34 protein-coding genes, 1 tRNA gene and 1 riboswitch (1 of these 36 running past the window's edge) are annotated in these 42,186 nt (G+C 45.1%); of the genes, 22 read left to right on the forward strand and 13 right to left on the reverse strand.

Features of this window, described 5'->3' with window-relative positions; translation table 11 throughout:
• Together IEY13_RS28590 and rlmD are read right to left on the reverse strand one after the other, a co-directional pair.
• On the reverse strand, positions 1 to 678 hold the 5' portion of the coding sequence (locus IEY13_RS28590) for a rhomboid family intramembrane serine protease (RefSeq protein WP_188959016.1). The gene continues 9 nt to the left of window position 1, outside the view; only the first 678 of its 687 coding nucleotides appear in the window; the start codon lies at positions 676 to 678; its stop codon lies beyond the left edge, outside the window.
• A 25-nt stretch (positions 679 to 703) separates the two neighbouring features.
• On the reverse strand, positions 704 to 2,146 hold the full coding sequence (gene rlmD, locus IEY13_RS28595; RefSeq protein ID WP_188959018.1) for a 23S rRNA (uracil(1939)-C(5))-methyltransferase RlmD: 1,443 nt from the start codon (positions 2,144 to 2,146) through the stop codon (positions 704 to 706).
• A 66-nt stretch (positions 2,147 to 2,212) separates the two neighbouring features.
• Here rlmD and IEY13_RS28600 point away from each other — a divergent pair, with 66 nt between their 5' ends.
• Complete coding sequence (locus IEY13_RS28600; protein WP_188959020.1) at positions 2,213 to 3,694, forward strand: TlpA family protein disulfide reductase; 1,482 nt, start codon at positions 2,213 to 2,215, stop codon at positions 3,692 to 3,694.
• Between the two features lie 70 nt (positions 3,695 to 3,764).
• On the opposite strand, the gene metF is transcribed toward IEY13_RS28600, so the two are convergent.
• A complete protein-coding gene (metF, locus tag IEY13_RS28605) occupies positions 3,765 to 4,718 on the reverse strand; it encodes a methylenetetrahydrofolate reductase [NAD(P)H] (protein ID WP_188959022.1) in 954 nt (317 codons plus the stop codon).
• Between the two features lie 59 nt (positions 4,719 to 4,777).
• Here metF and lptB point away from each other — a divergent pair, with 59 nt between their 5' ends.
• The 6 genes from lptB (at position 4,778) to IEY13_RS28635 (ending at position 10,798) form a co-directional block, all read left to right on the forward strand.
• Entirely contained in the window at positions 4,778 to 5,563 is a 786-nt protein-coding gene (gene lptB / locus IEY13_RS28610; protein WP_188959024.1) for an LPS export ABC transporter ATP-binding protein, read from the forward strand.
• A gap of 48 nt (positions 5,564 to 5,611) precedes the next feature.
• Positions 5,612 to 7,129 carry a GH3 auxin-responsive promoter family protein gene (locus IEY13_RS28615; RefSeq protein WP_188959026.1) on the forward strand — a complete coding sequence of 506 codons (1,518 nt, stop codon included), beginning with the start codon at positions 5,612 to 5,614 and terminating at the stop codon, positions 7,127 to 7,129.
• A gap of 73 nt (positions 7,130 to 7,202) precedes the next feature.
• Positions 7,203 to 7,952 (forward strand): 3-oxoacyl-[acyl-carrier-protein] reductase, encoded by a 750-nt coding sequence (gene fabG, locus IEY13_RS28620; protein ID WP_188959027.1) that lies wholly within the window; start codon positions 7,203 to 7,205, stop codon positions 7,950 to 7,952.
• 150 nt (positions 7,953 to 8,102) lie between these two features.
• Positions 8,103 to 8,405 carry a hypothetical protein gene (locus IEY13_RS28625; protein ID WP_188959029.1) on the forward strand — a complete coding sequence of 101 codons (303 nt, stop codon included), beginning with the start codon at positions 8,103 to 8,105 and terminating at the stop codon, positions 8,403 to 8,405.
• 168 nt (positions 8,406 to 8,573) lie between these two features.
• Entirely contained in the window at positions 8,574 to 10,142 is a 1,569-nt protein-coding gene (locus IEY13_RS28630) for a SulP family inorganic anion transporter (protein ID WP_188959031.1), read from the forward strand.
• A gap of 23 nt (positions 10,143 to 10,165) precedes the next feature.
• Positions 10,166 to 10,798: a carbonic anhydrase gene (locus tag IEY13_RS28635; protein ID WP_146829004.1), complete on the forward strand. Its 633-nt coding sequence runs from the start codon at positions 10,166 to 10,168 to the stop codon at positions 10,796 to 10,798.
• A 124-nt stretch (positions 10,799 to 10,922) separates the two neighbouring features.
• On the opposite strand, the gene IEY13_RS28640 is transcribed toward IEY13_RS28635, so the two are convergent.
• The 4 genes from IEY13_RS28640 to IEY13_RS28655 all read right to left on the reverse strand — a co-directional run bounded on the left by IEY13_RS28640 (position 10,923) and on the right by IEY13_RS28655 (position 15,004).
• Positions 10,923 to 11,333, reverse strand: coding sequence for a hypothetical protein (locus IEY13_RS28640; protein WP_188959033.1), 411 nt, complete (start codon positions 11,331 to 11,333; stop codon positions 10,923 to 10,925).
• A gap of 34 nt (positions 11,334 to 11,367) precedes the next feature.
• Positions 11,368 to 12,168, reverse strand: a complete 801-nt coding sequence (locus IEY13_RS28645; RefSeq protein WP_188959035.1) for an enoyl-CoA hydratase/isomerase family protein — start codon at positions 12,166 to 12,168, stop codon at positions 11,368 to 11,370.
• Between the two features lie 27 nt (positions 12,169 to 12,195).
• On the reverse strand, positions 12,196 to 14,253 hold the full coding sequence (gene paaZ, locus IEY13_RS28650; protein WP_188959037.1) for a phenylacetic acid degradation bifunctional protein PaaZ: 2,058 nt from the start codon (positions 14,251 to 14,253) through the stop codon (positions 12,196 to 12,198).
• A gap of 175 nt (positions 14,254 to 14,428) precedes the next feature.
• Positions 14,429 to 15,004, reverse strand: coding sequence for an adenylate kinase (locus IEY13_RS28655; protein WP_188959039.1), 576 nt, complete (start codon positions 15,002 to 15,004; stop codon positions 14,429 to 14,431).
• Between the two features lie 123 nt (positions 15,005 to 15,127).
• Between IEY13_RS28655 and msrB the strand changes: the two genes are divergently transcribed.
• The 5 genes from msrB (at position 15,128) to IEY13_RS28680 (ending at position 19,441) form a co-directional block, all read left to right on the forward strand.
• Entirely contained in the window at positions 15,128 to 15,688 is a 561-nt protein-coding gene (gene msrB / locus IEY13_RS28660) for a peptide-methionine (R)-S-oxide reductase MsrB (protein ID WP_188959041.1), read from the forward strand.
• A gap of 415 nt (positions 15,689 to 16,103) precedes the next feature.
• Positions 16,104 to 16,574: a hypothetical protein gene (locus IEY13_RS28665; RefSeq protein ID WP_188959043.1), complete on the forward strand. Its 471-nt coding sequence runs from the start codon at positions 16,104 to 16,106 to the stop codon at positions 16,572 to 16,574.
• A 261-nt stretch (positions 16,575 to 16,835) separates the two neighbouring features.
• On the forward strand, positions 16,836 to 17,201 hold the full coding sequence (locus tag IEY13_RS28670) for a hypothetical protein (protein ID WP_188959046.1): 366 nt from the start codon (positions 16,836 to 16,838) through the stop codon (positions 17,199 to 17,201).
• A gap of 315 nt (positions 17,202 to 17,516) precedes the next feature.
• Positions 17,517 to 19,052: a sensor histidine kinase gene (locus tag IEY13_RS28675; RefSeq protein WP_188959048.1), complete on the forward strand. Its 1,536-nt coding sequence runs from the start codon at positions 17,517 to 17,519 to the stop codon at positions 19,050 to 19,052.
• Positions 19,049 to 19,441 (forward strand): response regulator, encoded by a 393-nt coding sequence (locus IEY13_RS28680; RefSeq protein ID WP_188959050.1) that lies wholly within the window; start codon positions 19,049 to 19,051, stop codon positions 19,439 to 19,441. The genes IEY13_RS28675 and IEY13_RS28680 overlap by 4 nt, the downstream gene beginning before the upstream one ends.
• 7 nt (positions 19,442 to 19,448) lie before the next feature.
• On the opposite strand, the gene IEY13_RS28685 is transcribed toward IEY13_RS28680, so the two are convergent.
• Complete coding sequence (locus tag IEY13_RS28685; RefSeq protein WP_188959052.1) at positions 19,449 to 20,189, reverse strand: tetratricopeptide repeat protein; 741 nt, start codon at positions 20,187 to 20,189, stop codon at positions 19,449 to 19,451.
• The gene (locus IEY13_RS28690; RefSeq protein WP_188959054.1) at positions 20,186 to 20,704 is read right to left on the reverse strand and encodes an RNA polymerase sigma factor; all 519 of its coding nucleotides are present in this window, start codon (positions 20,702 to 20,704) and stop codon (positions 20,186 to 20,188) included. The genes IEY13_RS28685 and IEY13_RS28690 overlap by 4 nt, the downstream gene beginning before the upstream one ends.
• Before the next feature lie 219 nt (positions 20,705 to 20,923).
• Between IEY13_RS28690 and IEY13_RS28695 the strand changes: the two genes are divergently transcribed.
• From IEY13_RS28695 to IEY13_RS28705, 3 genes are all read left to right on the forward strand, one after another.
• Positions 20,924 to 21,907, forward strand: a complete 984-nt coding sequence (locus tag IEY13_RS28695; RefSeq protein ID WP_188959056.1) for a hypothetical protein — start codon at positions 20,924 to 20,926, stop codon at positions 21,905 to 21,907.
• A 103-nt stretch (positions 21,908 to 22,010) separates the two neighbouring features.
• Positions 22,011 to 23,996, forward strand: coding sequence for a PKD domain-containing protein (locus IEY13_RS28700; protein WP_188959058.1), 1,986 nt, complete (start codon positions 22,011 to 22,013; stop codon positions 23,994 to 23,996).
• A 22-nt stretch (positions 23,997 to 24,018) separates the two neighbouring features.
• The gene (locus IEY13_RS28705) at positions 24,019 to 26,715 is read left to right on the forward strand and encodes a CHAT domain-containing protein (protein ID WP_188959059.1); all 2,697 of its coding nucleotides are present in this window, start codon (positions 24,019 to 24,021) and stop codon (positions 26,713 to 26,715) included.
• Here IEY13_RS28705 and pnuC read toward each other — a convergent pair.
• Positions 26,690 to 27,340: a nicotinamide riboside transporter PnuC gene (gene pnuC, locus IEY13_RS28710; RefSeq protein WP_188959061.1), complete on the reverse strand. Its 651-nt coding sequence runs from the start codon at positions 27,338 to 27,340 to the stop codon at positions 26,690 to 26,692. The two genes, IEY13_RS28705 and pnuC, sit on opposite strands and share 26 nt — an antisense overlap.
• Positions 27,328 to 27,430: riboswitch (TPP riboswitch) on the reverse strand. (Overlaps the previous gene by 13 nt.)
• Positions 27,431 to 27,511: 81 nt before the next feature.
• Here pnuC and IEY13_RS28715 point away from each other — a divergent pair.
• From IEY13_RS28715 to IEY13_RS28725, 3 genes are all read left to right on the forward strand, one after another.
• Positions 27,512 to 27,880 (forward strand): YccF domain-containing protein, encoded by a 369-nt coding sequence (locus tag IEY13_RS28715; protein WP_188959063.1) that lies wholly within the window; start codon positions 27,512 to 27,514, stop codon positions 27,878 to 27,880.
• Between the two features lie 54 nt (positions 27,881 to 27,934).
• Positions 27,935 to 30,841 (forward strand): DEAD/DEAH box helicase, encoded by a 2,907-nt coding sequence (locus tag IEY13_RS28720; protein WP_188959065.1) that lies wholly within the window; start codon positions 27,935 to 27,937, stop codon positions 30,839 to 30,841.
• Between the two features lie 124 nt (positions 30,842 to 30,965).
• Positions 30,966 to 32,495, forward strand: a complete 1,530-nt coding sequence (locus tag IEY13_RS28725) for a TROVE domain-containing protein (RefSeq protein ID WP_188959067.1) — start codon at positions 30,966 to 30,968, stop codon at positions 32,493 to 32,495.
• 287 nt (positions 32,496 to 32,782) lie between these two features.
• Here the strand turns inward: IEY13_RS28725 and uxuA are convergent, their stop codons facing one another.
• From uxuA to IEY13_RS28740, 3 genes are all read right to left on the reverse strand, one after another.
• Positions 32,783 to 33,955: a mannonate dehydratase gene (uxuA, locus tag IEY13_RS28730; RefSeq protein ID WP_308421198.1), complete on the reverse strand. Its 1,173-nt coding sequence runs from the start codon at positions 33,953 to 33,955 to the stop codon at positions 32,783 to 32,785.
• A 131-nt stretch (positions 33,956 to 34,086) separates the two neighbouring features.
• Positions 34,087 to 34,839 (reverse strand): SDR family NAD(P)-dependent oxidoreductase, encoded by a 753-nt coding sequence (locus IEY13_RS28735; RefSeq protein WP_188959069.1) that lies wholly within the window; start codon positions 34,837 to 34,839, stop codon positions 34,087 to 34,089.
• Positions 34,840 to 34,857: 18 nt separating this feature from the next.
• Positions 34,858 to 35,886, reverse strand: coding sequence for a LacI family DNA-binding transcriptional regulator (locus IEY13_RS28740; RefSeq protein WP_188959071.1), 1,029 nt, complete (start codon positions 35,884 to 35,886; stop codon positions 34,858 to 34,860).
• A 369-nt stretch (positions 35,887 to 36,255) separates the two neighbouring features.
• Between IEY13_RS28740 and IEY13_RS28745 the strand changes: the two genes are divergently transcribed.
• The 4 genes from IEY13_RS28745 to IEY13_RS28760 all read left to right on the forward strand — a co-directional run bounded on the left by IEY13_RS28745 (position 36,256) and on the right by IEY13_RS28760 (position 41,083).
• The gene (locus tag IEY13_RS28745; RefSeq protein ID WP_229688060.1) at positions 36,256 to 37,743 is read left to right on the forward strand and encodes a xylulokinase; all 1,488 of its coding nucleotides are present in this window, start codon (positions 36,256 to 36,258) and stop codon (positions 37,741 to 37,743) included.
• A 20-nt stretch (positions 37,744 to 37,763) separates the two neighbouring features.
• Complete coding sequence (xylA, locus tag IEY13_RS28750) at positions 37,764 to 39,092, forward strand: xylose isomerase (protein WP_188959073.1); 1,329 nt, start codon at positions 37,764 to 37,766, stop codon at positions 39,090 to 39,092.
• 33 nt (positions 39,093 to 39,125) lie between these two features.
• Positions 39,126 to 40,817 (forward strand): sodium/sugar symporter, encoded by a 1,692-nt coding sequence (locus tag IEY13_RS28755; RefSeq protein WP_188959075.1) that lies wholly within the window; start codon positions 39,126 to 39,128, stop codon positions 40,815 to 40,817.
• A 189-nt stretch (positions 40,818 to 41,006) separates the two neighbouring features.
• Positions 41,007 to 41,083: transfer RNA gene (locus tag IEY13_RS28760), tRNA-Asn, on the forward strand.
• Positions 41,084 to 42,186 lie beyond the last annotated feature (1,103 nt).

Consider the following 42,186-nt stretch of genomic DNA (forward strand, 5'->3'; position numbering starts at 1 on the left):
CCTGTTCCTGTTAGTCTTATTCCAAAAGTATACCAGTAAAAAGCCAACCAATGCGCCTCCCAGGTGGGCAATATGAGCAATATCGTCGCCCGGATTGCTTTGTATGGAAGAGTAGATTTCCAGTCCTATGTATCCGATAACAAACCATTTAACCTTAACAGGAAATGGTATGGGGAAGATGTATACAAAGCTGTTGGGAAACAGGTAGCCAAAAGCTACAAGACAACCGTACACAGCGCCGGATGCACCTACTGTGGGTGTGTTTAAGCGGCCATAGTATTCGTACGGACTCAGCTGACCATCCATAAACAACTGACCCAGGCTCTGGTTTTCGGTAAAAAGCACAATCATATGGCATAAGGCTGCACCTAAACCACAGGCTATAAAAAAAGTAATGAATCGTTTGGGGCCCCATATGTTTTCCAGCGTTGAGCCAAACATCCACAGCGCAAACATGTTAAAAAACAGGTGCGTAAAAGACCCGTGCATAAACATGTAGGTAACAAACTGCCACGGCTTAAAAAACACACTTTGCCAGGTATGCAATGCAAAAAGGGGTTCCAGGGGAATTTTACTGCCCACTGTTACCTGTGCAATAAATACCAGTGTATTAATAATAATGAGGTTCTTAACTATGGTTGGCAGTACTTCAAATCTGCCGGGTCTGAATTCAGTCATACTTGCGCTGTTAATTATTGTTCGTCTATCCTTTCAGTTTCAGTTGTACTACATTTTCTATGTGCAGCGTATGCGGAAACATGTCAACAGGCTGAATTTTCTCTACGGAATACTTTTCCGATAGCAAATTCAGGTCGCGGGCCTGGGTGGCCGGGTTACAACTAACATATACAATTACGGGGGCGGCAATATCCAGTAATTTGGAAACCAGTTTTTCGTGCATACCTGCACGCGGCGGATCGGTAATAATTACATCCGGGCGTCCATGGGCAGCAAAAAAAGCATCGTCGCAAATGTCTATCACATCACCAGCGTAAAAGGAAGCGTGTTGCAAACCATTGAGCGCCGCATTTTCCTTTGCATCTTCAATAGCTTCAGCTATTACCTCCACACCAATTATCTGCTTTGCTAATTTACTTACAAAAATGCCAATGCTGCCTGTTCCGCAATATAAATCGTAGACGGTTTGTGTACCATCCAAACCGGCAAAATCGCGTGTTATGCGGTAAAGCTGCTCTGCCTGGCGGCTATTGGTCTGAAAAAAAGATTTGGGGCTTATTTTAAACTGAAATTCTTCCAGTTTTTCAATTATGTGTCCTTTTCCGTGATAAACCTGCGGCGATAGATCGAATAAACTATCGTTTTTCTTGGTATTGATGGTATACAGGAGGGTGGTTATCTGCGGAAACTGCTGCAACAGATAATCCAGCAACTCAGTCCGTTGCTTTTTTTCTTCGTAGCCAAAAACGATATTCACCATCAGTTCTCCGGTGGTTGCCAGGCGTACCTGCATGGTACGTAGCCAGCCTTCGTGCATACGGATATCGTAAAATGACCATTTTTTTTGCCGGGCATAAGCGGCAATGGCGTTACGGATATCGTTGGTGGGTTCGTGCTGCAGGTGGCAGGTGTTGATTTCTACCAGCTTATCAAACATGCCTTTGGCATGAAATCCGGCCACACCTGCTTTTTCTGTATGCTCAAACCGCTCTCCGCTTTCTTCCTGAATGCGGCGGAGTTCCTGAAATTCGTGTTGCGGAATAAATCTTTTGGTAGAGAAGGTGTATTCCAGCTTGTTGCGGTAATAACGGGTTTCTTCACATCCGGCAATAGGCAGTATTTCAGGCAGGGGTACCTTGCCAATGCGCTGCAGGTTATCGGTCACCTGCTTTTGTTTATACTGTAACTGTTTGGTATAGGGTAACATTTGCCACTGGCAACCGCCGCAAATGCCAAAATGTTCACAAAACGGATCTACCCGGTCAGCCGAAGGTTGTTTAATACGAATGGCGCGGCCTTCAGCCCAATCTTTTTTGTTTTTAGACAGCTGAATATCAACTACATCGCCGGGCACGGCGCTTTCTATAAAAACCACTTTACCATCTACCCGGGCCAGTGACCTGCCTTCTGCTGCGTAATCTTCTACCAGAACGTCCGGCAGCACTATTGATTTCTTTTTATTTCTCACTGTGCAAAGGTATCAACTTCAACCTATTACCTTTTCCAATAAATTTACGCTTCAATTCATGCGATCATGCGAGGATTTTTGATTATTACGGCTTTGTGTGCAGCTTCGTTGACGGTGAGCGCACAACCCAAACCTAAAAAAGCAGCCCCGGCCGCTACCAGCGCCTCAGATGGGGGCTATCACATTCCGGTAACTATTACCCCACTGAAAAACTGCTGGGTGTATATCGGGTGTTATTACGGCAAATTCCGTAACCTGTCCGATTCGGCCTGGCTGGATGAAAACAGCAAGACAGTTTTTGAAGGAAAGACCAAATTACCGGGTGGCGTTTACTTTCTTGTCAATTCTCAACATGTAATTCTGCAGGAGTCTGACTTTTTGATGGATGACAAGCAGCAGTTTTCTGTTTCTGCAGACACATTGAAATCGGGTGTGACCATTACCGGTTCGGAAGAAAATGACATTTACCAGCAGTACACCAATTTTCTGGCAGAAAAAACGCCGGTATTAACAGGTTTACAGGCTGAACTGAAGCAGGCAAAAAGCAAGGCTGATTCAACCCGTATTCAGGAGCAATTGGTTGCCAACAATAAGGAGTTGAACGATTTCAGAGAATCGCTGATTACCAGATACCCGAAAAGCATGCTGGCGCTTTTTTTAAATGCGATAAAAACGCCGGAGCCGCCACCAGCTCCCAAACTGGCCAATGGAAGAACGGATTCTTTATTTCCGGCGTATTATATTAAGAACCATTACTGGGATAATGTTCCGTTGCATGACGATCGTTTGTTACGCACTCCGTTTTTTGATGGCCTTAAGCTGGAGCCTTATCTGAAATATTATGTAAGACCTGAGGCTGACAGTGTAATTGAAGATGTGAATTATATCCTGCTTTTATCCCGTGGCGGAAAAGACATGTTTAAATACCTGCTGGGCCGTTTTACAGATAAGTATATTAACCCGGAGATTATGGGGCAGGATAAGGTGTTTATTTTCCTGTTCAATAATTATTATAGTAAGGGTGATACTTCCTGGCTGAGCGCTAAACAGAAGGAATTCATCTTTAACCGTGCCTACAGCCTGATGGCTAATCAGATAGGAGAGCAGGCAGCTGCGCTTGATCTGGTAGATACAAGCGGTAAAGCCATGCCGATGTATGCGTTGAAGGCGCCGTTTACCTTTTTAATTTTCTGGGACCCCAACTGCGGACACTGTAAAGAAACCGTGCCCCGTATAGATTCTATTTACCGGGCCAAATGGAAGGCCAAAGGGGTTAAGATTTACGCAGTAAATATTGATGAAAAGGCGAATGATGCCTGGAAAAAATATGTAAAAGACAACCATTTGAATGGCTGGTACCATACCTATCAAACCAAAGCACAACGGGACGCGGATGTTGCTGCGGGAAGAGCCAACTACCGGCAGTTATACGATGTGTTTCAAACCCCTACCATGTATCTGTTAGATGATCAGAAGCGTATTATAGGGAAGAAGCTGACTATTGAGCAGTTTGATGAAGTAATGTCGGCAAAGAAAAAACAGCCTTAGTGCTGTATGGAATAAAAAAGCTCCATGGTCATGCTGGTCATGGAGCTTTTTTATTATGCTGTTTTAGCTATTAAATTACTTTTTGTACCACCTGGTGAATAATGCTCGGCTTGCCAAGCGTATAATAATGGAGAACCGGAACGCCAAACTGCTTCAGTTCTTTGCTTTGCTGAACCAGCCATTCTGCACCTACCTGCTCGCATTCCGCATCCGTTTTGCATTTCATGATTTCGTTGGACAGCTCGGTGGGTATGTCCACATGAAAAATGCGGGGTAACACAGATAACTGCTTTTTGCTGGTGAGGGGTTTCAGGCCCGGGATAATAGGAGCGGTAATGCCGGCTGCACGGCAGGCTTCCACAAACGCAAAGAACTTCTGGTTATCGAAAAACATTTGTGTCATTATATAATGGGCACCGGCGTCCACTTTCTCTTTCAGATAGCGCAGATCAATTTCAGGATTGGGCGCTTCAAAATGTTTTTCGGGATAACCGGCAACGCCTATACAAAAATCAGTTTTGCCTCCATTCTGAATATCCTCATCTAGGTAAATACCGTTATTAAGATTGGTAACCTGTTTTAACAAATCAATAGCATAGTTATTACCACCGGGTTCGGGGCTGAAAGATGCTTCGTTTTTAGGGGCATCACCACGAAGTGCCAGTACGTTATCAATGCCCAGGAAGTTAAGATCAATGAGGGCGTCTTCTGTTTCGCGCATGTTAAACCCGCCACAGATAATGTGTGGTACGGCATCTACCTGGTAGTGGTTCATAATAGCGGCGCAAATACCTACGGTTCCCGGGCGCTTACGTACTTCCACCTTTTCAAACGTGCCGTCTGTTTTCTTTTTAAACATGCTTTCGCTACGGTGGTAGGTAACGTTGATCCAGGAGGGCTTAAACTCCATCAGCGGATCCAGGTGTTCGTATATAGAATTGATGCTTTTGCCCTTGAGAGGAGGCAAAACTTCAAAGGAAATAAGGGTGTCTTTTGCCTGCGCAATATGCTCCGTAATCTTCATCGCTTTTAAAAAATTGGTGCAATATACACTTTACCTATTTTTGCTCAAATGGTATTATTGTGAGCTTAACCATCCAAACCAACAATCTGGTTAAAACCTATCGCAGCAGAACGGTAGTAGATCATGTTTCAATTAATGTGAAGCAGGGCGAAATTGTGGGGCTGCTGGGGCCGAACGGTGCCGGTAAAACCACTACTTTCTATATGGTGGTAGGGCTTATTAAGCCAGATGAGGGCTCTGTTTTTGTCAACGATACGGATATTACCCGGCAGGCCATGTACAAACGTGCCCAGATGGGGTTGGGCTATCTGCCTCAGGAAGCTTCCGTTTTCAGAAAACTCAGCGTGGAAGACAATGTGATGGCGGTGCTGGAGATGACCAAACTGACCAAAAAGGAGCGGGTGATGAAGCTGGAATCGTTGCTGGACGAATTTAACCTGCATCACGTTCGTAAAAACAACGGGGATAGCCTGAGCGGTGGCGAGCGCCGCCGTACAGAAATAGCCCGGGCACTGGCGGTGGATCCTAAATTTATTCTGCTGGATGAGCCTTTTGCAGGGGTTGACCCTATTGCCGTGGAAGATATTCAAACAGTGGTAGCCCGGCTGAAATACAAAAACATAGGTATTCTGATTACCGATCATAACGTAAACGAAACCCTTTCTATCTGTGACAGAGCTTATCTGCTGATTGACGGTAAGATATTCAAGCACGGAACAGCCACCGAACTGGCTGACGATGAACAGGTGCGTAGTTTATATCTGGGAACTAATTTCGAATTAAGACGGAAAGACTGGATTATTGAAATGGAAAGAGAAAATGCTATGCGGGAAAGGGAACTATAGTTCAATTTTCTTGTTTAACTATTGAAAAACGGATGGTTCTTACCAAAAATGAAATTACTAAGTCCAGCTATATCCCGGCTTGCCCGGCTGCGCTACTGGCGCATTGAACAGTGGATGCAAAATCCCGTGGAGGTACAAAGGGAAGTACTTCAGGACCTGATTACCCATGGCCAGTATACAGAATTTGGCCGTCAGTACGGGTTTGAAGACATCTTTAATGTTAGAACGTTTAAGCAAACCGTACCTATACACGAGTACGATGATCTGAAGCCATATATTGAGCGGATCATGAACGGCGAGCAGAACGTATTATGGAATACTCCTGTAACCTGGTTTGCCAAAAGCAGCGGTACCACCAGCGATAAAAGCAAATTCATACCCATCACTGAGGAAAGCCTGGAAGACGGGCATTACCAAAGTGCGCGGGATGTGCTTACCCTGTATTATAATGGCAGCCCTGAAAGCGACCTGCTTACCGGCAAAGGGCTGGTAATTGGTGGCAGTCACCAGATAAGCAAGGTAAACGATGATGCCCATTATGGCGATTTAAGTGCTGTATTATTACAGAATGCCCCTATTTACGCCCAGTGGGTTAAAACGCCCGAGTTGTCCATTGCCCTTATGGATGAATGGGAGAATAAAATTGAAAAGCTGGCAGAAAGCACCATCCATGAAAATGTAACTTCTATTTCAGGAGTGCCTACCTGGACGCTGGTTTTAATAAAGCGGATACTGGAGGTGACAGGAAAGCGCACGCTTAAAGAGGTGTGGCCTAACCTGGAACTGTATATACACGGCGGTGTTTCCTTTACCCCTTATCGCTGTCAGTTTGAAAAGCTGATTGGAGAGGGTGTGAATTACCTGGAAATGTATAACGCCAGTGAGGGCTTTTTTGCCGCGCAGGACGATGCTGCTTCCAACGGTATGCTACTGTTTCTGCAACATGGCATTTTTTATGAATTTATGCCTGTGGAAGAGTATGGTAAGCCCGAACCCCGTACCATTGGTTTAGATAAGGTAGAGGTGGGTAAAAATTATGCGCTTGTAATTTCCACTAATGGAGGTTTATGGCGTTACCTGCTGGGCGATACTATTCAGTTTACTACTGTATATCCGTTCCGTATTAAGGTAAGCGGCCGGTTAAAACATTATATCAATGCTTTTGGAGAGGAGGTAATGGTAGATAATGCTGATAAAGCTATTGCCGCTGCCTGTGCCGCAACCGGCGCCGTGGTGAACGACTATACTGCTGCCCCTATTTATTTCAGTGAAAATGGTAATGGAGCGCACGAATGGCTGATTGAGTTTGAAAAAGAACCGCAAAGCCTGGAAAACTTTACCCACGAGCTGGATAATGCGCTGATGCAGATTAACAGCGATTATGAGGCCAAGCGCCATAAAAGCATTGCCTTACGTCTACCTGTTATTCATGCGCTGAAAAAAGGTGTTTTTGGGGAGTGGTTAAAGAATAAGGGAAAACTGGGTGGGCAGCACAAGGTGCCGCGGCTTTGCAATGAGCGAACTTTTCTGGAAGAAATACTGGCTGTGCGGCTTGCTGTGAATTAATTACCTTCGGCCCCGGATTAACCAATTACATTCAACTTTAATTTCTGAAAATCAGGAAAAACCAAGGTTTATCATGTTAAAAGACAAAGTAGCCATTGTAACCGGCGCTGCACGGGGCATTGGAGAAGCTATTGCCGTTAAACTGGCTGAGAATGGGGCTAATATCGCCTTTACATACGTAAGTGACAGCAGCGCTGAGAAAGCCGCTGCATTGGAGCAGAAATTAATTGCTTTAGGCGTTAAAGCCAAAGCTTATCAGAGCAATGCCGGCGATTTTGCAGCCTGCGAAACGTTTGTAAACGATGTAATGAAAGAGTTTGGCGCTGTAGATATTTGTGTAAACAACGCAGGTATCAGCAAAGACAATCTGTTACTGCGCATGTCGCCCGAGCAGTGGGATGATGTAATGGACATTAACCTGAAAAGCGTGTTTAACATGACCAAGCAGGTTATTAAGCCAATGATGAAAGCACGCAAAGGCAGTATTATTAATATGAGTTCCATTATTGGTATACGCGGTAATGCCGGCCAGAGCAGTTATGCTGCTTCTAAAGCAGGTATTATTGGCTTTACCAAATCGGTAGCACTGGAACTGGGCAGCCGCAATATCCGTTGCAATGCTATTGCACCTGGTTTTGTAGAAACTGATATGACCCATTATTTACAGGAAGGCAGCGGTGCTGACGAGTTTCTGAAGAAGATACCTTTAGGCAGGTTTGGAAAGGCAGAAGAAATTGCTGATACCACACTCTTCCTGGCTTCTGATATGAGTTCTTATATTACCGGCCAGGTGATCAGCGCCTGTGGCGGATTAAATATATAACAGAAGCGGTAACAGCTTACTTAAAGAGCCCGCAACACAAAAGGTTGATTTCCTTTTTGTTACGGGCTTTTGCCGTTTAGGGATATTATTAAACTTTCCGTATTCCGATAGGTGGTGTTACTACGCATTGGTATATTTGTTATATTCAACATGATGCGTAGGAAGTTCATAACATTGTTTTGCCTGCTGGTTTTATCAGTGCAGATGCTGCCCGTACGGCAGATGGGTGCCCTGTTATCCAGCAACCAGCTAACAGAAGAACTGCCTCATGCTGATAGCGGTAAATCGTCTGTACTTAAATATGAGCCTACCATGCACGATCCTATGGATGGTGCAGGTTTATTACAGACACATTTACTGGCTACTATTGCTTTTCGCTTCAGCCATTTTGCCTCTGTGCTTCCTGCCATTCATGTAGGAGATATACATACTCCGCCTCCCAACGCTGTGTAACTTTTCCATCTACTATTATTTCAGACATTTTCTAATCAGGTTGTATTTAAACACTACTAACTGATCTTATCAGGTATGTAGCATTGTGCCGCAGTATATTACCCCTTGCTGCTATTGCGCGCGTGTTACGTGCTGTACTATAGTAACATTCAAAACCAAGGATTTAAAATGAAAAAGGTATTTCAGTATGCAGGCGCAGATGCGTCTTCATCGCTCGTTGTATTTCTGGTAGCCCTTCCTTTATGTTTAGGTATTGCTTTAGGCTCTAACGCGCCACTTTTTTCCGGAATTATTGCAGGTATTATTGGTGGTATTGTAATTGGCTTATTAAGTGGCTCTCATTTAAGCGTAAGTGGGCCGGCGGCGGGTCTTACCGCTATTGTGGCTGCGGGTATTGGTAAAATGCCTGTTTTTGAAGCCTTTCTTTTATCTGTAGTAATTGCGGGTGTTTTTCAGTTATTACTGGGTTTTTTAAAGGCTGGTGTATTGGGTGATTATGTGCCTACCAGTGTTATTAAAGGAATGCTGGCTGCCATAGGCGTTATATTAATATTGAAACAGGTGCCACACCTGATAGGGTACGACGCCGATTATGAAGGTGATGAGACTTTTAAACAGGCAGATCAACACAATACATTTTCCGGATTAACCAGCGCTTTAGAACGTATTACACCGCTTGCCGTGTTTATAGGTGCTGTGGCTATACTGGTTCAGATAGTATGGGATAAGGTATTGGTGAAAAAGGGCAGGATATTTCAGTTGATTCCCGCTCCGCTGGTAGCTGTTGTTTTGGGAGTAATTTTATCTAAACTGGGGCCATTGGCAGGAAGCGGCTTTTTTTTGAAGCCAACACAGCTTGTTTCGCTGCCCGAGGCTGGTAATGCCAGCCAGTTTTTTTCTTTTTTTACTTTTCCTGACATGAAATATCTGGGTTTACCAGCGGTGTGGACCACGGGCATTACCATAGCTATTGTGGCCAGCCTGGAAACTTTACTGTGTATAGAAGCGGCGGACAAACTGGATCCCTTTCATCGTGTTACGCCAGCCAACCGTGAGTTGAAGGCGCAGGGGGTGGGTAATCTGGTATCCGGCCTGTTAGGCGGGCTGCCGGTTACTTCTGTTATTGTACGTACTTCGGTGAATATTAATGCGGGTGCCAGAAGCAAAATGTCGGCCGTGTATCATGGTTTGTTATTATTATCGTGTGTGGCATTTATTCCCGGAATACTAAAAATGATCCCTTTGTCTGCACTGGCAGGAGTATTGATATATACCGGTTACAAACTGGCTAAACCTGCTTTGTTTAAAGATCTTTACATTAAGGGCATGGATCAGTTTGTTCCTTTTGTGATAACAATAATTGCCATTATTTTTACTGACCTGTTAATTGGAATTGTTATAGGCATAGTAACCGGTTTGTTCTTTGTAATGCGTAGTAATTTTAAGACTGCCGTTTTTGTTGTTAATGACGGTGATAAATATCTGTTCAGGCTAAGGAAAGATATTTCGTTTTTGAACAAGGCTTATTTACGTGAAAAGCTGGAAACAGTACCAACAAATGCGGAGGTATTGATTGATATAGCCAATGCCGATTTTATTGATAAGGATGTTATTGAGGTTATAAATGATTTTCTGCTGCATGCCCATTTAAAAAACATAAAGGTGGATGTGCGCAGAAATGCAAATCAGGTAAACCATAAGCTGATAAACAGTCAGCCACTGGGTATTAACGTATAATTATAATAATAAATTAAACGATTATGACACCGTACGAAAGATTGTTACTGGAAAACAAAGCGTGGGCTTCGGAAAAGGTACATATTGATGAGAACTATTTTAAAAGATTAGCAAACCTTCAAACCCCTGAGTTTTTATGGATTGGCTGTAGTGATAGCCGCGTTCCTGCCAATGAAATTACCAACACGCAACCCGGTGAAATATTTGTACACCGCAACATTGCCAACCTGGTAATACATACCGATGTAAACCTTTTAAGTGTACTGGAATATGCAGTAGTACACCTGAAGGTGAAACATATCATTGTATGTGGACACTACGGTTGTGGCGGTGTTAAGGCTGCTATGAGTAATGATGATTACAAGCAGGTACTGAATATGTGGTTACGTAATATTAAAGACGTTTACCGCATTCATCGTGATGAACTGGAAGTAATTGGCGACGAAGAAAAGCGTTTTGACCGCCTGGTAGAATTGAATGTGATGGAGCAGGTAATTCACCTGGCCAAAACTTCTATTATTCAGCGTGCATGGAAATCAGAACAGCGCCCTCAACTGCATGGATGGGTATACGGTTTAAAAGATGGCATTATCAAGCCTGTATTTGATATGGACCATACCAGTCCGTTAGACAGGTTGTATGAATACGATTTCTAAATAGAAATAAAAAATTAGCGGCTACAAGAGCGGTCATGGTCGGAAGAAATAATCTTCCGACTTTTTGTTTTATAACAGTATTCTTTAGAAAAGAAAGCTACAACTGGCGGAACATTCCGGCGAGTTAACCCACCGCGCTGGCCAACTCTGCAAAATAAAGCCTGAACGCTAACAACACTCCCGGCAGCCCTTCGTTCCTTCGCGTGAGCAAGGGCATCTTTCGCACCATTTTTTCTGAGCCTTTAGCAAACTTGTTTACCAAATACACGCACCCGGCAATTTGCCGGGCAAGCTCACCGGGCATTCCGGCCAGCCCTCCGGACGTTCCGGCGAGCCCGCCGGAATGATGAGACAGCCCTGCCAACAAACCGGAGAGCTGGCGGAGCAAATGGCAGAGCTGGTCAATCGAACGGGCGAGCCCGCCGGAATGATCAGACAACTCTGCGAACAGCCAGGCGGGCTGGCGGAACAGATGGCAGAGCTGGCGGATTAAATGGGAGAGCCCGCCGGAATGATCCGCCAGCTCTGCGAACAACCGGTAGAGCTGGCGGATGAATCGGGAGGGCTCGCTAAACTGCCTTAGCTTTAGCCCTGGCGTCTAATATTTTTTTCAGTGCATGTTTGCTTTGTTCTGATACCACCAGTTTGCCGCTGATGGCTGCGCGTTCTGTTAACAGCTGGTCCCAATGTTCTGTGCCTTTCCAGAACACTTTTTTCAGTTCAACAATAGCTTCCACGCTGCTATGTGCCAGTGTATTGCTCAGGCGCTCAATTGACTCTTCCATGCTTTCCAGCGTAGGATGTAATTCTGCAAACAACCCTTTGCGCCTTGCCCAATCGCCATTGCGCCAATGCGTGGCATCAATTGACAACTGACTAAAAGCAGACAGGCCTATTTTTCTTTCTACGGCAGGGCCTACCACAAACGGGCCTATGCCTACAGATAATTCACTCAGTTTTACTTCGGCGCCTTCCACCGCTATAGCATAGTCAGCAGCTGCTGCCAGGCCAACGCCGCCGCCTACACACTTGCCGTGTATACGGGCTATAATCAGTTTGGGGCATTTGCGCATGGCATTAATTACGTTGGCAAAGCCGCTGAAAAACTGCTTTCCCTGTGCTTCTGTTGTAATGGCAGCCAGTTCGTCAAAGCTGGCTCCCCCACAGAATGCGCCAGTTCCGGCAGAACGAAGTATGATAACATTTACGGTTTTGTCATTGCCTGCGTACACAATTTCATGCGCCAGATCTGCCAGCATTTTTCCTGGAAGGGAATTTCCCTGGGGATGAAAAAATTCAATGGTAGTTACATGGTTGTGTTTCTCGCTTTTAACATAGCCTTCTTGTACGTCTTTTACTTCTATTATCATAACCTTGTTTTTAATAAAGTTCGGGTATTATTGCTCACTGAGTTTCTTAACCATTGTTAAAATGGTAGCTACAGCAACGGTTTCATCCAATTGGTCGTAGATTTCTACATACCACTTAACAATCCCTTTGGCAATATCACCAGGAACCTTTGTTTCCTGAGAAATTTTTTCTTTTACGGTTAATCTTACACCTATAGTAGTTCCCGCATATACGGGCTTCACAAAGCGCAGTTCATCTATTCCATAGTTCAGCAGTACGGGGCCTTTTTTGCCATCTACGAACAATCCGGCTGCTGCACTCAGGATAAAATAACCGTGTGCTACCGGACGATCAAACAAGGTGCCATTCAATGAGGTATGGTCGGTATGTGCATAAAAGTGATCCCAGCTTAAGTTAGCGAAATTTGAGATATCCGCCTCAGTAATGGTTCTTTTTCCTGTGAATAAAGTTTCGCCAATTGCCAGTTCTTCAAAATGTTTCTGAAATGGATGTACAGGTGTTTCTGTTTGCTGTGCTTTTGGTTGGTATACCTGGCCTATGGCAGTAAGCATAGAAGGGGAGCCCTGAACGGCTATGCGTTGCATGTAATGCTTTACCCCTCTTACGCCTCCCATTTCCTCTCCTCCGCCTGCCCTGCCGGGCCCTCCGTGTACTAATAAAGGCAGCGGGGAGCCATGACCAGTGCTTTCCTTAGCACATTCTCTGTTTAGCACCAGTATGCGGCCGTGATATGCTCCTGCGCCCAGTATATAGTCTGTGGCAATACGGGTGCTGGCTGTAACAATGCTGCTGACCAGCGATCCTTTGCCCATGCGTGACAGTGCAATAGCTTCTTCTGTTTTGTTATAGGGCATTAGTGTTGCCACCGGGCCGAAGGCTTCTATTTCGTGCGAAGCTGTGCGGGAGTGCGGAGCTGAATTCAATAATAACAACGGGCTGATAAATGCACCCAGATGGGCCTGTGCATCAATTACCTCTACGCTATCCAGACTACCATAGATTATCTGGGAAGAAGCCAGCAGTTTCTGTACCTGGCTTTTTACTTCTTCCAGCTGTGCTTTACCGGCCAGCGGCCCCATTCTTACCTGTTCGTGTTGAGGGTTGCCGATGGTGGTTTGGGCAAGTGCTGCAGAAAGCTGTTGTTGTACCGCTTCTATCCGGTTTTCGGGAACAAAAATGCGCCTGATAGCGGTGCATTTCTGACCAGCTTTCACCGTCATTTCTTTTCTGATCTCTTTAATAAACAGATCCCATTCCGGCATTCCGGGCATTACATCGTCACCCAGCACAATACAGTTGAGCGAATCTGCTTCCATGGTGAAGGGTACATTATTGGCGAGTATTTGTGGATTGCTGCGTAGCAAAAGACCTGTGGTGGCGCTGCCCGTAAAGGTGATAACGTCCTGTGCGTCTACATGATTTAACAGGTCACCGGCGCTTCCGCAAATTAGTTGCAGCGCGCCCGCTGGTAGAATATTGCTGTTTACAATTTCGCGAACCACTGCCTCGGTAAGAAAGGAGGTGATAGTGGCAGGTTTTACCACTGCTGGTACGCCGGCCAGTAAATTCACCGCAATTTTTTCGAGCATGCCCCATACAGGAAAGTTGAAGGCGTTAATATGTATGGCCACCCCCTCTTTAGGTATCAGCAGATGCTGGCCTGTAAACTGCCCCTCTTTGCCCAGTACATGTGCCTCACCATCCAGGCAAAAAGGCTGATCAGGAAATTTGCGCCGGAGAGAGGCATAGGAAAACAGGTTGCCAATGCCTCCTTCAATATCAATCCAGCTGTCTGTTTTTGTTGCGCCCGTTAAATAGCTGATCTGGTAAAAATTGTCAAGATGGTTACGTAAATGTAAAGCCAGGGCGCGAAGCATGAGGCCCCGTTCGTGAAAGGTCATTTTTCTCAGTGCGGGCGCGCCGGTTTCCCGTGCATATTTCAGAATTGCTGAAAAATCGAGCCCCCGGGTAGAAGCGTAAGCAACAGTTTCACCGTTCACTGCATTATGCAGTGGACTGCCTTCCCCGTCGCCCCGTACCCAATTGCCGGTAATGTAGTTTTCCAGGTATCTATGTGTATTCATATAAAAGCTATCGTTTGTTAGCGAATTTATGGAAACCCAGGTAATCTGAAATATGCTGTAAGGCAGAATGTGATGAAAGTGGCTGTCAGGTTGGCGGTAAATAGAAAACCCGCTCACAGGAGCGGGTTTTCACAGTTGGTTTTGGTTGTTAAAAGGGTATAAAAGAGGTTCAGATTTATAATCTGGTGTCAATTTCTTTGCAAAGGGCATCGAAGATTTCGTCTACGGAACCCTCACCTTTCACTTCTGCTGCTTTATTAAACTGTTTGTAATAGTTGGCTACAACAGCAGTTTTGTTATGATATTCAGTAATACGGTTGCGTACTACACTTTCTTCAGAATCATCGCTTCTGCCGCTGGTAAGTCCGCGTTTCAGTACACGTTTAACCAGTTCTTCTTCACCTACCTGTAAAGCAAGTAATACGTTGATGGTGGCATTATGCTGTTCCAGCAATTTGTCCAGCGCTGCTGCCTGTGCTTCTGTACGTGGAAAACCATCGAATAAAAAGCCTTTGGCTTCGGGGTTGGCTGCCAGCGCGGCGCTGATCATACCAATTACCACTTCATCGGGTACCAGTTGTCCCTTGTCCATGAGGGTTTTGGCTTCCAGGCCTAACTGTGTTTGACGGGCAATCTCACTTCTCAATATATCTCCTGTACTTAAATGCTTAAGACCGTATTTCGCAATTAGTTTTTCGCTTTGAGTACCTTTACCACTTCCCGGAGGCCCGAACAAAATAAGATTAAACATGTTCTCCTTATGCTTGTGTGAATCACAAATATAAGGGGTATCATTTAAAAATCATTTAACGTAGGTTCCCACCCGTTGAAAAATCCTGAATAAAACGGGCTACGTACCTTTAGAAATAATAATATGCAAAAGCTAATATTTGTAAGTATCTGGGCCGTAATTGTTGCCCAGGGATGCTTTTCGCAAACCAACCATTCTAATAAAACAGCTATGGATAGTACAGATAAAAACAAGCATGCTGCTTACAGCAGAACAGATACTGGTAAGGTGGTGATGAATGATGATGAGTGGCGTAAAATATTACCGGCTGATGTATACCATATTGCCCGGGAAAAAGGAACGGAGCGGCCTTACAGCAGTAAGTATGAAGCTTTTAAGGAAGCGGGTACTTATTATTGTGCGGCATGTGGTAATGCCCTGTTTAAAAGCGATACCAAATTTGAAAGCGGATGCGGGTGGCCCAGCTTTTATGAGCCGGTTACAAAAGGCTCTATTATCTATGCCCCTGACCATTCACATGGCATGGACCGTACCGAGGTAATGTGCGGACGCTGCAAGGCCCACCTGGGACATGTTTTTAATGATGGTCCTCCACCCACAGGGCTGCGTTATTGTATCAATGGAGTGGTACTTGATTTTACCCGGGCACAGGAGGCAGAAAAGAAATACAAAGACAGTCTATAAAAAACAGGCCTCTATTCCTGAAAAGGATGAGGCCGGTTTAACCTATGAAAAACACCAAGTCTGGTTTGCAATAATGTTTGAGTTACTGTTTTGTTGGCTGCTTTTGCAAGCGTAACGGTAACAGTCTATTATAATTACGCATTTACCGGCAAAAGGTTGTATCAATTCCTGCACTTAAGCGAATCTTAACACGCTGTATCCCTTTTTTGCCTGCAAGCAGGCTGTTTTTTATTGTAAATTCAGTGAAAATGCCTTAAATTAGGGGTGTGATAAGGGCGTTTCCGGCATTGTTTGTTATGTTTTTGTCCTCAACCGATCATTGATTTGAAGTTGTTGAGTAATCTGTTAGGGGGTGGAAATGCCGGGTTGGTTGAATTCCAATGGGTATTTTATTATCTCTATATAAACGATTACTATGTCTACCATTTTGCCTAATGAAGAAAAGCTGCTTGCCTACAATGGCACTGATCTTATCCTTACCAATCAGCGTGTTAGTATTGAAGATAGAAGACTGGGAGATGTAAACTTCTTCCTGGAACATATTGCTGCCATTACTACCGCACAGAAAGGGTATAAAGTATTGCTGGTACCGGGATGTTTGTCTGTATTAACAGGGCTGGTACTGCTGACGGCTGGAGTTAGTAACCAGTTTCAGATATTTCTGATAGCGGGTATTATTATGCTTCTGTTCTGGTGGGCTACCAAAAAAAGTGTACTGAGTATTGTATCTGACAAGGGAGTTGTTTCCAATGTAGATGTTGATATTATGACGAAAGATGAAATTCAGTCTATGATTGATGATATTGAGGAGGCAAGACAAAGCCGTATTAAAGATCTTACCCGCGAAAGAACCGTACTGGTAAAGCGTCAACCTCAGGAAGCGTAAACAGCAACTGCTATAGTATCCATTACAGGTATGCATAAAAAAGCCCTGGTAGACACCTGGGCTAGTTTTTTCAACCCTAAACCTTTAAAAAACAGGTTAAGGTTGGCAAAATGTGTACCAGTAACAGCATGATTGGATTAAAATATATATTCTATTGGTAAACAGTAGTGGTTAGGTGTTCATCCGTCTTTTTTCTCCACTGGTATTTTACATCTGACAGCGACTGTTGAAGCAGCGTATCTTTAGTGGATAATAGACAATATGAAACATTTATCAGCGATTGTTATTCTGACAGTACTGACTTTACAGGCCTACCCGCAGACCAAAGTGCCGGCATCGGAAGCGGGCAGGCATATAGGAGAGAAGGTTGTTGTGTGTGGTAAGGTATATGGTGTAAAGTTTTTGGATAAGGCCAAAGGTGAGCCTACCTTTTTAAATGTGGGAGCTGCTTATCCCAACAGTCCTTTTACGGTAGTGATTTTTGGAGAAACGCGTAAGCTGTTGACAGATGCGCCTGAGAAACTATATAATGGCAGGAATGTTTGTGTAACGGGTATAGTGAAAGAGTATAAGGGGAAGGCGGAAATTGTGGTGTCTAAGCCGGAGGAGATATCAATAGATCAGTAAATGTTTTACATATAGCACCTTATAAAAAAAGAGAAGCCCTGGTAGACACCGGGGCTAATTTTTTCAACCCTAAACCCTTAAAAAACATTTTAATGTTTGCAAAAGCCGTACCAAAATTACTTGCTGCCAAATTCTGTTTACCTCTTTTGTATAGCATGTGGTGTAAGGCCGGTGAAGCCCGCCATTGAAAGTTTAAGGCAAAATGCCGTATGGTTTTAATGTTCTATTAATAACCGCTTAGTTTTTAATAGCTTTATAAGCGCATAAGTTCCATGGTGTTATGATCTTTGGGGTGTACTATATAACTCCTGTCGCATGGAAGGCGATAAAGCACAAACATTACATCCATACAATACGTCACGTGAGTACCAGATACTGGATGAACTCACTATTAGTGAAGAACGATTCAGAGGCGCTTTCGATTACTCGGGTATAGGAATGGCTATTGTGGCTCCCGACGGCAAGTGGCTGAAGGTGAACAAAAGGCTTTGTGATTTAACCGGGTATAGTCAGGAAGAGTTGCTACGGCTCTCTTTTCAGGACCTTACACATCCCGATGATCTGGAAGCAGATATGCGCCAGTTACAGCTGCTGGTAGCGGGCAAGATAGAATATTACCAGATAGAGAAAAGGTATTTTCACCGGGATGGAAGTGTTATCTGGGGCCTGTTGAATGTGTCATTGGTGCGGGATAAGTTTAACCGCCCGCTGCATTTGGTTTCTCAGATTGAAGACATTACCGATCGTAAACTGGTAGAAGCTGCCTACAAGGAAAGTGAGGAGCGCTGGCAGTTTGCATTGGAAGGTTCCGGAGATGGGATATGGGATTGGAACGTGCAAACGGGAGAGGTGTTCTACTCTAATCAGTGTAAGGCTATGCTGGGGTTAGCTCCCGGTGAAATGGGTAACTCCTGTGTGGAATGGGACCGTAAGGTACATCCGGATGATAAGGACAAATATTTCTCTGATATGCACGAGCATTTTATGGGAAGAACCTCTGTATACATTAATGAACACCGCGTATTGTGTAAGGATGGTACTTATAAATGGGTGTTGGATCGTGGAAAGGTTATTTCCTGGACGCCCGATCACAAGCCACTGCGGGTTTTAGGTACACATACCGATATTTCAGAAGCCAAGGAGAAAGAACTGCAACTACAGCATACGTTGGATATTGTGAGTGAGCAAAACAAGCGCCTCACCAATTTTGCCCATATTGTTTCTCACAATCTGCGTACTCATACCGGCAACCTTGAAATGCTGCTGTACATTATTGAGCAGACTAGTGCTGAGGCAGAGAAGGCAGAATTGATGCAGCATCTTAAAAAAGTGGCCAGTCAGTTAAGCGAAACCATGCTGCATCTGAATGATGTTATTTCTATACAGGCAAATATCCGCCAGCAGCGAACCGGCATTAACCTGCGGGAGTATGTACACAGGACAACAGAGGCTATGGCGGGTGAAATTAGTATGCACCGTGCTATTATTATTAATAACATTCCGGTAGGGCTGGAGATTGATTACAACCCTGCTTACATGGAGAGTATTTTGTTGAACTGTATGTCTAACGCCATTAAGTACCGGCATCCTGACCGGTCGCCGGTGGTGGAGATAAGTTATTATGAAACTGCAGGCCGCAAGGTGCTGGAGATTACCGATAATGGAATAGGCATTAATCTGGAACGTTATGGTAAAAAACTGTTTGGAATGTATAATACCTTCCATGGTAATGCTGATGCCAAAGGCGTGGGGTTATTCATTACCAAAAATCAGGTAGAAGCAATGGGTGGAAAAATTGAGGTGATTAGCAATGTAGGCCAGGGAGCTACTTTTAAAATATTTCTTACATGAGCAAAAAACAGGTAGCATGCATTATAGATGATGATCAGGTGTATGTGTATGGCGTAAAGAAGATGATTATGTTTTATGATTTTTGTAAAGACGTGCTCACCTTTAAAAACGGAGAAGAGGCTCTGGGATATCTGCAGCCGAGGGTAATGGATGATGCACCTTTGCCAGAGGTAATTATGGTGGATATTAATATGCCTGTGATGGATGGCTGGGAGTTTCTGGATGCCTTTACCCGTATTAAGCCCAAAGATGGAAGAAAGGTTACCATTTATGTAATCAGTTCCTCTATTAAGCAGGATGATATTGATAAGGCCAGGAACTATACTGAAGTAACGGATTATATAGTGAAGCCGGTAAGATTTGAAAGTCTTAAACAGATTTTAGGATAGCTGTTTATTACAGCTCCTTTAGTAAGGCTTGTGCTTTGGCATAAATGGTTGCCTCCGGGGGGATTTTCCCCAGCCATGTTTTTGCCTCGGTATTATTTTTTTCGCTTACATACGTCAGTGCCATATGGAATGCCGCATCATATTTAAATATGGATGTGCCATTGTATAAACGTAACAACACAGGTCTTGCCAGAGGCTGTTGATTTGTTTGTGTGAGTGAGAGGGCATAGTAGAATTGTGCAAAGCTGTTACCGGGTATTGAATCGGTAATTGTTTTCAATAGCCGGGCTGCGTTAGAATAGTCTTTGTTGTTGAAGTAGGTGGTGGCTTCTGTTAGTAACGAATCTGTAGTGTTACCCCGCTCTATATTGGCAATCATTTCAACAGAGGCGTAACGCGTATATAAATCGCCACCCTGCCATGGGCGCCATATGAGTAATGCTACTACTGCTGCTGCGGCTGTAGTTATTGCAGCCAGCCGGATACGTTTTACGGGGGCAGGTGATGTTGCCGGCCGGGCCTGTGCAAAATATTCACCGTTCAGTTGCCGCAAGGTTTGTTGAAATGCCTGTAATTTTTCGTTTGGTGCAAAACGCAGTTGTAGTGTGCTGTGTACTTCCTGGTGCAACGCCAGCTTCTTCTGCAAATCTTCATCAGTTGCCAATGCGGCTTCAAAAGCAGCAAGCTCGTCGGAGTCCATATCTCCGGATGCATAACGGGCAATATCTTCAAATGTAAAACGGCTCATATTTTATTCCTTCCGGACTGTTGTGCGTAAATCATTTTTGTTAGCCCTGCCATGCATTCACTCTTCTTTTTGCGGAGATAGCCATAGCTTACATTCAGCTGGGTGGCTATCACCTCCTGTGCTTCTCCATTCATGTAACACCTGAGAATTTCTTTGCAGGCATCTCCCATTTTTTCAAAGCATTCCAGAAACAGCTGCATTCTGTTTTGTTGCTGCTGCAGCATTTCGGCCTGGGCAAAAACATCCTCACCTATATATACATCATCCGCATCTTTTGTTACCGGCTGCCGCCCTCTTTTTTTTAGTTCATTTAACCACTTCCGTTTGCATAGCAATAATAAAAAGGGCTCAAACGGGCAGGTCAGCTCCAGCTGCTTTTGCGTTGCCTGCAGGTATATGTCTGTCAGCACTTCCTGAAAAATGTCTGCAGCATCGTCCTCTGTACCGCTGTTGGCTATAATATAATGTTTAATGCGGGGTGCGTAAAGCCGGTAAATTTCTGACACTACCAACATGTTGTTGGAGGCAAGGCCTAGTATAAACCGCTGATCGGTATGTTGGGTAGTATTGATAAGTAATAGTTTATAAGCGAAAACAGTGCTAAATAAAAATAATGGAAAAAAAGTGAAAAAGAGGGGGTAACAAAAAAAGCAGGCTGTTGATATACTTATGAAACGAGCAAGCGCGGACGCCGAAAAGCGATAAAAGAGTAGGCATAAAGAAAAATAACTGGTATGAAACAGCTTATTACTACAACTGAAAAGAGCGGCACTGTTAAATCAATATTTATAATGGCCGCATTAGCACATGTTATGATGTTTGCAGCCTGCAAAAAAAACAATACAGCTCCGGAAAACGACACGCCATTGCGGGCAGATGATTTTCTGGCAAACTATACAGTGCCCACACAAAGCTTTACCGGTAATGCTACTACAGGCTTTACCATTACAGGGGCAAAAGGAACGGTAATTAAATTTAAGCCCGGCGCTTTTGTAGATGGCAGCGGCAATGCGGTTACCGGAAACGTTACTATTAGTCTGAAGGAGGTATTGAGTAAGAGAGATGTATTACTGTCGGGTGTTATGACAGAATCGAACGGACAGTTACTGGAGTCTGGCGGAGAATTGCTGGTAGAAGCAAAGCAGGGCGATAAAGCGTTGAATATTAACAGGCAGCAGGATAGCGCTGTTCGTGTGGATGTGCCTAAGGTGATGAATGACAAGGATATGGGACTTTTTGTTCAGGGCAAACGCGAGAACGGGGCCGGGCAACAGCAACAGAATCCGTTAACATGGGTAGCGGCACCTTATTATCCCTTTGGTAACGGGCCTAACAGTTACTCTTTCCCGCTGCCTGGTTTTACCTGGGTAAACTGCGATCGTTTTTACAGTGATCCTAATCCTAAAACCACTATCACAGCTGTGCCTGCGTTTCAGGATAACAACGCAGTAACAGATTTACAGGTGATGCTGGTATTTAAGAACATTGCCACTGTAATTACGTTGCCTTACAACTATGGTCTGCAAAAATTCGAATCTTATCATAATTCCCTGCCGGTAGGCTTACAGGCAGATCTGGTAATACTGGGTAAAGACAGCGATGGATATATTCAGTTCGGAACACAATCGATTACGATTACTGCTAATATGGATATTCAGGCGGCCGTGCATAAAGCAACACAGGCGGAAGTGGATTCCTTTTTAAACAGTATTCAATAATAGTCCCGTGGGGGGATTGTTGCTGACTTACTATGAAGTTCACTGTCAACCGGCCTTGCGGCCGGTTTTGGCATTTGTCTTATATTTATCTAATAGTAACCATATGCCTGCTTATCTACGATTATTGCTGCCATTGCTGTTTGTAGTTGGTACACAAGCTGCCACTGCACAAACTGCAGATACCGCCGAAGCGGTAATTCAGGAACAAGCTGCCGGTAACAAAATAAAGCTGAATGCCCTGCTTCGGCCGTTAAGGCAGGTGGCAGGGGCACCCGAAGCGTATTATAGCTACTGCTGGGAGCTGGGAGATGGCAGTTATAGTTTTGCCCGGGAGCCTGAGCATATATACAAAGATACCGGCACGTATCAGGTTCGCTTATTTGCTACCAATAACTATGATGATGGTAAAAAGCCACGCAGCCGTCCCAGGCCGGTTAAAGTAAAAACCAGAACACTGCTGGCTGCCAATAACCCTTCTAATTTTTTTTCCGGCAAAGGCGTGCTGGAAATGAAAACGAATTGCATGCCCCTGCCGGGGGAAGATATGTTGCTGATGCTGGGGTACCGTAACCTGCAGGTACAGGCAGGCGTAAGCGGATCTATCATGCTTTTATATAATGAAAAGCAATTCCGGCAGAGCAGCTTTGAAGTGGCAGAGGCGCGTGTTTACCATAAGGAGCGGGGAATAGGCATGGATTCGCTACTGGCGTTTACCCATGATAATGTTTGGGACAACGAGCTGGAGGCGCATGGCGGAGGTTTGTTTACGGCTTCGGTTACAGCGGGTGGCACTTCACAATCCCGCATGCAGCTGTTACAGGTGTTGAAGCAGGAGATGAGTGGCTATCAGGCTCACCGTATTTTCAGAATAGAAGATTTGCAACAGCAGGAAGAAAGGCTGATATTTTTACAGATAAACACGCTGCCCGAAATGATAAAGGATACGAATGCCGTAGTTACCATTGGTGCTTTGTTTATACCGGATGATCCGGCTATGGAAATGGAGCGCTTTAATCTGGAGTTACAGATTGTTGCTTCTCATGACCCTAACCGGATGATGTTGCGCAACAGACGTATGAATTACCGGTTTACCGGAAAGAATAAAAACCTGGATTATAAGGTGCGTTTTCAGAATACAGGCAAAGGGCCGGCAAAGAAGGTAGTAGTAACGGTGGCTATACCAGGCATGGTTAACAGCAGCACTGTTGAACTGTTGCAGAGCAAGCCGGAGTGTGGCTGGTGTAAACAGGTTTATTCCGGAGGGAGTTGTATTGATACGGTTTTGTATAAAGACAGTATTCAGTTTGTGTTTAATAACATATACCTGCCAGGCACGCAACAGGACGGGATTGCTGATCCGGATTCTACTATGGGGTTTGTTAAGTACCGGCTGCATTTTGCAAAAGGACTTGTTAAAAATTCATTCAGAAGTAGTGCTGCTATTGTGTTTGATAAAAATGAACCCATATACACCAATAAGTCTGTAGGCGGCTTTAAAAAAGGCTGGTCGCCAGGCATACTGGCAGGCTATGGCTTTTTACCGGGTAGCAAGCCTGATATAGGAAAACATAATTGGGTGGTAGGGGCTACCCTGAGTGAGTATGCGCCGTATAAGCGATACTGGCAGTGGGAGTTGTATGTACAACGCTACAGCAGCTACGAGCAGTTGATAGGCAGAAGAGATGGTGGCGATACGTTGATTAATGGGCGGGACTATAAGCTGGCCTACCGGGAACGGTATAATAAGGTGAATGTGTTAACGGTTGAGCTGGTTCCTTTTTCTATACGCCAGAATTTTAACAGCTGGATTGCTGCGGGTGCTGGTGTGCTTGTGTCTGCTGAATTAAACAGAACCACAGCGCGTATGTACCGGGCAGTAGTTGCAGAAAGTACCACACAACTGCCATTTGTGGTTCCTGATAAGGAAGAAGAGCGTGTTGCTTCCTCTTTTGGTTCCTGGCGGGGAGCATTGTTTGCAGATGTGCAGCTGGGCAGGGTAAGGGTTGGGCCGGTGGCCGGACTGCGCTTTTTGCAGTATACCAATCCGGGTTATAGTCAGCTGTTGTTATATGCCGGTTGGAAATTTTAGGTATTTTAGTTAAAAGGCTAACATGCTTCACCGGTGGCGTATAATAAGGCTGGCGATATTGCTGGTATTGATAACGTGTTTTTCTGCATTGCGGGCAGCAGATAGTCTGCAGTTGTCGCCTGCCATACAGCAACAGTTGCTGCGTTTACAGCAGGAGAACAAGCTGGGCGATTGGCTGAATGCGTATCTCGATTATATTGAAGAAGCCCCTTTACAACGCATAGATATACTTATGCAACTGCCGCAACTTGCCTGGCGAAGTTATCAGACCTATCCGGAGCGTTTGATATGGTTTGATATGCTGGCACTTCAGGGGTATTACCAGCTACAGACAGGCAACATTCTCACTTCTATTACTGCCTACGAAAAAGCACTTGCATTTTACGAAGCTTATCCACTACCGGATGCCCAGATAATTGAATATGTATTAAAGCCATTAGGTAATAACTATACGCGACTGGCAGATTATGGAATGGCATTGTACATACACCGGAAAACCCTGGCGCTGGCTGTTAAAGCTAATGACCGCAATATGGTGGCCTCGGTGCTGGGTAATATGGCTGTGAGTGCGAGGTGGCAGGGAGATTTTGAAGCTGCTACATTGTACTGCCGGCAGGCAATGAAACAGGTGGGAAGAAATACTGCTTTACAAGGGCTGTTGTATAATACTTATGCGGATGTGCTTGCACAGCAGTTGCGTTATGATAGTGCGCAATGGTACTGTGGGCGGGCGTTACAACAGCTTGCCATGCGTAAAGATGATGCACGGGTTTTATACTGGTATGGAGGAGCTTTGCAACAGATGGCCGGCCTTTTAATGTATCTGCAAAAGCCGGAAAAGGCAATGGCATATATACAACAGGCAGCGGAGCTATACAGGCAGCATTACCCTGCCAGCCGGCAAAGGGAGAAGGCGAAACTATATGTACTATATGGTAATGCACATCTGCAAATGAACAAAGGCGCTGCAGCAGCCCAATGTTTTATTCATGCGCTACAGCTGTTGCTGCCCCGCTGGCAACCCAATAAAGGGCTTCCGCCGTCCGAGACGCTTTTGTATGGGGAAAATACCTTGGGTGATGCGCTGGAGGGCGTGGCAAAAAGCTGGAAAGTACAGGGTAACAAAGAGTATGCTTTTTTGTGGTTTGTTTGCGCGCTTCAGGCACAGGCGCCTTTACGGCAGGCATTTTTTTATACGGCATCTAAACTCAGAGAAATAGAAGTTACCCGCAACCGTGCCGATGCTGCTATGGAGCTGGGGTATGCATTGTGGAAAAGCACCGCAAAGCCGGAGTATGCCCGGTTGCTATTACAGGTGGCAGAGTTGTCTAAAGCGCAGGTGCTTTGGGAGGAACAACAAAGAAGTGCAGGTAGCGGACGTGCAGGAACTGGTGATGACAGTATTTTCAAAAGCAGAGAGCGGTTACAGCAGGCGGTTATTTATTATAAGCATGAACTGCTGGAACGCTCCGATTCTGGTATCAGCAACCTGCTTCAGCAAGCAGAATACAAGCTGGCCCTTTTACAAAGGCAGGAGCGCGAAAGCCGGCAACAGGCAGGGGAGGTGCAGCCGGATATTGAGAAGTTAATGGCCAGCCTGCCTGATAATGTAATTGTGTTAGAGTTTTTTGAAGGGGCATCAGGGTGTTTTCTTCTTTCGTTTGACAATAAAGAGGTAAAGGCTGTTACACGATTGTCTGCCGGCACATGGTTGCAGGATAGTATTCAGTTGTTTCTGCAAAACTGGTTTATGAATGGCCCGGCAGCAATGATGAATGCACCGCAGGATTTTTATATAAACAGTTACCTGCTATACAAAAAGCTTTTTCCTGACATTCAATGGCTGCAAGGCAAACGCTATCTTGTTATTCCCGATGGCGTGGTTAGTTTGCTTCCTTTCGATGCTTTTATTACCAAAGAAGGTGCAGCGGGGCAATATGCTGCCTGGCCTTTTTTGTTTAAAGAAGCATTGTTGTCCAGAGCTTACTCGTTACAGTCATGGGTTCAGCAGCAGCAACCCGACTACAAAGGTGCAGGCGTTTCCGGTTTTTTTGTGTCTGCCCGCCGGGCAGGCAATCATGCCTTATTAACAACCGGCAAAGAATATACTACACTGGCCCAACGTGTGAAAGGAACCTATTATTTCGATTCTCTGGCAACGCTTGGACGGTTTAAAGCGGCGCTGCCTGCCACCCAGGTACTTCAGGTAAGTATGCATGCTGCTTTACAGCCAGAGCCGCTACTGTACTTTTATGACAGCGCATTTTATTTATCCGATTTGCAGTTTAGTGCGTTTCACCCTTCGCTGGTAGTGTTGGGCGCCTGCCGTACTGCCGATGGTGGCATGCTGAAGGGGGAAGGTGTTAACAGCCTGCAACGTGGTTTTGTGGCTGCGGGTGCAGGAGGTGTGCTGGGCAGTTTGTGGAACGTAAACGATGCTACTGCTGTGGAGTTGCTACAGCTTTTTTACCAGTATTTATCTGCTTCTTCCGATGCGGGTGTTGCGCTGCACCGTGCAAAAACAGAATGGCTGGAAAGGCATAGGACGGATGCTGTACTACAGCTGCCTTATTACTGGGCTGCTTTTGAATATACAGGGCACTTAAAACCAGTACCTCTAACCAGTGCAGCCCCTGGCTACCGGTGGATAGCTGGGGCTGCTGTGCTTTTATCGGGAATAGTGCTATGGGGCATCAGGCAGAAGCGGGCTCGCCGCTGAAACTGCCGGAAGAGGGCAGATTATTGCGAACCACCATTTTTTTCCAGTCAAAAAATCCCGCTATTGCTACTATAAACAGAAAAATGGTAAGGCAGGCCATTAATGGCAGCTCTTTGTGAAACAGCAGTGGTACTGCAAACAGATTGGATATATTCAACAGCACCCAGTTTTCTACTTTCCGTTTTGCCAGCAGCCACATACCTGCCCAGGCGGTGCAGCTAACCCATGAATCCCAAACCGGTGTGGTAGAAGGGGTAAAATGTTTCAGCGCCAGGTAAAGGGTTAGCCAGCCGCCTGCAACAATGGCTATAACAATATTCCATTCTTTTCTGGTAGTATAAGAAACGGGTACCGGCGGTTCGTGCTTCTTTTTTACCCAGTGCATCCACCCATAAATGCTCATGACCAGATAATACAGGTTGAGTAGCGATTCTGCATATAACAGCACGCTGAACATGAGATACGAGGTAATAAGTGTGCTGATGATACCTGCGGGATACAGGAGAATTTTGTTTTTACGGGCCAGCAGTACTTCCGTTACGGCAAATGCTACTGCTATCCACTCGGCAATGCTGGTTTGCCTTACCTGCTCTGTAAAGAGCGATATCCAATGTTGTAAGTTCATATACTTCCTCCGCAGGCATTACCCTGTTCAGGTTCTACGGGTTTATCTCAGCCGCAGCCTTTTGTGGCGGCAGCACCCCGGTTAATTAAATAACGGTTCCGGCGGCGAAATTAAGCAATTACCCCAGGCAATTGTTGTAACTTTTGTATCCAAATAAAAAACACCTTACGTATGAACCTGTTGGGCAATCTGATATGGCTGATTTTTGGTGGTTTAGCCGCCGCTATTGGCTATGTGGCTGGTGGAATGGTGTTGTGTGTAACCATTGTAGGCATACCCTTTGGCATTCAGTGTTTTAAGTTGGCTATACTGGTGCTATGGCCTTTTGGCAGGCAGGTAGAAAGTTCTTCGGCTTCGGGCGGCTGCCTTAGTGCGGTTTGTAATATTATCTGGATAATATGCGGCGGTTGGTACACCGCTCTGATGCATCTTTTTTTTGGATTACTGCTTTTTGTCACGGTCATAGGTATCCCCTTTGCACGCCAGCACTTTAAACTCCTGGAAATATCTATGATGCCCTTTGGAAAGAGAATAGTGTAGTTTTTCTAACTTGCGCCGGAAGGAAATGATTGTGTATTTTTTACTGGTGCAAGCATGAATAAACCGCTTATTGATCGTTCATCTCTGGCTGCTATTGAAAATGAGAGCTTTGAAATAGGTTTTCTGTTTAATATGACCACGCCTAAACATATTGGCTTTCAGTTTGAGCCGGTGGTGATAAAACAGCAGAAAGGCCGTAAAAGCTTTAGCAGGCTGCTGATGGATAACGATGAGCATTGGGCTTACCTGAACGGACTACCTGATGAGCTGTTTTACCTGTTATTTCATTTTTCTGATGGCCGCTTGTTTGAGTTTATGGTTAACAGCGGCAGCACTTACCTTAAAAATCATGCACAGCCCTGGCTGATGCTGAATGATAAAGACATTCTCCGTTTACGTAATCATTATGTTGACCTGCTGCACAAGGTTTGGCCTTATATTCTTAACCACGGCAATTTATATGTGCTTAAGGAAGGGAATTTCAGCGATGTAAATATTAAGCCGCTGCAGGTGAGCGAGCATCCGGTAGAAGTGCATTTTTCTGCATCGAAAGACAGCAGTTCTATCATTATACAAATGAATGTGCAAACGGTGCGCGATAAAGCGCCGGGGCGTGTGTTTCTTTTTAAATCGCTGTTCTTTTTAATTGATGATATTCTGCATCTGCCTGCCAGCCCTGGTGATGTAAACGTGCTGGATATGTTTAAAAAGGGGGAGCTAAAGTTTCCTCTGCGTGACAGACAGGAAGTAACTAATTCCTTTTTTATTCCGCTGCAACAGCAGTATCCGCTGGAATGCAAGGAAGGGCTTCAGTTTGAAGTAGTGCACACCGAGCCGCAAACGCGTATTGCTTTAAGCGAGTTTAATGGGCAATACCTGATGCTGCAGCCGCAGTTTTTATACGATGATGTGCTGATTGATTATGATGAAGAGCTGGATTACTTTCATGAAAAGCAGGAAGTGCTTTATGTGATCAGGCGTAATAAGACGTTGGAAAAGGATACCTACGAGCATTTACGCAATCTGCACCCGAAATTTAAAAACCAGCGCAATAACCGGTATTACTACGTGCCTTTTGATGAAGTAATGAAAGGCAACTGGTTTATTAAAATGAACCAGCAGCTACAGGATTCGGGTTATATGGTGCATGGTATGAAAGATTTAAAGCGCTTTAAATACAATACTAACCCACCGCGCTTTGAAATAGTTGCCAAGAGTTCTATCGATTGGTTTGATCTGAAGATTAAAGCTTACTGGGGAGACCAGGAAGTGGGCATGAAAGAACTGCGGAAAGCTATCTTAAACAAACAGGATACTATTTTACTGAAAGATGGAACCCTGGGAGTTATCCCGCATGAGTGGTTTGACCAGTACGGCATGTTGTTTAAAGTGGGTAACGAGGCGGATGGAAAACTTCAACTGAATAAACTGCATTATTCTGTGCTGGACGAGCTTCAGGAGCAACTGAATGATAAGAAGCTGCTGAAGGAGATTGAAGAGAAGAAGAAGCGATTGTTTCAATACAACGAATTATCTACACAGGCACCTTCGGCGGTGTTGCAGGCGACGTTGCGGCCTTACCAGCTGGCGGGCTTTCAATGGATGCAGAGCCTGGATCAGTTGGGGTGGGGGGGGTGCCTGGCGGATGATATGGGTTTGGGTAAAACGCTTCAAACCATCACTTTTATTCAATACCTGAAAGAAAAGTATCCGGGTAGCACTCAATTGGTGGTTTGTCCTACTTCTCTGATTTTTAACTGGGAGGCAGAGATGCAAAAGTTTTGCCCCAGCATGACCTATCTGATGCATTACGGACAGCAGCGTAATGCAACGGAAGAACAGTTTGCAGCTGTGGATGTGGTGCTAACCAGTTATGGGGTGGTACGTAACGATCTGGAGCATTTGCAGGCGTTTAAATGGAATTATATTATTCTGGACGAAAGCCAGACCATTAAAAATGCGGATGCGCAGGTGAGTAAAGCTGTGTATCAGCTGCAATCTTCCAACAAGCTTATATTGAGCGGCACCCCTGTTCAAAACAATACATTTGATCTTTACTCGCAGTTTCATTTTGTAAACCCCGGCTTGCTGGGCGGCAAGGAGTTCTTCAGACGAGAGTTTGCACAACCGATAGACAAAGGGGGTGACCAGGAAAAGGCTACGCGTTTGCGCCAGCTGATTTATCCTTTTATTCTCAGGCGTACCAAGGAGCAGGTAGCTACCGACTTGCCCGATAAAACAGAAATGGTGCTGTGGTGTACCATGAACAGCGAACAGAGGGCTTTATATGATGAGTATAAAGATTACTACCGTGACGCTTTGCTGAAGCGGATTGATGAAGAGGGCATGGGCAAAGCCGGTATTTATGTAATGGAAGGTCTGCTAAAGCTAAGGCAGATTTGTGATCACCCGCAGCTGGTAAAAGAGCATAAACATGAATCGCATGCCTCAGTAAAAGCCGATGAACTGCTTCGTGAGATAGAAGAGAATACCGGCTCACATAAATTACTGGTGTTTTCGCAGTTTACCGAAATGCTGCAGCTGATTAAGGGCGAGTTGGAAAAGGCGGGTATTTCGTACTGTTATCTGGATGGAAGCACCTCACTGGATAAACGTAAGCAGGAAGTAGAGCGCTTTCAGCAGGCAGGTAGTACGGTAAAAGTATTTTTGATTTCACTGAAGGCAGGTGGTGTGGGGTTAAACCTTACCGCAGCAGATTATGTATATCTGGTAGATCCGTGGTGGAACCCGGCGGCTGAACAACAGGCTATTGACCGGGCGCACCGTATTGGACAGACGCAGAAGATATTCGCCTATAAAATGATTTGTAAGGATACGGTGGAAGAAAAAATTCTGCTGCTGCAGCAGAAAAAGCAGGCACTCGCAGATGAACTGGTGGGCGAGGAGTCTGGATTTGTGAAAAAGCTTTCGCGGGATGATATTGCTTTCTTATTCAGTTAGTATATAAAGAGGCCACTCCGGCCTCTTTTCTTTTTTCAAACTTTTTTGCGGGATTTTTTTGCTGCGCAGTTGTGTTGCGTAGTGTCGTGTGCATTTTTGTTTTGTCAACAACAAAAAGCAGAGTATGAAATTCAATATCAACAAAAAAGCCGCTACTGCTACAGTAAACCATGAAGGTGCTATTGCGTACAGCCTTTCGCCTGAAATGGAGCTATACACTGCCGTTGCCACCACTTTATTAAGTGATGTTACCTATGAAAAGGCAGATGCCAGAATGCAACGTATTATAGAGTTGTTACCGCAGGTAGCACCTGAATTTATTGCACAACTGGCTGTATATGCCCGTAAAGAAATGAATTTACGTACAGCGCCACTCGTGTTGGCAACAGCTTTGGCTAATGTACACCGTGGTGATAGCCTGGTAAGTAAGGCTGTGGCAGGTGTGGTACAACGTCCGGACGAAATTATGGAAATGCTGGCCTGCTATCAGGTACTGAATAAAAGAGAAGGGATAAAAAAACTGAACCGTTTATCAAAACAGATGCAAAAGGGGTTAGCTACTGCTTTTAACCGCTTTGATGAATATCAGTTTGCCAAGTATAACAGAAACACCGAAGTAAAGCTGAAAGATGCTTTGTTTCTGGTGCATCCCAAAGCGAAGGATGAGGCGCAGCAGGTATTGTTTAATAAAATAGTATCAGACGAAATGGCTACGCCTTATACCTGGGAAACTGAATTGTCGGCTCTTGGGCAAAAGGTTTTTGTGAATGCAGCGGAAAAGCAGGCGGCTGTGAAAGCAACATGGGAAGAACTGATTGATAGCAGAAAGTTGGGGTATATGGCGGTGTTGCGTAACCTGCGAAACATATTGCAGGCTGGTGTAAGTGCAGTGCATGTGGAGAGGGTAGGTGAATATTTAGCTAATGAAAATGCGGTGCTGAATGCAAAACAATTGCCCTTCCGTTTTTTGAGCGCTTATAGGGAATTGATGAATGTTGAATCTGGCTATAACGCTTACCTGCTGGATGCATTGGAAAGTGCTATCGCCAGCAGTGTACAGAATATGCCGGGCTTTAACAGGAATACCCGTGTAGTGGTGGCCTGTGATGTATCAGGATCTATGTATAAGCCGGTTTCTAAAAACAGCGCTGTGCAGTTATATGATATTGGGCTGCTGCTAGGGATGTTGCTGCAGTCTAAATGTAAGCATGTGCAAACGGGAATTTTTGGTGATACCTGGAAGCGAATATCGCTACCTGCCAGAAATGTGTTGAGCAATGTAGATGTTCTGCGTAAAAGAGAGGGGGAGGTTGGATATGCTACAAACGGCTATCTGGTACTGAAAGATTTGGTAGATAGAAAGTATGTGGCAGATAAGGTTATGTTATTTACCGATATGCAGATGTGGGATAGCAATACAAATAATGTCAGTAATGTTAACACACTTGAGTACCAGTGGAGGCAATATAAAGCCATTGCGCCGGATGCTAAACTGTATGTATTTGATCTGGCGGGTTACGGACATTCACCTATTAAGCAACAAGGAAGAGACGTGTTTTTAATAGCAGGCTGGTCGGATAAAATATTTGCAGTGCTGGAAGCTATAGAGCATGGAGAAGATACATTGAGCGCAGTGCGGGAGGTTGCGCTTTAGCATATTTCTTAAACGGGTTCCGTAGGGTATAGTTACTTCGTTCAGTTCGCGGCGATGCGGGTAAAATCCTGCCCGGCGAAAGCCGGTGGTGTAATTAACACTCTGAAACTTTGTCCGCTTGTTGTCCCGTTTGGGTAAATGAGTGCCGTAGGAAAGGATTACTTCGTTGCCAATCTTAGAGCCTTTTCAATTCATTGCCTCATCTTACTTGTTTTTAAAATAAAAGAGTCATTAAGTGCTGTTTTTCCAGCTTCCTTAATGACTCTTTTTATTAGTTAAACCTCTTGTTATGCTTCGGGAAGAGAGCGGTGAATGCCCAGCTCCAGACCACGAATTTCTGCCAGGCCTCTTAAGCGGCCGATAGCGGAGTAGCCAGGGTAGGTTTTCTTTTTCAGGTCGTCCAGCATCTGGTGGCCATGGTCAGGACGCATGGGTATAGATACTTTTCTTCTGCGCATGGTTAATACCAGTTCGCGTACCACCGCATACATATCCACATCACCAGTCAGGTGATCAGCTTCGTAGAAGTTGCCTTCTGCATCGCGCAGGGTGCTGCGCAGGTGCAGGAAGTGAATATGATCGCCCAGGCGTTGTACCATACCTGCCAGGTCGTTGTCTTCTCTTACGCCGTACGAACCGGTGCAGAAACACAGACCGTTGGCGGGAGATGGAGCAGCGGCCAGTAGTTCCACTGCATCCTGCTCGGTACTTACAATACGGGGTAAGCCCAGGATAGGGTATGGAGGATCATCCGGGTGGATGGCCATTTTCAATCCGGCTTCTTCCGCTACAGGAACTACCTGTTGCAGGAAGAAGAAAAGGTGCTGCTTCAATTTGGCGGCGTCGATACCGGAATAGGTATTCAGTGCAGCCAGTATCTGCTCTACCGTAAAGCGCTCTTCGCTACCTGGAAGGCCTAGCAGGGCATTGTTAAACAATACCTGCTTTTCTTCTTCCGTCATAGTTTCCAAACGGGCTTTAGCTTTGGCTATTTCTTCTGCGTTGTAGTCGTTTTCAGCTCCGGGGCGCTTTAATAAAAACAGATCAAACGCTATAAAAGCATGCTTTTCGAACAGCAGCGCCTTGCTGCCATCGGGTAGCGTATAGTGAATATCTGTACGCATCCAGTCCAGAATAGGCATGAAGTTGTAGGTTACTACTTTCAGGCCGCACCTGGCTACATTACGCAGGCTCACTTTGTAATTCTCAATATATTGCAGGTAATCGCCGGTTTGCTTTTTAATGTCTTCGTGTACAGGCAGGCTTTCGATTACAGTCCAGGTAAGCCCGGCGGCTTCCACTTCCTGTTTTCTTTTGTTAATCTCTTCCACGGGCCATACCTGGCCGGGTGCAATATGGTGCAATGCCGTTACTACGCCGGTGCAGCCTGACTGTCTGATATCCCAGAGGCTTACGGGATCGTTAGGCCCGTACCAGCGCATTGTTTGTTCCATTAACATAATCGTAATGTTTGTATTTAGTTTAAGGGGTCACAAATTAGGTATTAAAGTAGTTCCCCGGTCAACGCCGCCGTAACATTCGGCAAGCAACCGATTGCTCCGGATAGCAGTATTCCGGATGGGGTTATCCGCTAAAAGCCTATGGAGTTACCTCCGTCTACGGCAATTGAAACGCCGGTAATATAAGCAGCTTCTTCACCCGCCAGAAAAAGTGCAGTATTGCCAATATCAGCAGGGGTACCCAGCTTGCCCATAGGGGTGCGCGACATTACTTTCTGTTTTCTTTCCGGATCGGTATTCAGTGCTTTGGCAGACATATCGGTAGCAATAAAGCCTGGAGCAATACAGTTTACGCGGATGCCTTTGGGTGACAGTTCTACGGCCATGGCTTTGGTCATGCCTTCAATGGCGGATTTAGAGGCGGTGTAAGCGATTACCTTGGGTATGCCGTATTTGGCGGCCATGCTGCTGATATTGATGATGCTGCCGGCTTCGCGGGGCGTCATTACTTTTACTACTTCGCGTGAAATGGAAAATACAGACTGCAGGTTGGTCAGCAGCACCTTTTCAAAATCTTCGTCTGTTACATCGGCAAACTCTTTTTTCATGTTAATGCCGGCGTTGTTTACCAGTATGTTAATGGGGCCGTATTGCGTTTCAATGTCGGTAATAAGGGCAGGTATAGCAGCCAGTTGGGTAAGGTCTGCGCTGATGGTTACGCAGTTGCTGCCCAGCAGTTCAGCGGCGTGCTGTAGCTTTTCTTTATCGCGGCCTATTACAACCGTAAAAATATCTGCCTGCACAAAACGTTGGGCAATGGCCAGGCCTATTCCTGAAGCACCGCCGGTTACAATGGCCAGTTGCTGGTTGTTCTTTCTTTCCATGTTAGTATGTATGGTTTGCTATTTCTTTCTGAGAGAGGAGTCGCGGATAATCAGCTCGGATTTAATGATAACCGTACTGGTTTGCATGATATTGCTTTCGCCGTTGAGATGACTCATCAGGTGTGATGCTGCAATTTCTCCCATTTGAATACCGGGATAATTAACGGTAGTGAGTTTGGGTATGGATAAGCGGGCAATGGTATCATTGTTAAACCCTGCAAAAGCTATGTCTTGCGGCACACGTATGCCCTGTTCGGTCAGTGCCTGCATAATTACCACGGCAGCAAAATCATTACAGGCAAACACCGCATCGGGGCGGGGTTTCATCTGCAGAATTTTTTTTGCCGCTTCCACACAGGCCACTTCGCTCAGGTCATTTTCAATAACCATGCTTTCATCAAAAGCAAGCTTGTTTTTTTCCAGCGCCTTCCGGTAGCCTTTTAAGCGATCGGCGTATACATTACGTTTCAGGCTGCCGGCAATATGTACAATGCGCTTGCAGCCCTGTTGTATCAGGTGGCTGGTTACATCATAACCGGCTTTCATGTTGTCAATTACCACTTTGGCGCCGGGGTATTGCGGTTCTACACGGTCAAAGAAAATCAATGGAATCCCTTTCTGAATAAAGGGCTCAAAATGATCCAGATTTTCCGTGTTGTAGGCGAGGGAAGTGATAAGCCCGTCTACTCTTTTATGAAAGAGGTTAGAGGCGTTGGCCACTTCTTTTTTATAATCTTCCGAAGAGTGTGCAATGATGATGTCGTAATCAGCAGCGGTAGTTACTTTTTCTATACCAGACAATACGGAGGTGATAAAGGAGCTGTTAAGCTCGTGTACCATTACACCTATGGTATTGGTTTTTTGCCTGCGCAGGTTACTGGCGAAATTGTTAGAGCGGTATCCCATTTCGCGGGCCATGTCCTGAATACGCTTTTTGGTGGCGTGGCTAATGGCCGGATGGTCCTTCAACCCCCTGCTCACAGTTGCCGGCGATATATTAAGGGCTTTGGCAAGATCGTAAATCGTGATTTCTTTAGTCTGCTGCATATTTGGCTTCTGCTTTCACAATCGGTAACATCGCTAAAATACAGGCTAATTTAAAGATTATTGCAAAAATTTAATGCAATCGGTTACATTGATCAAAAAGTTTCCGATATTGCCTTGCCTAAAATCAGCCTGCGGGGTTTTATTCTTACACCGGGGTATGATTGCTGAAGCCATTTTATCACCATTAAACCGGAAATGCTCATGAATACCTCCTGACTAAAGTCGCCTTGCCCAACAATGGTTTAGGGTGTAAAAAAGGTGTATTTGCAACACTTATTCCAATATTTTAAACTGTAAAAAACCGGAGTTTTAAAATTGTTTCAATAAATTGAACAGTTTTTAAGACCCGCCGGGGTCAAAACCAAGTGCATGCCAATGTTATTATTAGGTATAGATGTAGGTACTTCATCTATTAAAGTTTCGATTGTAGATGCCACAACGCAGCAATGCATTGCGGCTGCGCAATTTCCCGAAACAGAAGCCCCCATTATAGCGCCGCATACAGGCTGGGCCGAGCAATCGCCCGATAGCTGGTGGCAATATGCACAGCAGGCCATTCTGGCGGCCAACGCTTCCGGCAGATATAATCCAAAGGACATTGCAGCAATAGGCATTGCTTACCAGATGCATGGACTGGTAGCAGTGAATAAGCAACAACAGGCTTTGCGCAACAGTATTATCTGGTGCGACAGCCGGGCCGTGGAAATTGGTAATGCGGCTATGGATGCCATTGGTGAACAAGTGTGTCTGACACGCTTATTAAACTCGCCCGGCAACTTTACTGCCTCCAAACTGGCCTGGGTAAAAGCCAATGAGCCGGAGCTGTACAGGCAGATTGATAAAATTATGCTGCCTGGGGATTACATAGCCATGAAGCTTACCGGAGCGGTTACTACCAGCATTTCAGCGCTGTCAGAAGGGGTATTCTGGGATTTTGAAGCAGATACGTTGTCTGAAGACGTGATGAAGTACTATGGCTTTAGCCAGGAACTCATTCCCGAAATCAAGCCGCTGTTCTCTACACACGGCGCTGTTACGGCAGATATGGCTTCTGCGCTTTCTCTGAAACAAGGTATTCCTGTTTCTTATAAGGCGGGCGATCAGCCTAACAATGCACTTTCTCTTAATGTGCTGCAACCCGGCGAGGTAGCCGCTACTGCGGGCACTTCAGGTGTTATTTATGGGGTAAGCGATGCATTAACCTACGATCCGCAATCGCGGGTAAACAGCTTTGCGCATGTAAACTATACCCCCGATGCTAAACGGGTAGGTGTACTGCTATGTATTAACGGCACAGGCATTTTAAACAAGTGGACTAAAAACATTGCCGGGGCGGGTAAAAGCTATGCTGCCTTGAATGAGGCAGCGGCTGCGGTACCTGTGGGCAGTGAGGGGCTGTTTGTGCTTCCTTTTGGTAATGGCGCAGAGCGTATGCTTTGCAACCAGTTAACCGGGGCGCATATACAGGGTATAGACCTGAACAAGCATACAGAAGCGCATTTGTATCGTGCAGGGCAGGAAGGAATTGCTTTTGCATTCCGCTACGGCCTGGATATTATGCGTGAAAACGGTATGCAGCCTTCGGTAATACGTGCAGGTAAGGCCAATATGTTTTTGAGCGATGTGTTTACGCAGGCATTTGTAAATGCTACCAACACACCGGTGGAGCTGTATAACTGCGATGGCAGTGTAGGCGCTGCACTGGGTGCCGGTATTGGTGCAGGCATATTTGCATCGGAAAAAGAGGCATTTACCCAATTAAAGCCGCTGCAGTTGGTTACCCCCACAAAAGCAGGTGAATATGATGCGCTGTATCATCAATGGAAACACTATTTACAGCAAACACTTATCAAATAACTAATTTAAATAGAAGCGTCATGTCAGTAATAAAAGGCGAAAAAGAGTTTTTCAAAGGAGTTGATCAGATTAAATACGAAGGTCCTGAAAGCAAGAATCCACTTGCATTCCGTTGGTACGATGAAGACCGTGTGGTGGCAGGTAAAACCATGAAAGAGCATCTGCGTTTTGCAGGCGCCTACTGGCACTCTTTCTGCGGCAACGGTGCCGATCCGTTTGGTGAAGCTACGCACCTGTTTGAGTGGGATACCAAAAAAGATGCGGTGGAACGCGCAAAAGATAAAATGGATGCGGCGTTTGAATTTTTAACCAAACTGAACCTGCCTTACTATTGTTTTCATGATGTGGATGTGGTGGATTATACCTCAGACGTTGCTGAAAACGAAAGAAGATTACAGGCACTTACCGAATATGCCAAACAAAAGCAGGATGCCAGCGGCGTGAAGCTGTTATGGGGTACTGCCAATTTGTTCAGCAACAGACGTTACATGAACGGTGCTGCTACCAACCCCGACTTTCATGTGCTGGCACATGGTGGTGCACAGGTAAAGGCTGCACTGGATGCTACTATTGCCCTGGGTGGCGAAAACTATGTATTCTGGGGTGGCCGTGAAGGTTATATGAGCCTGCTGAATACAGATATGAAACGCGAGCAGGAGCACCTGGCCCGTTTCTTACATACTGCAAAAGACTATGCCCGCAAGCAAGGCTTCAAAGGAACTTTTTTTATTGAGCCCAAGCCGTGCGAGCCAAGCAAACATCAGTACGACTATGATGCAGCTACTGTTATCGGCTTCCTGCGTCAGTACGATCTGCTGAACGATTTTAAACTGAACCTGGAAGTAAACCACGCCACCCTGGCCGGCCATACTTTCCAGCACGAATTACAGGTAGCAGCAGATGCGGGCTTACTGGGTTCTATTGATGCCAACCGCGGCGATTACCAGAACGGCTGGGATACAGATCAGTTCCCTAATAACATCAATGAACTGGCTGAATCCATGTTAATTATTCTGGAAGCGGGTGGTTTTAAAGGTGGTGGAATTAATTTCGACGCCAAAATCCGTAGAAATTCTACCGATATAGCAGATTTATTTTATGCTCATATTGGCGGCATGGATACATTTGCACGTGCTTTGGTGGCCGCAGATGCTATTTTGCAGCAATCAGAGTACAAAAAAATCAGGAAAGAAAGGTATGCTTCATTCGACAACGGACAAGGTAAAGCGTTTGAAGAAGGCAAGCTGACCCTGGAAGATTTACGTGCCTACGCAATTGAAAACGGCGAGCCGGTATTGAAGAGCGGAAAGCAGGAGTATCTCGAAAACCTGATCAATTGGTACATTTAGCTTTTCAATAAACCTTAAAACAAAATCAGGATCATGAATTCTCTCACCTCTAGCGATTACCTTGTATTCCTGTTCTACTTTCTGGTAGTAGCACTGTACGGGTTATGGATTTATCGTAAGAAAAGAACGGCGGAGGCCAGTTCTAAAGACTATTTTCTGGCAGAAGGCTCCCTTACCTGGTGGGCTATCGGTGCCTCGTTAATTGCTTCCAACATTTCTGCGGAGCAGTTTATAGGCATGAGCGGCAACGGATTTAAAATCGGGTTAGCTATTTCGGCGTATGAGTGGATGGCCGCAGCTACCTTAATGATTGTGGCAATCTTCTTTATTCCGGTGTACCTCAAAAATAAGATTTACACCATGCCGCAGTTTTTAAGTCAGCGGTATAACAACACCGTGGCTACCGTAATGGCAGTGTTCTGGTTGTTGCTGTATGTAGTAGTAAACCTTACTTCCATTCTTTATCTGGGTGCGTTAGCGGTGAGCAGTATTTCTGGTCTTAACCTCACAGTTTGTATGTACGGTCTGGCTATCTTCTCCATTTTCATCACCCTGGGTGGTATGAAGGTGATTGGATATACCGACGTAATTCAGGTGTTCTTCCTTATCCTGGGTGGTTTGGTAACTACTTACCTGGCACTGGATCTGGTAGCTAAACACTTTGGTCAGACTGGCGCAGTAGCTGGCTTAAAACTGATGAGCGAGCATGCAAACGACCACTTCCACATGATTCTGAAACGCGATAACACCAACTATCCAAGCTTACCGGGCTTAACCGTGTTACTGGGTGGTTTGTGGATTGTGAACCTGAACTACTGGGGTTGTAACCAATACATTGTACAAAGAGCATTGGGTGCGGATTTAAAAACTGCCCGCGGCGGTATTTTATTCTCTGCTTTCCTGAAAATGCTGATGCCGGTTATTGTGGTATTACCGGGTATTGCTGCTTATGTATTACACCAGCAAAACCATGGCGACTTTGCCACAGCTATGCAACAGGGCGGTGAATTAAACCCCGACAATGCGTATCCTGTACTGTTAAACCTGCTGCCAAGCGGCCTGAAAGGCCTGGCTTTTGCAGCGTTAACAGCGGCCGTAGTAGCCTCACTGGCAGGTAAAGCAAACAGTATCTCTACCATTTTTACACTGGATATTTATCATAAGAGAATTAATCCACAGGCTTCTGAAAAGAAACTGGTTTCTACCGGTCGTCTGGTGGTGGTAATCTCTATGATCCTGGGCGTTGTTATTGCTCCGTTTCTGGGTATTGATAAAAAGGGTGGTTTTGAATTTATTCAGGAGTATACCGGTTTCGTATCTCCAGGTATTTTCGCCATGTTCATCCTGGGCTTCTTCTGGAAAAAGGCAACTTCTTCTGCGGCCCTGTTTGCAACCGTTGGTGGCTTTATCATGTCGGTAATATTTAAAGTACTGCCTAAGTTTATGGACCTGGCGTTCCTGAGTTCTACCGGTTTCTCTACACCGGTAGCACAGGGAGATGGTACAATCCTTTACGAAATTCCGTTCCTGGATCGTATGGGCTTTGTATTCATCATTTGTCTGGTAGGCATGATTATTATAAGTCTGATCCAGAACAAACGTGGTATTAAACCACAGGGTGTAATGGAAGTAGATACCAAAATGTTCCGCATGAATCCGGGATTTGCCGTTGGCGCCCTGATTATCTGTGGTCTGCTGGTAGCTTTATACACCCGTTTCTGGTAACAGAAACAACAATTCACTATACAACACACTTTATATAAAAGCCGGCTTTCCAGCCGGCTTTTCTTTTAGGTATAACCCGCTTTATATCAACACTTACGAGGCTGAAAAATATTTTTTCAAAAAAAGCGGAAAAGACTTGGAGGTATTAATATTTCTTCTATTTTTGCACTCCACAAAACAGTGGAACACTCCCGAATAGCTCAGTTGGTTAGAGCATCTGACTGTTAATCAGAGGGTCACAGGTTCAAGTCCTGTTTCGGGAGCCAAAAATGAGGTCTGCAATTGCAGGCCTTTTTTGTTTGTGTCCTCTTTTGCTGCCGCGAGCTGACTTACTTATAATATAAGATGCAAGAGTGTGGGCGAAACATTTCGATAGTCTAAAAAAAACGCATAGTTCCCCCAATTTTCCTTAAAACGTCACTTGTCTTTTCCTCCAGCAAGCTGGGCTGGTAATCTTTTGTTATCAGCAAAAACGTTTTTAGTGCTGTTAGGGACTTCGCTATTGTTGAAGACACCTTCGCCATAGTCTATGAAAAACTCGTGGGGGCTTGTTAGAGAATCTGTCGTTGCTGCGGGAAGCTCTTAAGCACTTTGGAGAAATTCCTGGTTGTTGAGCGAAAAGTCCTCAGCACTGCGGGAAAATTCCTGGTTGCTTAGGGAAAAATCCTCAGCGCTTAGGAGAAAATCCTGGTTGCTTAGGAAAAAGTCCTCAGTGCTTAGGAGAAAATCCTGGTTGCTTGGGAAAAAGTCCTCAGCGCTTAGGAGAAAATCCTGGTTGCTTTGGGAAAAGTCCTCAGCACTGCGGGAAAATTCCTGGTTGCTTAGGGAAAAGTGCTAAGCACTTAGGGAAAATCCGTCAGCACTGGCGGAAAACCTGGGCAGCATTAAAGTGCTTTCCGCTCTTGCTGAATCACTCATTGAGTAAACTACCGTCTGCACTGAAAAGTTTTCCGCAGACATTTCAAATATATTTGGTGGGGAATAAAATCCTCTTATCTTTGCCGCCCGTTCAACGAAAACGGAAGCTCTTTAAAAGGTTGACAGTCAGGGATAAAAAAGGTTCAGAATTTTAAAAATAAATTTGGAACTGAAACTTTAAAACTGCTACCTTTGCAACCCGCTTCAAAAACGGAACAGCTCTTAAAAAGTATTGAAAATCAGAAAGTTACTCAGAAAGAAATTAAAAAATAATTCTGAAAAACTTTTGGAAGATTGAAAATAAAACGCTTACCTTTGCAACCCGATTGAAAGTAAAAAGTCAAAAGGGAAAAGTAAAAAGGAAAGAGAAGCTCTTTAACTACAAATGATAACGGCATACGGCCTGAAGGTTCACAACCTTATTATCAACCAAATCACAGATGAAAATCAA

The organism is Filimonas zeae (assembly GCF_014641615.1).
In the GTDB taxonomy this organism is placed as follows: Bacteria; Bacteroidota; Bacteroidia; order Chitinophagales; family Chitinophagaceae; genus Filimonas; species Filimonas zeae.

What these genes read in the sequence shown, in the direction of transcription:
- IEY13_RS28600 (WP_188959020.1), top strand. Translation starts at nt 2,213, where the DNA reads ATGCGAGGATTTTTGATTATTACGGCTTTGTGTGCAGCTTCGTTGACG.
- metF (WP_188959022.1), bottom strand. Translation starts at nt 4,718, where the DNA reads ATGAAGATTACGGAGCATATTGCGCAGGCAAAAGACACCCTTATTTCC.
- IEY13_RS28615 (WP_188959026.1), top strand. Translation starts at nt 5,612, where the DNA reads ATGAAATTACTAAGTCCAGCTATATCCCGGCTTGCCCGGCTGCGCTAC.
- fabG (WP_188959027.1), top strand. Translation starts at nt 7,203, where the DNA reads ATGTTAAAAGACAAAGTAGCCATTGTAACCGGCGCTGCACGGGGCATT.
- IEY13_RS28625 (WP_188959029.1), top strand. Translation starts at nt 8,103, where the DNA reads ATGATGCGTAGGAAGTTCATAACATTGTTTTGCCTGCTGGTTTTATCA.
- IEY13_RS28630 (WP_188959031.1), top strand. Translation starts at nt 8,574, where the DNA reads ATGAAAAAGGTATTTCAGTATGCAGGCGCAGATGCGTCTTCATCGCTC.
- IEY13_RS28635 (WP_146829004.1), top strand. Translation starts at nt 10,166, where the DNA reads ATGACACCGTACGAAAGATTGTTACTGGAAAACAAAGCGTGGGCTTCG.
- IEY13_RS28645 (WP_188959035.1), bottom strand. Translation starts at nt 12,168, where the DNA reads ATGATAATAGAAGTAAAAGACGTACAAGAAGGCTATGTTAAAAGCGAG.
- paaZ (WP_188959037.1), bottom strand. Translation starts at nt 14,253, where the DNA reads ATGAATACACATAGATACCTGGAAAACTACATTACCGGCAATTGGGTA.
- IEY13_RS28655 (WP_188959039.1), bottom strand. Translation starts at nt 15,004, where the DNA reads ATGTTTAATCTTATTTTGTTCGGGCCTCCGGGAAGTGGTAAAGGTACT.
- msrB (WP_188959041.1), top strand. Translation starts at nt 15,128, where the DNA reads ATGCAAAAGCTAATATTTGTAAGTATCTGGGCCGTAATTGTTGCCCAG.
- IEY13_RS28665 (WP_188959043.1), top strand. Translation starts at nt 16,104, where the DNA reads ATGTCTACCATTTTGCCTAATGAAGAAAAGCTGCTTGCCTACAATGGC.
- IEY13_RS28670 (WP_188959046.1), top strand. Translation starts at nt 16,836, where the DNA reads ATGAAACATTTATCAGCGATTGTTATTCTGACAGTACTGACTTTACAG.
- IEY13_RS28675 (WP_188959048.1), top strand. Translation starts at nt 17,517, where the DNA reads ATGGAAGGCGATAAAGCACAAACATTACATCCATACAATACGTCACGT.
- IEY13_RS28680 (WP_188959050.1), top strand. Translation starts at nt 19,049, where the DNA reads ATGAGCAAAAAACAGGTAGCATGCATTATAGATGATGATCAGGTGTAT.
- IEY13_RS28685 (WP_188959052.1), bottom strand. Translation starts at nt 20,189, where the DNA reads ATGAGCCGTTTTACATTTGAAGATATTGCCCGTTATGCATCCGGAGAT.
- IEY13_RS28690 (WP_188959054.1), bottom strand. Translation starts at nt 20,704, where the DNA reads ATGTTGGTAGTGTCAGAAATTTACCGGCTTTACGCACCCCGCATTAAA.
- IEY13_RS28695 (WP_188959056.1), top strand. Translation starts at nt 20,924, where the DNA reads ATGAAACAGCTTATTACTACAACTGAAAAGAGCGGCACTGTTAAATCA.
- IEY13_RS28700 (WP_188959058.1), top strand. Translation starts at nt 22,011, where the DNA reads ATGCCTGCTTATCTACGATTATTGCTGCCATTGCTGTTTGTAGTTGGT.
- IEY13_RS28705 (WP_188959059.1), top strand. Translation starts at nt 24,019, where the DNA reads ATGCTTCACCGGTGGCGTATAATAAGGCTGGCGATATTGCTGGTATTG.
- pnuC (WP_188959061.1), bottom strand. Translation starts at nt 27,340, where the DNA reads ATGAACTTACAACATTGGATATCGCTCTTTACAGAGCAGGTAAGGCAA.
- IEY13_RS28715 (WP_188959063.1), top strand. Translation starts at nt 27,512, where the DNA reads ATGAACCTGTTGGGCAATCTGATATGGCTGATTTTTGGTGGTTTAGCC.
- IEY13_RS28720 (WP_188959065.1), top strand. Translation starts at nt 27,935, where the DNA reads ATGAATAAACCGCTTATTGATCGTTCATCTCTGGCTGCTATTGAAAAT.
- IEY13_RS28725 (WP_188959067.1), top strand. Translation starts at nt 30,966, where the DNA reads ATGAAATTCAATATCAACAAAAAAGCCGCTACTGCTACAGTAAACCAT.
- uxuA (WP_308421198.1), bottom strand. Translation starts at nt 33,955, where the DNA reads ATGTTAATGGAACAAACAATGCGCTGGTACGGGCCTAACGATCCCGTA.
- IEY13_RS28735 (WP_188959069.1), bottom strand. Translation starts at nt 34,839, where the DNA reads ATGGAAAGAAAGAACAACCAGCAACTGGCCATTGTAACCGGCGGTGCT.
- IEY13_RS28740 (WP_188959071.1), bottom strand. Translation starts at nt 35,886, where the DNA reads ATGCAGCAGACTAAAGAAATCACGATTTACGATCTTGCCAAAGCCCTT.
- IEY13_RS28745 (WP_229688060.1), top strand. Translation starts at nt 36,256, where the DNA reads ATGCCAATGTTATTATTAGGTATAGATGTAGGTACTTCATCTATTAAA.
- xylA (WP_188959073.1), top strand. Translation starts at nt 37,764, where the DNA reads ATGTCAGTAATAAAAGGCGAAAAAGAGTTTTTCAAAGGAGTTGATCAG.
- IEY13_RS28755 (WP_188959075.1), top strand. Translation starts at nt 39,126, where the DNA reads ATGAATTCTCTCACCTCTAGCGATTACCTTGTATTCCTGTTCTACTTT.